The following is a 56216-nucleotide window of genomic DNA, read 5'->3' as shown; positions in this document are numbered from 1 at the left end:
GAAGACCCTTCGCACCGTCGGGACGACAGGATTTGAACCTGCGACCCCTTGACCCCCAGTCAAGTGCGCTACCAAGCTGCGCCACGTCCCGGTGCCCGTCTGACCTGGGGTTTCCCCTGGCCGAACGTGCACGGAAACAATACCGCACTCGTGCCGGTGGTCGCGCACTCGTTTATGCGGGGCCGACGGGTGGTGCGGGTCAGGGTTGACCTGAAGTTTGGTTGAGGTTGCACGATCATCCGCATGACGATCACAGCGAACCAGAGCTACGCGTACGCGGACCTGCCCCGGCTGATGGGGCTGATGACCGGCGACGAGAAGCACGGGCCGGCGGCGACGTCCACCATGGACGCGCTGTGGGTGCTGTACGACCGGGTACTGCGGGTCGGGCCCGAACGGATGGACGATCCGGAGCGGGACCGGTTCCTGCTCTCCAAGGGGCACGGGCCAATGGCGTACTACGCGGTGCTCGCGGCCAAGGGATTCGTCCCTGTCGAGTGGCTGCCCGCCTTCGGGTCGTACGACTCGCCGCTGGGGCACCACCCGGACCGGGTGCTGGTTCCGGGCGCCGAGATCGGCAGCGGGTCGCTCGGACACGGGCTGCCCATCGCCGTCGGCACGGCGCTCGGACTGCGGGCGCAAGGGCTCGACGAGCCGCGCGTATGGGTGCTGATCGGCGACGCGGAGCTGGACGAGGGCAGCAACCACGAGGCCATCGCCTTCGCCGGGGCCGCCGGTCTCGAACGGCTGCACACCGTCGTGATCGACAACTCCTCCGCCAGCCACGCCCGGCCCGGCGGGATCGCCGCTCGGTTCGAGGCCGCCGGCTGGTCCGCCGCGACCGTGGACGGCCGTGACCACGAGGCCCTGTACGCCGCCTTCACCGCCCCTCATCCAGGTCGCCCACGGGTGGTCGTCGCCCAGGTCGAGCCGAAGTACGCCTGAGCCACATCCGCACAGCGCCTCCTTTCCCCCGGTGCCGTCCGTCATCGCCGCGGCTCCGCGCATCACCTCGTCGGACACGGCATCCGTCATCCCGTACGCCCTGGAAGGACACGACATCCCATGGACACCATGCGTGACCGGTTCGCCCCTGTTGTCTCTCGGCTGCTCGACGAGGACCCCCGCGTCGCCGTCGTCCTCGCCGAGATCGGCAAGGACGGCTTCGCGGACGCCCAGCGCAAGCATCCGGATCGAGTGATCAACGTCGGTATTCGTGAACAGCTCCTGATCGGGGCGGGCGCGGGCCTCGCGCTCACGGGGCTGCGCCCCGTCGTGCACACCTTCGCAAGCTTCCTCGTCGAGCGGCCCTTCGAGCAGGTCAAGCTGGACCTCGGGCACCAGAACGCGGGCGCGGTGCTGGTCAGCGCCGCCGCCTCCTTCGACTGGCCCGCCGGCGGCTTCACGCACATGGCGCCCGGCGATGTGGCCCTGCTCGACACGCTGGACGGCTGGACCGTACATGTCCCGGGCCACCCGGACGAGGCCGAGACGCTGCTGCGTCACGCCGTAGCCGCCGGGGACGACAAGGTGTACGTGCGGCTGTCCGCACAGTCGAACACCCAGGGGCTCGCGGTCGACGGAGCGCGCTTCCTCACCGTCCGCGAAGGGCGTGCGGGAGTGGTCGTCGCCGTCGGGCCGACGCTCGACGCCGTGCTGGCCGCGACGGACGGGCTCGACGTCACCGTGCTGTACGCGACGACCGTCCGCCCCTTCGACACGGCCGCGCTCCGCCGGGCCACCGAGTCGGCGGGTACCGATGTCGTGCTCGTCGAGCCGTACCTGGCCGGCACCTCCACGGCCGCCGCGAACGACGCGCTCGCCGACGTGCCCCACCGGATCCTCGGTCTCGGCGTGAGCCGGCGCGAGCTGCGTCGCTACGGAAACATCGACGAGCACGTGGCCGCACACGGCCTCGACGCGAGGTCCCTGCGGGTGCGGATCGACGCATTCCTGGGAGCGCGGATCCACGCGTAACCGTCGGGCTCCTGGGCGCGCGGGCGCGACAAGGACAGGTCAGCGCGTACCCCTCGGGCAAAGTGCAGGTCCACACGCAACCGCCTCAGCGGTTCTCCCCCCGCGCCGGTTCGGGTATCGCCCCGGTCGTACGCGGCCGGGGTGCGGGGGCATCGACACGGACCAGATTGCGTATGGCGGGCACCACGAGCAGGGCCGTCGAGACGACGAGGGTCATGGCACCGGCGATGAGGAGCACATGGTCCGCGCCGAGGGCCGTGGCGGCCGGGCCCGCCAGGGCCTGGCCGACGGGCATCATCGCCAGCGAGCCCGCGACGTCGTACGCGTGGATGCGGTTGAGGACATCGGGCGCGACCTGCGTCTGGACGCTGGTCGCCCACATCACGCCCCAGAGCGACATGCCCGCGCCGGCTATCACCGCCCCGGCCGACATGGCCGCCACGCCGAGCCCGGCCCCGACGGACGCCGGGAAGCAGGCGAAGGCGAAGACGGCGAAAGAGCCGGCCCGCAGCATGCGGCGGGGGCGCAGCCGCAGTGCGATCAGTCCGCCGATGACGGTGCCGGCGCCGAGGGCCGAGTTGACCAGGCCGTAGGCGCGCGGGCCGTGCTGCTGCACCACCTCCGTCGCCACCAGGGGGACGGTCGGGCCCCAGATGGAGATCATGTACACGCACCAGATGACGATGACGCTCCACAGCCAGGTCCGGGACCTGAACTCCCGCCAGCCCACGGCGAGATCGGCCTTGAAGCTGCCGCCATGAGCGTGGCTTCCGCGTGTCGCCGAGGGCAGCCGGAGCAGCAGCAGACACAGGGCACTCAGCGCGTACGTCGCCGCGTGGGCCGCGAAGACTCCTCCGGCCGAGGCGAACGCCACCAGCAGGCCTGCCAGGGCCGGGCCCGCGAGTTGCGCGGCGGACTCGGCGATCCGTATGGCTCCGTTGGCCCCCTGTACGTCGGTGGCGAGGCGCGGCACCGTGCTGGCGACGCCGGGCTGGAAGGCCGCGCCCGCCGCGCCGTTGACGGCGCCGATCGCGCAGATCTGCCAGAGGACCACGTGATCGGTGAAGAAGAGCGCGGCGGCGAGGGACTGGGTGGCCAGGCGCACCAGGTCGGCGCCGATCATCAGCTTGCGCGTGCTGAACCGGTCGGCGATGACCCCGCCGAAGATCACCAGCCCGGCGAAGGAGGCGGCCGACGCGGCCATGGCCAGGCCGACCGCGCCCACCCCGTACCCGTACTGCAGCAGTCCCGCGGCGAGGGCCACCGGCAACATGGTGTCGCCGAGCCGGGCGAGGGCTCGTGCGACGAAGAACAACGCGAAGTCCCGTGACCAGACGGGCCGACGGGGCCCGTTCGCGGTCATGACGTCGCTATGACCGGAGCCTTCTGGCGGCGCATCGGAAGCCTCGGGCAGCGTCGCACAGGCTTCGTACAGCGCCTCGGAAGCTTCAGGCCGCCGCTCAGAAGCGCCGCCGTCGGATACTCCGCGCGGAGTCGCAGAGGATCCGCGCCGTGCCTCAGACGCACCTGGCGGCCTCTCGCCCGACGACGTCCCGGCCATCCCGCTCGCACCCCTCCCCTGCCCTGCACCCGCACCCGGACCCGCACTGCCGATGCCCCACGACTCCCCCGAGGAGCCAAGCGTCCCGCTCTCCACTCCTGTTGCCGGATCATGCCACGGGGCACTGACAACGCCGGAAGGGTTTCAGTCGGCAGACGGGCGGCCCAACTCCGGGTAGGAATCGAGTAGTCGGGGCGAGGCCGCCTGACGCCAGGAGTCGGCGAGGATGTCGCGGAGTTCGTCGTCGTCCTCCAGCGCGGCGAGCCGGACCCGGACCCAGGCGAAGCCCGCCTCATGGTCGGCGATCCAGAACTTCTCGGGCTCGGCCAGCACGAGTTCGTCGCGCTCCTCCTTCGGGCAGCGCACGGCGATGGAGGTCTCCTCCTCGGGCAGCGTGGCGAACATCTTTCCCGCGACCCGGAACGTGGGCATGCTCCAGGCGATCTTCTCCGTCGTGTCCGGCAGGGAGAGGGCAATACGGCGTACGTCTTCGGCATCCGGCATGAGACGCACCGTAGCGAATGGCACTGACAATCACTCTGCCGAGGACAAGGTCACAGGGGCGCGTGGAAAGTCGCCGCCGCCTGTCACGTACCGACAGCGACCGCGTCCGCACCTGCCCCCGCTCCCACGTGCTTGTAGAAGATCGTCGTCGGGCGCAGCTCGCCGGAGGGCGTCGCCGCATAGTCGGGTATCGCCCCGAGCCGGGTCCAGCCCGCGGAGCGGTAGAGGGACTCGGCGGAGCTGTCGGTCTCGGTGTCCAGGTGCAGGAGGGTCACTCCTGCCGCGACCGCCCCGGCCTCGGCGGTCGTCAGGAGCGTACGACCGATGCCTTGTCCGCGGCCGTCCCGGTGCACCATCAGCTTCACGACTTCGGCGCGGTGGCGGCTGTTGGGCTTGTCGGGGAACGCGAGGCTGACGGTGCCGAGCAGTCGGTCCTCGCCACGGGCCACCCATACGGCGAGACGGCCGGCCGACATCGCGGCCGCGCGCTCCTCCCACCAGGCGACGGCCGCCCGGCGGTCGAGCGGCGCGAGGAAACCGATCGACGCCCCGCCGTCCACGGTGTCGGTCAAAAGGTCGGCCAACTCCTCTACGAACATGAGGAGTTCGGCCGCCGTCAGCCGGGAGACGGTGGTCACGGCGCCACCACCACCAGCGCGTACCGCACGTCCTCGGGACCAGGGCATCGGAACCGCGTCGGGCCCCACACCCGCAGCCGGAGGCAGTCACCGGCGTCGAGGCGGTGCTCGACGTCCTGCGCCGTCACGTGGAGCGTCCCGTCGAGGACCCAGATGTGCTGCTCCAGGCCGGGCACGGGAGGGCGGTCGTACGCGATATCGGCGGCGGCCGAGAGCCGTCCCTCGACGAGTTCGCCGCGCAGCCCGGTGTGCGGGGGCGACACCGACCGTCGTACGAAGCCGGAGGCCCTGTCCTCCCAGATCGTCTGGTCGGCTGCGCGTACCACCGGCGCGGGTGCCGCCTCGACCTCGCTGAGCAGGTGCGACATGGTCCGCCCGTACACACCGCACAGGCGGTTCAGGAGCGAGGCCGTGGGGCTGATCTCCGCGCGCTCGGCGCGGGACAGGGTCGAGCGGCTGATCCCGCTGCGTTCCGCCAACTCCCCCAATGACCAGCCGCGTTCGGCCCGCAGTTCGGCCAGCCGGGCACCGAGCCGGACGTCGACGGCATCCTCAACATCGTTTCCCATATTCGGGATGCTATCCCAGATGCGAGACGAGGGCTCCTCAGTCCACGGTCGCGGCCTCCGTCAGCGCCTCCAGCACCGGCCGGATCAGCGGATGGCCCTCCGCGCCGCGGCGTACGGCCGCGAAGACCCGGCGGGTGGGCGCGACGCCGTCGACCGGGCGTACGAGAACCCCCGTGAGGTCCATGCCACGGAGCGCCGAGCGGGGGACCAGGGCGACGCCCGCGTCGGCCGAGGCGAGGGCGACGACGGCGCGGAAGTCGTCCGAGGAGTGTTCGAGGCGGGGCTGGAATCCGGCGTTCTCGCAGGCCAGGACGACCACGTCGTGGCAGGGGTTGCCCGGGTACGGGCCGATCCACGGGTCCTTGGCGAGCTCGGCGAGGGGGACTTCGTCGGCGTCGGCCAGGCGGTGGGTGACCGGGACGACCGCGTCGAAGGGCTCGGCGTACAGGGGCACGTGGGTGAGGCGCGGGTCGTCCGCGTCGGGGGCGCCCCGGTATTCGACGGCGACCGCGATGTCGACCTGTCGGTCGAGGACCATCGGCAGGCTGGCGTCCCCCTCGGCGTCCTGGACGCGGATGTGGATGCCGGGGGCCGTGGAGGCGAGGCGGGCCAGCGCGGGGGCCACCACCAGGCCGATGCCGGTCGCGAAGGCGGCGACGGTGACCGTGCCCGCGGAGCCCGAACTGTACGCGGCCAACTCGGCCTCGGCGCGCTCCAGTTGGGCGAGGACGGCATTGGTGTGGGTGAGCAGGATCTCGCCGGCGGGCGTCAGTCGTACGCCCTTGGCGCTGCGCTCGACGAGCCGGTGACCCGTCTCCTGTTCCAGAGCGGCCAGCTGCTGGGAGACGGCCGACGGGGTCAGATAGAGCGCGGCGGCAGCCGCCGTCACCGTGCGGTGGTCGGCCACCGCACGAAGGATGTGGAGCCGCCGCGCTTCGATCATGTGACCGATTCTCTCAGGTCACGCACCCAGCTCCGCGCGGGCGGACACGAACGCCTCCACCGCCTGGTTCACGTCCTCCGTCGAGTGCGCGGCGGACAGCTGCACCCGGATCCGGGCCTGTCCCTGCGGAACCACCGGGTACGAGAAGCCGATCACGTACACCCCGCGCTCCAGGAGCAGCTCCGCCATGCGCCCGGCGACGGCCGCGTCGCCGATCATGACGGGGGCGATCGCGTGGTCGCCGGGGAGGATGTCGAAGCCCTCCGCGGTCATCCGGGAGCGGAACAGCGCGGTGTTCTCGGCGAGCCGGACGCGCAGGTCGTCGGCTGACTCCAGCAGGTCGAGGACCTTCAGGGAGGCCGCCGCGATCACCGGGGCGAGCGTGTTCGAGAAGAGGTACGGGCGGGAGCGCTGGCGCAGCAGGGCGACGATCTCGGCGCGGGCGGCGACATAACCGCCGGAGGCCCCGCCGAGCGCCTTGCCGAGGGTGCCGGTGATGATGTCGACGCGGTCCATGACGCCGTGCAGCTCGGGGGTGCCGCGGCCGCCGGGGCCGACGAAGCCGACGGCGTGCGAGTCGTCGACCATGACCATGGCGTCGTAGCGGTCGGCGAGGTCGCAGATCTCCTTCAGGGGCGCGACATAGCCGTCCATGGAGAAGACGCCGTCGGTGACGATCAGCCGGCGCCGGGCGTCGGACGCCTCCTTGAGCTGGGCCTCCAGGTCGGCCATGTCGCGATTGGCGTACCGGAAGCGGCGCGCCTTGGACAGCCGGATGCCGTCGATGATCGACGCGTGGTTGAGGGCGTCGGAGATGACCGCGTCCTCGGCGCCGAGGAGGGTTTCGAAGACGCCGCCGTTGGCGTCGAAGCAGGAGGAGTAGAGGATCGTGTCCTCCTGGCCGAGGAACGCGGACAGCCGCGCCTCCAGTTCCTTGTGAACCTCCTGCGTACCGCAGATGAAGCGCACGGAGGCCATGCCGTAGCCCCAGCGGTCGAGTGCCTCGTGAGCGGCGGCGACGACCTCGGGGTGGTCGGCGAGACCGAGGTAGTTGTTCGCGCAGAAGTTGAGGACCTCGCCGGGGCGACCGCCCGCGGTGACGCTCACGGTCGCGGACTGCGGGGTGCCGATGACACGCTCGGGCTTGTGCAGACCGGCGGCGCGGATCTCGTCGAGGGTGGTGCGCAGGTCGTCGCGTACGGAATCGAACATCATCAGTTCCTTCGAGTTCTCAAGCAGTCCGGGGGTCTCAGGCGGTCCGGATCTCAGGCAGTCCGGATCTCAGGCAGTCCGGGTCTCAGGCAGTCCAGTCGAGGATGACCTTGCCGCCGCGGCCGCCGGCCGCGTCGGCGAAGGCCGCCTCGTAGTCGCGGTAGCCGTACCGGCCGGTGATCACGGGCGCGAGGTCGAGGCCGCCTTCGAGGAGGACCGACATGGCGTACCAGGTCTCGAACATCTCGCGGCCGTAGATGCCCTTGATCGTGATCATGGAGGTGACGATCCGGGACCAGTCGACCGGGAACTCCTGGGACGGCAGTCCGAGCATCGCGATCCGGCCGCCGTGCGTCATGTTGGCGATCATGTCGCGCATCGCCTCGGGGCGGCCAGACATCTCCAGGCCAATGTCGAAGCCCTCGCGCAGGCCCAACTCGCGCTGACCGTCGGCGATCGTCGCCTGTGCGACGTTCAGCGCGAGGCTCACACCGATCTTGCGGGCCAGCTCCAGGCGCTCCTCGCTGACGTCGGTGATGACGACGTTGCGGGCGCCCGCGTGGCGTGCCACGGCCGCGGCCATCAGGCCGATCGGTCCCGCACCCGTGATGAGTACGTCCTCGCCAACGAGCGGGAAGGACAGGGCCGTGTGCACGGCGTTGCCGAACGGGTCGAAGATCGCGGCGACATCGAGGTCGACGGGGACGCGGTGCACCCACACGTTGGCGGCCGGCAGGACCACGTACTCGGCGAACGCGCCGTCGCGCCCCACGCCCAGGCCGACCGTGGCGCGGCAGAGGTGGCGGCGCCCGGCCAGACAGTTGCGGCACTTGCCGCACACCAGGTGGCCCTCGCCGCTGACGCGGTCGCCGACCTTGATGTCCGCGACATCGCGGCCGGTCTCGACGACCTCGCCGACGAACTCGTGCCCCAGCACCAGCGGCGTGTCGATGGCCTGCTGCGCCCAGCCGTCCCAGTTGCGGATGTGCAGGTCGGTGCCGCAGATCCCGGTCCTGAGGACCTTGATCAGTACGTCGCCGGGGCCGGCCTGCGGCTCCGGAACGTCCGTGAGCCAGAGCCCGGGCTCCGCCTTCTCCTTGACCAGCGCCTTCACGCGACGGCTCCTGTGGGTGAGGTCCCGGGGCAGGGCACGCCAAAGCTAGCCCGTACCGGGGAGAGGGGTGAATTCCCGTAGGAATCTGCCGTACGGCGGTGCTCCTGGTCCATCGAGGTTTTCTTAAGCGCGGCCGCAGCTTTCCTTCACGCCTGCCTCAGGGCCCGCGCGGTCAGGGTGTCTGCCCCCGCTCGAAGTACGCGGCCAGTTCCGGGTCGAGCGGCGGCACCTCGCGCGGAGTGCCGCCGTCCCGCAGCGACTCGGTGGCCCGGAACCCGGCCGCCACCGCCATGCGCGCGGCGACCGGGGAGGTGTCGGTGCGCCCTCCCTCCCGTGCGAACCGGAGGAACTCGTCGATCAGCAGCGGGTCGGCGCCCCCGTGCTCGGCGTCCTGGTCGGCCTCCGGCACCGGATACTCGGCGTCGGCCCGGTCCCGCTGCCCCGAGCGGCGGCTGTTCCAGACCTTGACCACGCCGCCGGGCCCGTCCCCGAAGTTCTCCAGGCGGCCGGCGTCGCCGATGACGGTGTAGTTGCGCCAGTAGTCGGGCGTGAAGTGACACTGCTGGTAGGCCGCCAACACCCCGTTGTCCAGACGCATGTTGACCAGCGACACATCCTCGACGTCGATGGCCGGGTTCAGCGCCCGCTGGGTGTGCGGGGGCCAGTGGCCCCGCTCCGTGTACCAGTCGTCGGTCTTGGGCTCGCCCGGCGCCCACCGGTGCGGGATGTCGCCGTACACCATGAGGTCGCCGAGCGCCTGCACGTGCCGGGTGTAGCCACCAGCCAACCAGTGCAGTACGTCGATGTCATGGGCGCCCTTCTGCAGCAACAGGCCGGTGGTGTACCGGCGTTCGGCGTGCCAGTCCTTGAAGTACCAGTCGCCGCCGTAGCCGACAAAGTGGCGCACCCACACCGTTTTGACCATGCCTATGTGGCCGCGCCGGATGATGTCGCGCATCAGCCGGATCACCGGCATATGGCGCATGTTGTGGCCCACGTACAGCCGGGTGCCCGTCTCGAAGGCGGTGCGCAGGATCCGGTCGCAGCGCTCGATGGTGATGTCCAGGGGCTTCTCGACGAAGACGGGCTTGCCCGCGCGCAGCGCCTCGCAGGCGATGTCGGCGTGGGTGTGGTCCGGGGTGAGGACGAGCACGGCGTCGACGTCCGGGTCGTCGATGACTTTGTGGTGGTCGTCGACGGTCCGCACGCCGGGGATGCGGTCGGCGGCGCGGTCCCGCAGCACCGGGTCGTGTTCGGCGACGACGGTCACGCGCGAGCCCCGGCCGGGGCGGTGGGCGATGCGCGCGAGGGAACCACGCAGGCCGAAGCCGAGGGCACCGAGACGCAGGTCGGTCATGGCGTGCCTTTCCGGGCCGGGTCGAGGAGGCTCGGGCACAGCGTTCCTCCTCGGGGCCGAGATCAATCTCCCATCGGGCAACAGAATCCTCGGGCGGGCACCCGGTGCCAAGGACGCGGGCGTGCTGTGTCCGCGGCCGGGATCAAAGGGTGGAGGGCCCTCCCCCTACGGGAAGGGCCCTCCAGCCCGTCATGCCGCCGACCGGATCACGGGTCGATGAGGGCGAACCTCCTGGTCAGAAGGTCCTCATCGCCCTGCTGGATGTGCAGCACCACATCTCTGAAGGTGAGGTGGAGCAGCTCGACGCGCCAGTTCCCGTTGGGGCACACCTCACGCGCGGAGGGCGTCTCCGGCGGCGGGATCGTCACGTTCCTGAACGTGATCTGACCGTTGCGAGGATCGATGTCCTGGGTCGGGCCCTGCACGTTCTGGAACTCGGTGCCCTGGCCGGGGGCGATGTTGCCACCCCGGTTGACACACACGTACTCGGCTTCCACCGACCCCGCCGTGAGGAAGGCCTGCGTGGGGTCGTTGCCGAGACCGGCAGCCTTTCCGCTGCATTGCAGCCCTGTCGTGAGGCTCTTGGTACAGGTGACGTCGCCGATGAAGTGTGGACTTTGGGCCGTGGCCGTCGACACGCCGGTAGCGGTCGCTACAAGCGTCATGACAGCGGCGGCGAGAACGCGTCGCATGCAGTTCTCCATGTTGTCTTCGTGCGGGTGTGGATGGGGCGAGGTGCCCACCGGACGCTCTTGGGACGCACCGGCGACTCATCCATCTCGCGTCACGGAGGGATTCATGCGCAGGTTGGGACATTTGGAGTACGAAAATCAGCCGTCGTGGCGCAGCCAGGTATCCCGCCGCACCCGCTCCCGCACCCCTTTCCTGACGGCCCCCGACCCCGGCGTCCCGCCCCTGATGCCCGGACGCGCTCGTCGTGCTGCCCACCCTCAGCCGGCCACAAGCGCCTGCCCGCCGACGCGGCCGACGCGAACGGGCCTCGGCCGAGCCGCGGAACCGACTGGGCACTGGCCGGGACACGAACGGACCAGCCCGTACGGTCGTCGCCCCGCATGGCTGGAACCAGGACACGGGCACGGACCGCCCGGCGCTCCCTCAGAATCCCCCGCTTGCCTCTCGTCGCTCGATCCGCTCGACCAGTTCCGCCGCCAGCGTCTTGATGGTCTCCAGGCCCGCCTTCCCCCACGGGCGCGGCTCGACGTCGACGACGCAGATCGTGCCGAGCGCGATGCCCGTATGGTCGATCAGCGGGGCGCCGAGGTAGGAGCGGACGCCGATCTCGTCGACGACCGGGTTCCCGGCGAAGCGCGGGTAGTCGCAGACGTCCTCCAGGACCAGCGCCCTGCGTCGGACCACCACATAGGGGCAGAAGCCATAGTCGCGCGCCATATAGCGGCCCCCCTCAGGAACGGTGCCGTCCCCAGTGTCGGCCGCGGGCGGCAGGATGCTTGCCCCACTTCCGTCCGGGGTGTGCAGGCCCGCGAAGAACTGCCGGTTCTCGTCGATGAAGTTGACCATCGCGTACGGCACCGCGGCGACCTCGGCGAGCCGGTTCGCGAAGGCGTCGAAGGCCGGCTCGGCGTGCTCCCCCAGCCCCAATCGGCGCAGCCGCCGCACCCGGGCGGGGGCGTCCTTGTCCTCCGGCGTCAGCAGCAGACGACCGGCCGGACGCGGCGGGTCGTAACTCATGTAGGGGCTCCGTGACGTGGGGTGGGTGTCATGAACGGGCTCCGTGGCTCGCGGCGTGCGTCATGTGTGGGCTCCGTAGCTCGCGGCGTGCGTCATGTGTGGGCTCCGTGACTCGCGGCATGCGTCATGTGTGGGCTCCGTGGCTCGGCGCGTGGGTGGGCGCGTGGGCGAGGAGATGGCGGACCAGGGTGAGCAGGGTCTGCACGCCCGAGCTGGAGATCCGGGCGTCGCAGCGCACGACGGGGATCTCGGGGTCGAGGTCGATGGCCGCGCGCACCTCCTCGGGGTCGTAGCGGTACGAGCCGTCGAACTCGTTGACCGCGACGATGAATCCGAGACCGCGCTGCTCGAAGAAGTCGACGGCCGCGAAGCAGTCCTCGAGCCGACGGGTGTCGGCGAGGATCACCGCGCCCAACGCCCCCTCGGAGAGCTCGTCCCACATGAACCAGAACCGCTCCTGCCCGGGCGTGCCGAACAGATAGAGGACATGTTCCGGATCGAGGGTGATGCGGCCGAAGTCCATCGCCACGGTGGTCTCGACCTTGCTCTCGATGCCATCGAGACTGTCGGTCGCGGCGCCGACCGTGGTGAGCAGCTCCTCCGTGCTGAGCGGCGCGATCTCGCTCACCGCGCCGACGAAGGTTGTCTTGCCGACCCCGAACCCTCCCGCCACCAAGATCTTCAGTGCGGTGGGGAAGGGGTCAGAGCTGTCGTCGTAGTCCATCGAGCACTGCCTCCAGAAGAGACCGGTCAGTGGGGTTGTGGTGGAAGGACGGGGGCTTCGTGGTGAGCGCCCCGCAGTCGACGAGGTCGGACAGCAACACCTTGGTGACCGCCGCCGGCAGCTTCAGATGGGCGGCGATCTCCGCGACCGGGACCGGCGCCCGGCACAGTTCGAGCGCCTGGGTGTGCTCGGGGCCGAGGTAGCCGAGGGGGGTGGCCCCGGTGGCCATCACCTGCGACAGGAGGTCGAGCGCGGTCGTGGGCCGGGTCCGGCCGTTGCTGACCGTGTAGGGGCGCACAAGGCGTCCGGCAGCGTCGTCGAGCCAAGGCCCGTCGCCGGCCGCGGCCACGCTCAAGGCCTCATCGCCGAGGGTTCGACGGCGGGCTGCCGGGGCGCGGTCATCAGGTACGGCCGGACGCTCTTGACGAGCATCGCCATCTCATACCCGAGTACCGCGGCGTCGGCCTCGCGTCCGGCGAGCACGGCGAGACAGGTGCCGGAGCCCGCGGTGGAGACGAACAGCAGGGTTGAGTCGAGTTCGACGACGACCTGCCGCACGTCGCCGCCGTCCCCGAAGCGGACTCCCGCGCTGCGGCCGAGGGAGTAGAGGCCGGAGGCCAGCGCCGCCATGTGGTCGGCGCTGTCCGGGTCGAGGCCGTGGACCGACTTCACGAGCCCGTCGCAGGACAACAGCACCGCACTCGTGGTGTGCGGCACACGCTGGACGAGGCCGCTCATCAGCCAGTCGAGATCGGATACATGGCCGGTCGGCGCATCGCTCGCCATGGTGGATCGACTCCTTGAGGTACGAAGGTCTGCGGGAGCGGAGGGGGTGGGGGTGGTGAGGGGGGTGGTCATCCGGCCGGTGCGCTCCCGTCGTGCCGGGCAGTGAGGTCGTGTCCGGGCGCGGGCTCGGTGTCCCGCGTCCCCTGCGCCTCGTGCGGCGCCGGCGCGTGCGCCGTGTGCGCTTCGGCTATGTGCGCCGTGGCCGCGGGCGTTCCGTCCATCAGCGGTACGTCCATGGGGGCCGCGCCGCTGGGGGTGGCACCGGCGGACGACGACCCGTCGCTCCGGGGCACGCCGTCCATGTGCGGCCCCTCCGTGTGGGGTCGCTTCATGTGCGGCCCATCCATGTGCGGACGCTCCATGTGCGCGTGGCCAATGTGCGCGTCGCCCATGTGCGCGCTGTCCCTGCGCGTGCCGTCCCTGAGGGCGCGGTCCGTGTAGGTGCCGTCCATACGCATGCCGTCCCCGGGGGCGCTGTCACCGTGGGACGTCCCCGTCGGCGGCACATCCATCCGGACCACTTCCAGGGGCGGCAGTGCATCCGAGCGCATCAGGTCCAAGTGCGACCGGTCCATGGGTGATGCCTCCAGGGGCGATGCCTCCAGGCGCGCCGTCTCCGCGTGGGCCGCCTCCGCGAGCCCGATGCCGCGCTGGAACGCGGCCATGAGACCAGGGTCGTGGCCGGCGACGTGCTCCGTGTCCTGGCGGGGTGCGGGCCCGTCGCGCAGTTGGGGCGCGATGTGCTCCTGGGCGCGTCGCCTGGGCAGTTGGGGCTTGCCCATGGTGCCGCGGACGGCGCCACCGCGAGGCGTGGGCGGCACGGCCGCGTTCTCCGTGGCGATGCGCCGGTCCTCGGGGCGAATGCCGGGCACGGCGTCCGCCGGGTTGGGCCGCTCCCCGTGGGTGCCGCGCACGGGAAGCGGAGCGGGACCGCGGCCGCCCGCGACCGGCGCACCCGGCACCGCGCGCGATGGTGCCTGGTCGCGCTGGGACTGCCGTGGCACGGAGGACACCTGACGGCCGCCGGGCGAGGCGGGCGCCGACGCGGCCTGCGGGGGCTGCGGTCTGGCGGGCGGGCGCCGTTCCCCGGCCGCCTCCTGGGGCGGCCCCTGCGTTACGTCCCCTGGGGCGCCCGGCGCTGTACCCAACAGCCCCTGCGGCACGACGAGTACGGCCTGGACACCGCCGTAGATGTTGGTCTGCAGCCGGACGTGGATGCCGTGCCGCCGGGCGAGCTGCGAGACCACGAACAGGCCGATGCGTCCGTCCTGCAGCAGGCTGGCGACATTGACCTGGTCGGGGTCGGCGAGCAGGGCGTTCATCTTGTTCTGCTCGCCCAGGGGCATGCCCAGGCCCCGGTCCTCGACCTCGACGGCGAGCCCGGAGGTGACCAGGTTGGCACGCAGCAGCACTTGGGTGTGCGGGGCCGAGAACACCGTGGCGTTCTCGACGAGTTCGGCCAGCAGGTGGATGACGTCGGCGACCGCGTGCCCGCGCAGGGTGCCGTCGATCGGCGGCACCAGCTTGACCCGCGAGTACTGCTCGACCTCCGCGATCGCGGACCGCAGTACCTCCATCATGGAGACGGGGTTGCTCCACTGACGGCGTGAGACGGCGCCGCCGAGCACGGCGAGGTTCTCGGCGTGGCGCCGGATGCGGGTGGCGAGGTGGTCGACGTGGAAGAGGCCCTTGAGCAGGTCCGGGTCCTCGATCTCGTTCTCCAGCTCGTCGAGGATCGAGATCTCGCGGTGCACGAGGGACTGCAGCCGCCGGGCCAGATTGACGAAGACCTCGACCTTCTGTTCGCTGCCCGCGTGGCTGGAGAGCTGCGCGGCCTGCACGACAGCCGTGACGGCACCGTCGTGGGCGCGCGACAGGTCGGCGGCGAGGAGCTCGAAGTCGTCGGCGTCCACGGGAGGTTGGCGACGCGCCTTGCGCGCGGGCGGGTTCTCGCCCCGGCGCAGCCCTTCGACAAGGGCGCGCAGATCGGCCTCCGTCCGCGCGCTGGTGCGGCGCAGGGCACCCAGGCGCTCCCGTACGGACTTGGCGGCGCGGTCGGCTGCCACGGCGGCGATCACGATGCCGGCCAGGGCCACGCCCACGGCTCCGGCGAGCACGCCCCAGAGGATGAGGCCGGGCCGGGCGCCGGTGGAGCGGACGGTGAACAGCACGGCCGCGCACGCGCTGAGGGCCACCGCGATCGGCGGCAGGAACGCGAGGCGCAGCAGCTGGGGCCGCAGGTGCGTCTCGGGCAGCGAGGGGGCGGTGTGGGCGACCGGTCGCCCGTGCCGCCCGCCCTCACGGCGGTCTGCGCGTGCGGCCGGTGCGCGAAGGTGAGACATCTGCGTCCTCGTACTGTGGCGTCGGGAGCGCGGGGGCTCCCGCGGGTCTGCGCGGCTCGGGCGTGCGCCATCGCGTGTCGGTCGAGAGAGCCGAAGAATTCGGCCCCGCGTCGCCCGACGGCAACTGACAGTAGTCGCCAACGCATCATGTGCGGTGGGCAGTTGACAAAGTCCCACGGGCAGCGTCCCGCTCTGGTATGAGGCCTCGTACGACAGACCGATAACTCCATCGGACACGCGTTCTGGTGCGGCGCTGATCCGATCGAAGCTGGTCAGAAGTGGTCGTGAACAGACGGCGAGGGCCGGGGAGCGATTCGCTCCCCGGCCCTCGCCGTCCATCGGAAATTCAGGAAATTCAGCCCGCGGGTACTGCCTCCGGCTCCCCGGTGTCCTCCGTCGAGCCTTCGGCGACGTCACCCGGTGTGTCGGCGACGGTCGTCTCGACTGCGGGCCACCCGCCCCGCGGCGGCACGGCCACGCCGCGCCACCAGGGCTCGGACGGGACGGTCTCGGCCGTGGGTTCGAAGGGCTCGCCGGGGCGCGGCAGCGCGATGCGCGCACCGGCCGCGTGCCCGGCGGCCATCGTCCCCTCGCCGGGCTCCGCCCAGGGGTGGGTCGCCAGGTTGAACGTCGCCCAGTGGATCGGCAGCATCACTCCGGAGGGCCGGTCGCCCTGGAGGTCCAGGTGGGCGCGCATGCCCTCCTCGGGCGTCATGTGGATGTCGGGCCAGAACTCGCTGTACGCGCCGATCTGGATCATCGTGGCGTCGAACGGGCCGTGCTCGGCGCCGATGTCCTTGAAGCCGTCGAAATAGCCGGTGTCACCGCTGTGGTAGATCCGGTGCTCATCGCCCGCGACGGCCCAGGAGGCCCAGAGCGTGTGCTGCGCGTTGCGCAGGCCGCGGCCGCAGAAGTGCCGTGCCGGTGTGGCGGTCAGGGAGATCCCGCCGACCTTCGTCGACTCCTGCCAGTCCAGCTCGCGCAGGCGGTCCGCCGACACGCCCCAGTGCTCGAGATGGGCGCCGACGCCGAGCGGCACCGCGAACACCGTGTCCGTGTCGGCCAGGGCCTTGATGGTGGGCAGGTCGAGGTGGTCGTAGTGGTCGTGCGAGATGACGACGACGTCGACCGGGCCGAGCGCGGCCAGCGGCAGGGGCACCGGGTGCAGCCGCTTGGGCCCGGCGAAGTTGAACGGGGAGCAGCGCTCGCCCCAGACCGGGTCGAAGAGCACGCGGTGCCCGTCGATCTCGGCGAGCACGCTGGAGTGCCCCATCCAGGTGAGCCGCAGCCCGCTCGCCGCGGGCCTGGCCAGGTCGGCGAGCGTCGTCGCATGCACCGGCACCGTCCCGACCGGGGCGCGGTGGGCACGCTCCTCCGAGCGGAAGTAGACCTTCGCGAACTCGAGCATGGAGCCATCGGGGCGGATCCGGGCACTCTCCGGGTTCTTGAAGACACCGTCCGCGAAGTTCGGCGATCTGCGGATGCGCTCGAGGCGCTCACCACCTGGATCCGCGCCGAAGGCGGCGGGCCGCAGCGCGCGGAGCCCGGAGCTCAACGTACGGAAACCGGTCACGGTTACCTCCAGGTGGAGTCGGTCAGGCTTTTCATTATGGGGGCCGCCTCTGACAGCGCCGGGTCGCCCCGGTGACAGCGCGATGTCCGTGGCTCTCGGCCCGTCTCTCCTCAACCCCACCGCGCACGCGCTTCTTCCGCGCGAGGGAACCGTACTCGAACACCCCGGACGCATGGGGTGCTCACGGCCGCGGAACCGAGTACAACCTGAAGTCGCCGAGCGGACCCGCCCCGCTTCCCTTGCGGTATACGGCTGACGCGACAGCCCCCTACTGATGATCCGTTCAGTACGTTGACACGGCCGCGCGCCGCTTCCGATACTGACTGATGATTCAGTAAAACCGTCCGGTGGCCCGTCGGCCACGCCGATCCGTCCGCGCCTGGAGGCACCATGTCCGACCTCCCCACCGAGCTGGTCCCGCTCAGCACGGAACAGCGCGACATCGTGGAGCTGACGCGTGCGTTCGCGCGGGAGGAGATCAGGCTACGCGCGCGTGCCGTCGACGAGGCCGACGTCGAGACGCCGTGGGACCTGTGGCGCAAAGCGGCCAAGGTGGGGATCACCGGCTTCATGCTGCCGGAGGAGTTCGGCGGGGGCGGCTTCACCGACGTGTTCACGCAAGTCCTGGTGCAGGAGGAGCTGTGCGTCGGTGACCTGGGAATCGGCAACCTGCTCTGCTCGAACGGCTTCTTCGCCGACCCGGTGCTGGAGCTCGGCACCGAGGAGCAGCAGCGGCAGTGGCTGACCCCGCTCGCCGGTCCCGACACCCCGATGACGTCCCTGGCGACCACCGAGCCGGGCGCCGGCTCCGACGCCGCGTCGATCGTCACCACGGCGCACCGCTCCGACGGCGGCTACCGCCTGAACGGGCAGAAGGCGTGGATCTCGAACGCGGGCGAGGCCGAGCAGTACGTCGTGTTCGCCAAGACCGACCCCACCCGGCGCGCCGCCGGGGTCAGCGCGTTCCTGCTGCGCAAGGACACCGAAGGCGTCTCCTTCGGAGAGCCCATGCGCAAGATGGGGCAGCGCGCCATCGTCTGCCGGGAGATCTTCTTCGAGAACGCGTACGTCCCCGAGGAGCACCGGCTCGGAGCGGAGGGCGAGGGGTTCCACGGACTCATGGGGACCTTCGACATCTCCCGCACGGTGCTGGGCGCGGCTGCGACGGGCGTGGCGCGGGCGGCGTACGAGTACGCGCGCGACTACGCCCGCGAGCGGCAGCAGTTCGGCAAGCCGATCATCGAGCACCAGGCGGTGGCCTTCCGCCTCGCCGACATGCGCACGCGCGTGGAGCAGGCCCGGCTGATGACCTGGCGGGCCGCGAAGCGCCTCGACGCCGGTCTGAACGCGACCGCCGAGGCGGCGATGGCCAAACTGACGGCGTCCGAGACCGCCGCGTACTGCACCTGGGCGGCCGTCCAGACGCTCGGCGGCTGGGGCTATTCGCGGGAGTTCCCGGTCGAGCAGTGGATGCGCGACGCCAAGCTGGAGGAGATCGAAGAGGGCACCTCGGACATCATGCGGCTCGTCATCGCGCGGAGCCTGTGATGGGCGACGCGGTCACCGGTGGTGAGGCGCTCGTCCGCGCCCTGTGCGGACACGCCGTGACCCAGGTCTTCGGTATCCCCGGCACGCACAACCTGGAGATCTACCGCCACCTGTCCGCGTACGGCATCCGGCATGTGCTGCCGCGCCACGAACAGGGCGCGGGATACGCCGCCGACGGCTACGCGCGCGTGACGTATCGCCCCGGGGTGGTGATCACGACGACCGGGCCCGCACTCCTGAACGCGGCGGCCGCCATCGGGCAGGCGTACTCGGACAGCGTGCCGCTGCTGGTGGTCTCGCCCGGGATGCCGCTGCGGCACCCGCGGCTGGCGACCGGTCTGCTGCACGAGATGCGCAGCCAGACCGAGGCGCTGTGCGGTGTGGCCGCGTTCAGCCACCGGGTGTCGTCGGTCGCGGAGATCGACGCGGCCGTCGCCCGGGCCTTCACGCTCTTCGGTACGCGGCGACCGCGACCCGCACACATCGAGGTGCCGCTCGATCTGCTGGAGGCCACCGAGGAGACCGGTCCCGTGCGCATCACCCCGCGCGTCGCGCCCCTGGCACCCGACACCGAAACCGTACGGAAGGCCGCCGACATCCTGAGCGGCGCCCGGCGCCCGGCGCTGGTGCTCGGCGGCGGGGCGCGGGGCGCGACCGCCTCGTGCCTGGCTCTCGCGGAGGAGTTGGGCGCTCCCGTCGTCACGACGGCCAACGGCAAGGGGATCGTCCCCGAGACACACCCGCTGTCGCTCGGAGTCTCGCTGCACAGCCCGTCCGTCCAGAGGTGGCTCTCCGGTCGGGACGCCGTACTCGCCGTCGGCACCGAACTCGCCGAGTCCGATCTGTGGTCCCCGCCTCCCACCCTCAACGGCAGGCTGATCCGCGTCGACCTGGACCCCGACCAGATGTACGCGGGCCTGCTCGCGGACGTCGAGGTCGTCGGCGACGCGCGTGTCTCCCTGAAGGCGCTGCTTGCCGAGGTGAAGGCGCTCCCGCCCGGAGCGCGGCGGCACGCGCGCGTGGACGCCGATGTACAGGGGCACGCGCGCGTGGAGGCCGACGAGGACGCCGTCGGACAGGTGAGCGCCCTGCGGGCCGCCCGCGACGCCGAGACCGCCGAACGCGACGCCCGCTGGATCCCGTACCTCAAGGCGATCCGGGCCGCGCTCGACGACGACGCCGTCATCACCTCGGACAGCGCCCAGTGCTGCTACTACGGCGCGCTCCCGCACCTCCCGCTCGGCCCCGAGGGCCGCTATCTTCACCCGACCGGCTTCGGCACGCTCGGCTACGCGCTGCCCGCGGCGATCGGTGCCAAAGTGGCGCGTCCGGATCGCCAGGTGGTGGCGCTCAGCGGGGACGGCGGCCTCCAGTTCACGGTCCAGGAGCTGGCGACCGCGGCACAGCTCCGACTCCCGCTGCCCGTCGTGGTGTTCGACAACGGCGGCTACGGCGAGATCCGCGACGAGATGGCCGCCCGGGGCGACAGCCCCACGGCCGTGGACCTCGCACCAGTCGACCTGCCCGCCCTGGCCCGCGCCTACGGAGGGCAGGGCACACGCGCGTGCGGCCCGGACGAGCTGACCGCCGCGCTCACCGAGGCGCTGCGCACCCCCGGCCCCACCCTGATCGCCATCCCCGAGGAGTCCCGATGACCGCCCCCCTGATGACGCTCACCTGGACGGACCATGTCACTGGCCGTCAGGGCTTCCTCGTCGTCGACCGGCTCGTGCGCGGCGTCTCCAGCGGCGGTCTGCGGATGCGGCCCGGCTGCACGCTGGAGGAGGTCGCGGGGCTCGCCCGCGGCATGACCATGAAGGAGGCCCTGCACTACAACCCCGAGGGCCGCTACGTCCCGCTGGGCGGAGCCAAGGGCGGCATCGACTGCGATCCCCAGGACCCGGCGGCGTACGGCCTTCTGGTGCGCTATCTGCGTGCCATGCGCCCGTACATCGAGAGCTTCTGGACCACGGGAGAGGACCTCGGCCTCACCCAGGACCTGGTCGACCGGGCGGCCGAGGAGGCGGGGCTCGTCTCGTCCATCCAGGCCGTGTACGCGCTGCTCGACGACGAGGCGACGGCCCGGCGGCGGCTCGCGGACGCGTTCGCGGTCGAGGTGGACGGCATCGGACTCGACGAACTGGTCGGCGGCTGCGGCGTCGCCGAGTCCGTACTGGCCGCCCTGGACCGGGCCGCAGTGGCGTACGAGGGGACACGCGTCGCCGTGCAGGGCCTCGGCACCATGGGCGGGGCCACGGCCCGCTTCCTCGCGCGCGCGGGGCTCAGGGTCGTGGCCGTCGCCGACATCAAGGGCACGATCGCGAACCCCGAGGGCCTCGACGTCGACGCGCTGCTCGCGGCGCGGGACGCGTACGGGACGGTCGACCGCTCGGCGCTGCGCCCCGCCGACCGTGAACTCCCCGGCGACGCCTGGCTGTCCGCCGACGCCGAGGTGCTGGTGCCCGCGGCGGTCTCGTACGCGATCGACGCCGTGAACCAGCGGCGGATCACCGCCCGTTGGATCGTCGAGGCGGCCAACATGCCCGTCCTGGCGGAGGCGGAGGAGCTGCTCGCCGCGCGCGGGGTCATCGTGCTGCCGGACGTGGTGGTCAACTCCGGGACGAACGCCTGGTGGTGGTGGACGCTGTTCGGCGACATCGGCGCCGACGCGGACGAGGCGTTCGCGTACACGCGGCGCTCCATGCGCGCCCTGATCGACCAGATGCTGGCCCGCGCGGAGGCCGACGGGACGACGCCGCGGGCCGCCGCGCATGCCATCGTCGCCGACCGGCTGCCGGTGATCGCGGAGCGGTTCGGGTGGTACCGATGACGGACGAGGCGCCCCTGGCCGCCCTCTTCGACCCGCGCTCGGTGGCCGTGGTGGGTGCCTCCGACGACCCCGCGAAATGGGGCTACTGGCTGGCGAGAGGCGCCCTTTCGGGACGCGAGCGCCGGGCGGTGCATCTGGTGAACCGGCGCGGCGGCGGCCTCGACGGCGTGCCCTTCCGGCCCGGTCTGGCCGATCTGCCCGACGCGCCCGAGCATGTCGTGGTGGCGGTGCCGGCGCCGTTCGTACGTCCCGCCGTCGCCGAAGGGCTCGCCGCGGGCGCCCGCTGCTTCACGGTGATCACCTCGGGCAGCGGCACGGCCGATGAGCGCGCGCTCGCCGAGCTGGTGACCGGCGGCGGGGCACGGCTGCTCGGCCCCAACTGCGTGACTCCTCCCCCCGGATAAATCCGGGGGGCTTCTCCTATCCTTGGCACACGGCTACTGACTGAACGAGCAGTCAGTAGTGGCCGTACTTTGGGCCCCGCCTCGCGACAGTGTCAAGGGGTCGCGAGCGCCTGTCGTGCCCGTGTCGGAGCCGCTGTGTAGGGTTGCCGCGTGGCGAGAGTGCGGTTGAGCGTGGCGGAGCGGCGCGAGGAGTTGCTGCGGGCCGCCGTCGAGCAGATCGAGGCGCGGGGCGTGTCGGCGGTGCGGATCGCCGACGTGGCCTCGGCGCTCGGGGTGAGCAACGCGCTGGTGCTGTACCACTTCTCGACGAAGGAGAAGCTGGTGGCCGCCGCGTTCACGTACGCGGCCGAGGACGACCTCGCCCATCTGCGCAAGCTGCTCGGCCGCCGCACGACGGCGCTGCGGCGGCTGCGAGCCGCCGTGCGCTGGTACGCGCCGACGGGCCAGGCCAAGGGCTGGCGGCTGTGGATCGAGGGCTGGGCGGCGGCGCTGCGCGAGCCCGCGCTGCGGGAGGTCACACGTGATCTCGACAAGCAGTGGAAGGCCGCGATCACCGAGGTGATCGCGGAGGGAGTGGCCGCGGGCGAGTTCCTCTGCCCGGATCCCACGGGGGCGGCCCTCCGCCTCACGGCGCTCCTCGACGGCCTGGCCGTCCAGATGACGGCGTACGCCGGAGCGGTGTCGCGGGCGCGGACCCACGAGTGGGTGGACGAGGCGCTCGCGCGCGAACTCGGACTCGAGCGTGAGGCGTTGGCGGCGGCGGTGCGCTGAGCCGCGCACCCGCAGACGCTGCGGCTACGGTATCCGTCTGGCCTGAAGGCCCTCAGGCGTCGGCCGTCTCCCTCCAGCTCAGTCCAGCTCGTACACCGCCGTAAGCGTGATCGTGTCGCGGATCTCGCCGGGAGCGACCGGCACACCCGTCCCGCCCTGGTCGAAGGCGGCTGCCGCCACGCGTACCGGGCGGGATTCGCCGCTGCTGTCCTCGGTGAGGGAGACGAGTCGGCCGAGGCGGTGGCCGCTGAGGCGGGCGTATTGGAGTGCCTTGGTGTGGGCGTCGTCGTGCGCGGCCTCGCGGGCGCGGGCGTGCAGCGGGGCGGGGTCGGCGATGTCGAAGGCTACGGAATGGATGCGGCCCGCGTTGCCGGTCGCGTCGGTGACGGCCTGCAGGACCGCCCCCGTCTTGCCGATGTCACGGACCTTCACCGAGAACGACTGCGCGGCCTGGTAGCGCGTCAACTTGGAGACACCGTTCTGGTCCTCGTAGACCGGGGACAGCGAGAGGCTCTCGGTACGGATGTCGCGCTCCTCGACGCCTTGGGCGCGTACGGCATCGAGCAGGGCGTTGGCCGCGGTGGTCTGTGCGGCGAGCGCCTCTTTCGAGGTCTTCGCGGTGACGTCGACGCCCGCGCCGATGAGCGCGAGGTCCGGCGTGGCGGTGGCGCTGCCCTGGCCGGTGACGGTGACCGTCGAGGGGCTGGGCTCGGCGCTGAGCGCGGGGCGTGCGGACAGCGCGAACGCCGGTGCCGTCGCGGCCTGCGGAAGGGTGAGGGCGAGGAGGGTCGCGGCGAGTGCGGTGGACGCGCGGAGGGCGGGCATGCGGAGTCTCCTTCGGGCGCCGCCCCTCGAGACGTCGGGGCGGTTCGCGGTCATCCCAGCACCGCCGACCGCGCCCCGCCCCGCGCCACTCCCGCGCTGTCACCTCACCGGTCGAGCCACCGGCGGTCCCTCCGATGCGGCGACTCAGGCCACCGACTCGATCCGCATCTTGATGTCGTCGGGCGAAAGCGCACCCTTGGCCGCCACATGGTCCCCCGACGACTCCCCGCGCAACCGCCGCCCGATCCACGGGACCAGGTACTCGCGCGCCCAGTGGATGTCGTCGCGGCGCACTTCGAGCGTGCCGCGCGGCGGCAGCGGCGGCCAGGGCTGGTCCGGGTCGGCCGGTACGTCGAGACCGAGCACCTGACCGGCGCGGAGAGCCACACGCGTGTGGCCCTCGGGCGACAAGTGCAACCGGTCGCCGTCCCAGGCGCGGCGGTCCTGGATCGTCTTGAGTGACCACAGGTCGAGGACGGGACATCCGTAGCGGTCGGCGATGGCCCGCACATGTCCGTTGTACGTGGCGATCTTGCCGCGCAGATGCTTCAGCACGGGCACGCCACGGGTGTCGAAGCCGGTGGTCACCATCACGGTGCCGACGGCGGGGGTGAGTTCGGCGATCGCGCGCTCGAAGCGCTCCGCGACCTCGTCGGGGTCGGTGCCGGGCCGGATGATGTCGTTGCCGCCCGCACAGAAGGAGACCAGGTCCGGCGCCAACTCCTTGGCCCGCTGGAGCTGGTCCTCGACGATCTGGTCGAGCAGTTTGCCGCGCACGGCGAGATTGGTGTAGTTGAAGTCGCCCTCGGGCCGCCGGTCCGCGAGAAGTACCGCGAACCGGTCGGCCCAACCGACAAAGGCCCCGTCAGGACCGGGGTCGCCGACGCCCTCGGTGAAGCTGTCCCCCACCGCCACGTACGACCCGATCACTGATCTGTTGTCACTCTTCGAATCGTCTGCCACATCGGGCCATGATTCACCTTCGGATGTGAGCTACGCGACCGTAGGGAAGGGTTGACGGATGGTGAGATAAGCCACGCGTCAAGTGTTGTCCAAACCCGGAATAAGCCCCTGATCAGGGACGTTGATACAGCCGCCACACACGGAAGTCGGAGATCCGGAAGTGGCTCCACACGGTGCGGAACGCGAAGTGCCCACTTGTGTAAGGCTCCGGGTCGGTGTAGTCGAAGACCAACCGCCCGTTGTTCCACCATCGCACGACGGAGCCGTCCGAGACGATCCGGACGCGGTGCGGCTCGTTCGCCGTGAGCAGCGGCTCCGTGTAGTCGTAGATCAGCGGCCGGACACCGGCCTCACCGACGTAGCGGCGCAGCCGTGTCGTGGTGTTCGAGTTGGCGCCGTATCCGACGTAGTACGTCTTGAGGTAGTCGTATGCGGCGAGGGTGCCGTCCCGGGGCGTGGCGAAGAGGTCGTCCGGGGAGCGTACGTCGACGGCGTTCCAGAAGTTGTTCAGGTCGGAGACCCGGTCGTTGACGCCGCCCGCGGAGACGGGTGTGGCCGTGTACTCGATGACGTACGGCCCTTCGAGCTTGCGCTTGAACCAGACCGTCGCGCCACTCGGTACGTCGATCTCCAGGACACCGCGCGAGGCCGTGACCTTGCCGCCGTCCTGCAACTCGGTGGCCCACTGGCCCAGGCCGTGCCGGAAGTCGTCTGCGGCGATCAACTGTCCGCGGCGGTGGGTCGGTGCGGCGCTCGCGGCGGTGGCCGGGAGCAGCGCCGACAGGGCGGCACCGGCGGCCAGGGTTCCAAAGACTCTGCGGGTCGTCATGGGACTCCATCCGTACGAGGGATCGTGGTGATCGCGGGCTTCGACACCCGCCGGGCCTCGGTGCCACCAGGCGCTCACACCGAACTCGGCTTCTCCTCATGACCGTTGACGACAGCGTTCCGTACCCCTGGTGATCGAGGAGAGCGACGAGCCGAACGGCCACGTTGCGAAGCAGGGACCTCCGAAAGTATAGAAAGCGCTTGCGGGGATCGCTGTGACACTGTTCCGCTCGTGGATCGCCCATGAGGGTGCCGGAGGGGTCGCTCACGCAACACCGAAGGCCGGACCCCGGGGATCATGGGGTCCGGCCTTCGGCGGCTGTCCTGCCTCGAGAGGCAGAGAGTCCTGCCCGTCAAGGGCAGGAAGTCAGGAAGCGGGGTCAGCCAACGGCGACACCGTGCGCACGCAGGTACGCCACCGGGTCAACGTCCGAGCCGTAGTTCGGCGTGGTGCGGATCTCGAAGTGCAGGTGCGGTCCGGTGACATTGCCGGTCGCGCCGGAGAGGCCGACCTGCTGGCCCTCGGTCACGCTCTGGCCCGCCGAGACGGAGAGCGCGGACATGTGGGCGTACTGGGAGTACTGGCCGTCGGCGTGCCGGATGACGACCTGGTTGCCGTAGGCGCCGCCCCAGCCGGCCGAGACGACGGTGCCCGAGGCGATGGCCTTGATCGTGGTGCCGGTCGGGACCACGAAGTCCACGCCGGTGTGGTAGCCGCTGGACCACATGCTGCCCGCCACCTTGTAGGCGGTACCGACGGTGGCGCCCGCGACCGGCAGGGTGTAGCCGGAACCGCTGCCGGCGGACGCGGTGTTGGCGGCCGTCGTGGTGGTCTTGGCGGGCTTCGCGGCCGAGGGCGTCGTCTTGGTCGACGACTGGGTGGCTCCGCCCGAGGCGGCCTTCTTGCCGAGCGTCAGCTTCAGGCCGGGGTGGATCAGCGACGGGTCGCTGCCGATGGCCGAGCGGTTGTCGGAGTAGAGCCTCTTCCAGCCACCCGTGACGTTCTGCTCGTCAGCGATCTTCGAGAGATAGTCACCGGCCTTCACCCGGTAGGTCTTGGTCCCGGCCGCCTTTTTCGCGGCCGTGGGAGCGGCGGCGGCGGTCTTCGCGGGGTTTTCGGCAGTCTGCGCGACAGCGGCGGTCGGGGTCGCGGCGTGGGCGCCGGTGGCTCCCATCAGAGGCAGCGCGAGCGCGGCGCCGCCGGTTCCGGCCACGGCGATCGAGCGGGTGAAACGCTGGGACTTGGGACGGCGGTGCTTACCCTTCGCGGGCATGACGAATTCCTCTCCGGCGCCTGCGAGGTGAGCTGTCGGGTGCGGGCTGGAGATGCCCGGCCGTGCGCATGCACGGCTATACCCCTAGCCGTTCCGGAGACCGGAACAGGCGTGGTACCTGCGGGTCCCCCGCTCCTGCCGTGTGCGGGTGAGTGAGCGAATTCCGGGCGGCGGCAGGATTGGGCGTCCGTCCGGATTGAGGGCGAACGTAAGCGAGATGAGAGCGTGTCGACAACCATGCGGCTTTTCTGTACGCGCGCCTTTCTTGATCCATGCCGGAATTCCCGTCACCCTCTGTGGATTGACGATCTTTCCGACTTCTCAATCCGCCTTGGAATTCGGGCGGGTTGAGAAAGGAGGACCGCAACGCATCGTCACGAATATGACGCTCCTCACGCACGTCCACACACGTCGCTTTATTCCAGGGCCAGTTGGAATTAAGGCGCCAATTCGGACAGAACAGTCACATGCGACGCAGTCGGATAACCGTCGCATCAAGGTCCCCGCGCAGCCCCGTCCGTATCCCGTGATGCAGCAGCACCGCACCCCGGTGCACTTCGCCCGTTTCGCGGCACTCATACGCTTGTGTCGGGTCGAGTCCACGCAGCCGGAGCGGGGCGACCGGCTCGCCGTGACGCTGGGCCTGGAGCCAGGCGAGGACGACGGTCTCGTCGCCGTGGACGTACTGCACCGCGCTCAGCCCGCCCTCCGGGGGTCGCAGCCGGTAGAGGTCGCCGCGCTGCACGACGGGCCGGATCTCTTTGTAAAGCCCCACCCAGTCCCGCGCCTCGGCGAGTTCCTCCTCACTCCACTCGCTCAGGTCTCCGCCGACGCCGAGCACCCCGGCCATGGCGCTCACGAAGCGGAACCGCAGCGAGCTGACTCGCCCGTTGAGCTGCGTGTTCGGACTGTCCGTGACCCAGGCGGCCATGACCCGGGCCGGGTGGATCTGGCTGAAGCCGTGCTGAATGGCGAGCCGGTCGAGCGGGTCGGTGTTGTCGGAGGTCCACACCTGGTCCGTACGCGCCATGATCCCGAGATCGATGCGGCCGCCACCGCCGGAGCAGGACTCGAAGGCGACTCCCGGGTGCGCGGCCCGCAGCCGGTCGAGGAGGGCGTACAAGGCCTCCACGTGCTCGACCCACAGCTTCTGCGGGTAGCGCTCGCCGGGCCAACCCGCGTCCGTGAAGCAGCGGTTGAAGTCCCACTTCACATAGTCGATCGGGGCGCTGGAGAGCAGGCCGTCGAGCTGCTCCCACAGGTACTCCTGGACGTCCGGGCGGGCGAGGTTCAGTACGAGCTGATTGCGGTACTCCGTCCTGGTTCGCCCCGGCTGGAACTGCACCCAGTCCGGGTGCGCGCGGTACAGCTCACTGTCCGGATTGACCATTTCCGGCTCGACCCAGATCCCGAATTGCATACGCAGCGCGTGCACGTAGTCGCCGAGCGGCTTGAGCCCGCCCGGGAAACGGTCCGGGTTGGGCGTCCAGTCGCCGAGCCCGGCCCGGTCGCTGGTCCGCGCCCCGAACCAGCCGTCGTCGACCACGAACAGCTCGACCCCCATCGCGGCGGCCCGCCGCGCGAGCACCCCCTGCTGGTCCTCGGAGATGTCGAACGTGGTGGCCTCCCAGGAGTTGAACAGCACCGGCCGGTCCTGGTCCGCGTCCGGGATGACGTACGCGCGCTGGTAGGCGTGCCAGGCCCGGCTCGCCCCGCCGAAGCCGCCGTCGCTCCACAGTCCGGCGAAGACGGGGGTCGTGAACGACTCCCCCGGCTCCAGGCGCACCAGCCCGGAGTCGTCGTACCCCGCGCCGCCGGAGATCTGTACGCGCGCGTCGGGCAGTTGGGCCACGGAGATCCGCCACGAGCCCGACCAGCCGAGCGCGCACCCGTACACCTCGCCGCTCTCCTCCGTCGCCTCGCTGTCGAGCGCGACCCACGGCAGATGCTGGTGCCCGGTGTGCCCGCGCCGGCTGCCGATGACCTTCTCACCGTAGGTGAGGGCGGAGCGCACGAGCCGGGACTCTGCCGCCCATCGCCCGTGCAGCTGGGACAGCCGCCAGCCGTCGCGCTCGGGCAGCGTCCAGGTCGCGGAGTCGGCGCGCAGCAGCTCCAGGGCGGGGCCTTCGTTGGCCAGGGTGACCCAGCGCTCGATGACGTCGCCGCGCATCCGGTAGTGCAGCGTGATGCCGAGCCCGGAGTCCGAGAAGCGCAACCGCAGCTCGTCACCGTCCGCCCGGTACTCCTCGAAGCGCCACTCGGTGCCGCGCCGCTCGTCCGTCCGCACGGAGAGGGCGGGGCGGACGAAGCGGGGGCCGCCCTCGACCGGGTACTCCTCGTGCCCGTCGAGCGGGGATTCGAAGGGCCAGTACTGCGGCGCGGGCATGGCGGCGAGCGCCTCGGCGTCGGCGAGCGTGACCCGTGGGCCCCAATGCAGGTGCAGCAGCTCGTCGCGTTCGGTGAGCCGTAGTGCGTAGCCGCTCATCGGCCCCGAGAGAAGCCAGGTACGACCGTCCGAGCCGACCTCGATCATCAGTCCCCCACAGATTCGAACACGTACGATCAGGCCCCAACATCATCATGGCTCGGCGCCTCGGAGGCAACGCCTGTGGACAACTCATTGCCCGAGGAACCCATGTCGTATCGTCGAGAGCGCAACCCGTCGACTAGCGCCGCCCAGCGAAGCCGAGCAGCGCCGACGGCCGAATGGGAGGAGCCCCAGTGACGCAGCAGGTCCCGTCGACCGAGCCCGAGCTGGCCGGAGTGCGCAACTTCCGGGACGTGGGCGGCCTGCCCACCGTGGACGGCCGGCGCGTGCAGCACGGGCAGCTGTTCCGCAGCGGCCACCTGGCGCACGCCACCGAGGAGGACGCCGCGTTCCTCGCCTCCCTGGGCCTGCACACGATCTTCGACTTCCGCAATGCCTCGGACCAGAAGCTGGAGGGCCCGGACGTCGAGCTGCCGGGCGTGCGGAACGTGAATCTTCCGCTGACCGACCCGGCCGACGGCGCCGAGTTCTGGAAGATGGTCCGCGACGGCGAGATCGACCAGCTGCGCTCGATCCTCGGGGACGGCCAGGCCGCGCACCGCATGATCACCTCGTACCGCACGATCATCAAGGAGCGCACGACCGAGCACTCCCAGGTGCTGCACGCGCTGGCCGACGACAGCGTGCCCGCGCTGATGCACTGTGCGGCGGGCAAGGACCGCGCGGGCCTGTCGATAGCTGTGGCGCTCCTCGCCCTCGGTGTCGAGCGCGACGCGATCGTGGCCGACTACCTGGAGTCCAACGCCACGCACCGCCGCTACAAGGTGCACCGCAGCAGCAGCTCCGCCTCCGCCTACTCCCCGGAGGTCATGGAGCTGCTCAGCCCGCTGTTCGACGCGCGCACCGAATACCTGACGGCGGCCTTCGAGACGATCGAGGAGACCTGGGGCGGCGTCGACGCCTACCTGGAGCAGGCGCTGCGGATCACCCCCGAACTGCGGGAGCGACTGCGCGAGCGCCTGCTGGACTGAGCCCCGAAGGGGATCTAGTGGCTCTGCGCCCCCAGCGTGAACAGTAGGTAGATGAAGGCCGCGAAGACGTGGCCGACGGCGATATAGATGATCAGTCGTATCCACAGGGAGCGCGGGAACCGCTCCTCCATGGACCGTCGCGTGCCGGGTTCCGTGGGTTCGGTCATGACGTCTCTCCCGAGGTCGGGTGCCCCGTCGCCGGGCCGAGGCACAGCGCGGCGGTGGGGCTCTGCAGCAGGGTGTGGACAAACAGGAGCTCGGCTCCGGCGTGATCGGCGGCGGCGATGCGGTGCGGGGTGAGCGAGTCGAAGTGCGCGCTGTCGCCCGGCGCGAGCAGGTGCGCGGCGTCCCCGAGGCGCAGCCGCAGCCGCCCCCGGAGGACGTACAGCCACTCCTCGCCGGGGTGGACGCGCACGATGTCGCCCTGCGAGCCGTACGGGACGTGCACCCGCAGGGCCTGCATGCCCCGACTCGGGGCACCGGCCTGCCAGTACGTCCAGCCGCCCGCACCGGTCGGCTCCATGTCGGCGGCGCGCACGATCGCGTCACGTTCGGCGACCGTCTCGCCGAGCAGTTCGGAAACGGTCGTACCGTAGATACGGGCGAGCGCGAGCAGCATCGGCAGCGAGGGCTGGCGCTGCCCGGTTTCCAGGCGCGAGAGATGGGCGGGCGAGAGCCCGGCGGCGCGGGACGCGGCCTCCAGGGTCAGGGAGGCACGACGGCGCAGCTCACGCAGTTGGGGTGCGACGACGGGAAGCTCGGTGGACGGTTCCTCGGTCTCCCCCGGTTCGGCAGGGCTCATGCCTTCCATTGAGCCCGAACATTACCTCTAGGGCAAATTTCTTGCCCCAGAGGCAAAAAGTACGAGCAACCTCAGCGGTTCGCCACCGCCTGCTTCACCAGCGTCTTCCCGAAGTCCCACATCAGCCCGCCCCCGCTGTGCGCGTCGTCCATCACGGCGGTGAAGGCCTCGACGAAGCGGTCCACGTCCCGCTCGCCGATGATCAGCGGCGGGATCAGCTTGATCACCTCCAGATGGTCGCCGGAGACCTGGGTGAGGATGCGGTGCCGTTGCAGCAGAGGGACGACCACCATCTGCGCGAACAGGCCCTTGCGCGCGGCCTGCAGCATCGCCCAGCGGCTGCGCAGCTTCAGCGAGGTGGGCCGCCCGAACTCGATGCCGATCATCAGGCCCCGGCCGCGTACGTCACTCAGCAGCTCGTATTTGTCGGTCAGCGCCGCGAGCCGGGACTTGAGCTGCTCGCCCGTGGCGCGCGCGTTGGCGACGATCTGCTCGTTCTCCATGACCGACAGCACGGCGAGACCGGCCGCCATGGCCTGCGCGTTCGACCCGAAGCTCGCCGAGTGCACGAGGACCCGGTCCATCGACGAGTAGACCTTCTTGAAGATCCAGTCCTTGCCGAGGGTCGCGCCGACCGGCACATAGCCGCCGGAGAGCGCCTTGGCCACGCACACCAGGTCGGGCTCGACGCCTTCCTCGTGCTGGTAGGCGTAGAAGTCCCCGGTCCGCCCGAGGCCGGTCTGCACCTCGTCCGCGATGAGCAGCGCCTTGTGCTTGTGCAGCAGCTCCTGGGCGGCGCGCAGATATCCGGCCGGGGCCTCGTGCACGCCCTTGCCCTGGATGGGCTCGACGATGAGCGCGGCGACGTCGCCCTTCTTCAACTCCCGTGCCAGGACGTCGAGATCACCGAGCGGGACGGCCGTGTCGGGCAGCAGCGGGGCGAAGCCGTCGCGGAAGCCGTCCTCGCCGTTCACGGACAGCGAGCCGGTGGTCAGGCCGTGGAAGGCATGCGCGCAGTAGAGGATCCGCGGCTTGCCGGTGGCGTACCGGGCGAACTTCAGCGCGGTCTCGACGGCCTCCGTACCGCTGTTGCCGAAGAAGACCCGGTCCAGGTGCGGGCTGTGGGCGAGCAGCTTCTCCGCGAGGAGTCCGGGCAGCGGCTGGCAGTCGAAGCGGGTGAGGTCGGCGAGCGAGGCGTCCAGGACGTCGTGCAGCGCCTGGCGGACGACGGGGTGATGGCGGCCGAGGCCCATCACCCCGAACCCGGCGAGCATGTCCAGGTAGTCGTTGCCGTCCGCGTCCCAGAAGTGGGCACCCTCCGCGCGCTCGTACACCTTGTCGAAGCCGATGGTGTGCAGCATGCGCGGGAGCTGGTGGTTCAGGTACTTGGTGTGCAGCTCGTAGCGCTCGGCTCCGCGCTCGGCCAGCAGCGCGCCGAGGTCGAACTCCCGCTTCTCGGCAGGGTCGTTCATTCCTGTTTCTCCTTGGACAACTCATCCATGGACAGCTCGTCCTCCACCTTGGACAGCTCATCCTTGACGGCCAGGCCGGCGCTGATCCGCCCGGCGATCTCGACGGGCGTGAGACCTATGTCGGCCAGCACCTCACCGCGCTTGGCGTGCGCGAGGAACTGCTCCGGGATGCCGAACCGCCGGACTGGTACGTCGACTTCGGCATCGCCCAGTGCCAGCGCGACCGCCGCGCCGACCCCACCCGCCCGGCTGTTGTCCTCGACGACCGCGAGGAGCCGGTGCTCGGCGGCGAGGCCGGGCAGCGACGGGTCGACGGGCTTGACCCAGCGCGGGTCGACCACCGTGCACCCGATGCCGCGCGCTTCGAGCAGCTCGGCAGCCTGCAGACAGACCGGCGCCATGACGCCGACGGCCACCAGGAGGACCTGCGGGGTCCCCGCGCCGCGATGCAGGACGTCCAGCCCGCCCACATGGTCCACCGCCGCGATCGCCGGTCCCACCGACTCCTTCGGGAAGCGGATCAGCGTCGGCGCGTCGTCCACGGCGACGGCCTCCCGCAGCTGGGCCCGCAGCTGGTCGGCGTCGCGCGGCGCGGCGATCCTGAGGCCCGGCACGACCTGGAGGATCGACATGTCCCACATGCCGTTGTGTGACGCTCCGTCAACTCCCGTGACTCCGGCCCGGTCCAGGACGAAGGTCACGCCGCAGCGGTGCAGTGCGACGTCCATGAGGAGCTGATCGAAGGCCCGGTTGAGGAAGGTGGCGTAGACGGCGACGACGGGATGCAGGCCGCCGGTGGCGAGCCCGGCCGCGGACACCGTGGCGTGCTGCTCGGCGATCCCGACGTCCCACACCCGGTCAGGGAACTTCTCCGCGAACTTCCCGAGTCCCACCGGGTGCAGCATGGCCGCCGTGATCGCCACGATGTCCTCCCGCTCCTCGCCGATCCGCACGATCTCGTCCCCGAACACCGAGGTCCAGGAGGGCCCGTTGGAGGGCGCGAGGGGCTCACAGGTGAGCGGGTCCATCACACCGACCGTGTGGAAGTGGTCCTCCTCGTGCGCGAGCGCGGGCTCGTAACCGCGGCCCTTCTCCGTCAGACAGTGAATGAGCACGGGCCCGTGGAAGCGTTTCGCGCGCCGCAGCGCGGACTCGACGGCCCCCACGTCGTGTCCGTCGATCGGCCCGACGTACTTGAGCCCGAGGTCCTCGAACATGCCCTGCGGCGCGAACGCGTCCTTGAACCCCTTCTTCGCGCCGTGCAGCGACTCGTAGATGGTGTTTCCGACGACGGGCGTACGCAGCAGCACATCCTTGCCCCAGGCGAGGACCTTCTCGTAACTGTCCGTCGTACGCAGGGTCGCGAGGTGGTTGGCGAGGCCGCCGATGGTCGGCGCGTACGAGCGTTCGTTGTCGTTGACGACGATGATCAACGGGCGGTTCTTGGCGGCCGCGATGTTGTTCAGCGCCTCCCACGCCATGCCGCCGGTGAGGGCGCCGTCGCCGATGACCGCGACGACATGGCCCTTCTCCCCCTGCACCTGACGAGCCTTGGCGAGCCCGTCCGCCCAGCCCAGCGCCGTGGAGGCGTGACTGTTCTCGATGATGTCGTGCTCGGACTCCTCGCGTGACGGGTAGCCGGACAGGCCGCCCTTGCCGCGCAGCTTGGAGAAGTCCTGACGTCCGGTCAGCAACTTGTGCACATAGCTCTGGTGGCCGGTGTCCCACAGGATGCGGTCGACGGGCGACTCGAAGACCCGGTGGAGCGCGATGGAGAGTTCCACCACTCCCAGATTGGGCCCGAGGTGTCCGCCGGTCCTGGCGACCGCGTGCACCAGGAACTCCCGTATCTCTTCGGCCAGTTCACCGATCTCCGCCTCGGACAGCGCCTTCAGGTCGCGTGGTCCCCGGATGTTCTCCAGAATTGTCACGCTCGGGCCCCCTCTCGGTCCGTGCTGATCAACTCACGGTGACGGCCGGTTCTCCGGACGCGACGCCGTCGTTCTCCATCTGCTCGGCGAGCTTCATCGCCTCGTCGATGAGGGTCTCCACGATCTTCGACTCGGGTACAGTCTTGATGACCTCGCCCTTGACGAAGATCTGCCCCTTGCCGTTGCCGGAGGCGACCCCCAGGTCCGCCTCCCGCGCCTCGCCGGGGCCGTTGACGACGCAGCCCATGACCGCGACGCGCAACGGGACCTCCATCCCCTCCAGACCGGCCGTGACCTCGTCGGCCAGCTTGTACACATCGACCTGGGCGCGCCCGCAGGACGGGCACGAGACGATCTCCAGACGCCGCTGGCGCAGCCCCAGCGACTCCAGGATCTGGATGCCGACCTTGACCTCCTCGGCGGGCGGCGCGCTCAACGACACCCGGATCGTGTCCCCGATGCCCTCGCTCAGCAACGCCCCGAACGCCACCGCCGACTTGATGGTCCCCTGGAACGCCGGACCGGCCTCGGTGACGCCCAGATGCAGCGGGTAGTCGCAGGCGGCCGCCAGCTGCCGGTACGCGTTGACCATCACCACCGGGTCGTTGTGCTTCACCGAGATCTTGATGTCCCGGAAGTCGTGCTCCTCGAAGAGGGAGGCCTCCCACAGCGCCGACTCGACGAGCGCCTCGGGCGTCGCCTTGCCGTACTTCTGCAGCAGCCGCCGGTCGAGGGAGCCCGCGTTGACGCCGATCCGGATCGGCGTGCCGTGATCCTTCGCGGCCCGCGCGATCTCCTTCACCTTGTCGTCGAACTGCTTGATGTTGCCGGGGTTGACGCGGACGGCCGCACACCCCGCCTCGATCGCGGCGAACACGTACTTCGGCTGGAAGTGGATGTCCGCGATCACCGGGATCTGCGACTTGCGCGCGATGGTCGCGAGGGCGTCCGCGTCGTCCTGCGTGGGGCAGGCGACACGGACGATCTGGCAGCCGGACGCGGTGAGTTCGGCGATCTGCTGCAAGGTGGCGCCGATGTCCGACGTACGCGTCGTCGTCATCGACTGCACCGACACCGGTGCGCCGCCCCCCACCGCCACCGGTCCGACCTGGATCTGCCGTGCCACACGGCGCTCGGCGATCGGGCGGACCGGCACCTCGGGGAGGCCCAAGGAAACGGCGGTCATGTCGTCACCCGCGGCTTTCGGTGAAGGTCTCGCGGGCGGCGCGCAGCGACTCCTTGAGGGAGCCCATGGTGGCGAGGACGGCGGTCGGCTCGTAGCCGCAGTGCGCCATGCAGTTGGCGCACCGGTCGTCCTTGCCGCGGCCGTAGGAGTCCCAGTCGGTCTCGTCCAGCAGCTGCTGGTACGTCTGCACGTATCCGTCGCTCATCAGATAGCAGGGCTTCTGCCAGCCGAAGAGCGAGTAGCTCGGGATCGCCCACGCGGTGCACGGGAAGTCGACCTTGCCCTCCAGGAAGTCCAGGAAGAGCGGGCTCTGGTTGAGCCGCCAGCGGCGCCGGTTGCCGCCCGCGAAGGCCTTCTTGAACAGCTCCCGGGTCTGCTGCACGCCGAGGAAGTGCTCCTGGTCGGGCGCCTTCTCGTAGGCGTAGGCGGGCGAGAGCATCATCTCGTCCACCTTCAGGTCGTCGTTGAGGAAGTTGAGGACCTCGATGACGGTCTGCGGGGTGTCGGTGTTGAAGAAGGTCGAGTTGGTGGTGACGCGGAAACCGCGCCGCTTGGCCTCCTTGATGGCCTCGACCGCCTCGTCGAAGGTGCCCTCCTTGGCCACGGACTCGTCGTGGCGCTCGCGCAGCCCGTCGATGTGCACGGCCCACGCGAAGTACGGCGAGGGCTTGAACTTGTCCATCTTCTTGCGCATCAGCAGCGCGTTGGTGCACAGGAAGACGAATTTCTTCTTGGCCACCAACTGCCGCACGATCTCGTCGATCTGCGGGTGCATCAGCGGCTCGCCGCCGGCGATGGACACCATCGGGGCACCGGACTCAAGGACCGCTCCCACGGCCTGGGCCACGGGCATACGCTGCTTGAGCACGCCCGCCGGGTGTTGGATCTTGCCGCAGCCCTCGCATTTGAGATTGCACGCGAAGAGCGGTTCCAACTCGACCAGCAGCGCGAACTTGTCCCGCTTCCTGAGCTTCTGTTCAAACAGGTATGTAGCGACCTTAATGGTCTGACGCAGCGGCATGGCCATCTGGCTCACCTCCGGGGGAGCAGCAAAGAACGGTGCCATTCAAAGAAAGCGGGAAGCACGGCACGAAGGACGCGGAAAGCTGATATTCCACCGCGGACCGTGCCGATACGGACGAGTTCATGTTCAGGAGCGTCCACGACCACCCGTACGGCTGCAACCGGGCGCGCGCCCGCACGCACGGCGCTGAGAAGCGTGGACGCCGACTCCATATCGACTGCGATGGCGCCGGTCGCGAGCAGATCCGACCGTTCGTGACCGCGGACGACGTGATCGGAGCCGGTGAGCGGCCCCGTGTGGACCGTGCGTCCGGGCACGGCACGCACGAGTTCCTTGACGAGCAGATCAGTGCCCACGCAAGGCGTATTGCCGCGCGGGTCGCGGGTCTCCTCGGCGACCACCAGGTCACCGGGGTGCATGCCCGGGGCAAGCCCCGCGCAGAAGCCCGTGGCCAGAACGGCCGCCGTGCGCAGCGCCGGGTCGGCGAGGACCCGGGTGACCGAGCGCTCGGCCGCCTTGGGCCCCATGCCCGTACGCAGCACGGTGACAGGCCCGTCGGCCCCGGTCCGGTCGCCGCTGCGCAGGGCGAGGTGCTCGATGCCGAGCGCGCAGGCGATCAGCAGCGGGGCCGGATCGGGCTTCGTGCTCATCAACCCCCCTTGGCCTCGGAGAAGGGCTCCCCGTGGACGTACCGGCCGAGCGCGGTGAGCGGGAAGACCTGACGGTAGAGGTGGTAGTTGATCGAGAAGTCCCACGGGAAGCCGGTGCCGGTGAAGTACGGCTCGTCCCAGGAGCCGTCCGCCAGCTGGGTCTCCGCGAGCCATTCGACCCCGCGCTCCACGGCCTTGGAGTCGCGCTCCCCCGCGGCCAGCAGGGCGAGCAAGGCCCACCCGGTCTGGGAGGCGGTCGAGGCGCCGCGTCCGCTCCACTCCGCGACGTCGTGGTAGGAGCGCAGGTCCTCGCCCCAGCCGCCGTCGTCGTTCTGCACGGTCTCCAGCCAGGCCACGGCCCGGCGGATCGCCGGGTGCGAGGCGGGCAGCCCGGCGGCGACCAGCGCGGGCACCACCGACCCCGTGCCGTATACGTAGTTGACGCCCCAGCGCCCGAACCAGGAGCCGTTCTGCTCCTGTTCGGCCAGCAGCCACTCGATGCCCCGGCGGGTGCGCGGATCGTGCGAGAGCCCTTCGACCGCGAGCATCTCCACCACATGGGCGGTGACGTCGGCGGACGGCGGGTCGATGACCTCGCCGAAGTCGCAGAACGGCAGCCGGTTGGGGAACGCGCTGGTGTTGTCGACGTCGAAGGCGCCCCACGCACCGTTCTTCGACTGCATGCCGAGGTTCCAGCGCACCCCGCGCCCGATGGCCTTCTCGACACGCTCCGGGTCGTGGTGCCTGACGCGGCGCAGGGCGAGGACGACCTCGGCGGTGTCGTCGATGTCGGGGTAGTTGTCGTTGTGGAACTCGAACGCCCAGCCGCCCGGCGGCAGCCCGGGCCGCTTGACCGCCCAGTCGCCGGGCCGGGCGATCTCCTCGCCGAGCATCCAGTCGGCGGCCTTGACCAGCTGCGGGTGGTCGGCGGGCAGCCCCGCGTCGGCGAGCGCGATGGTCGCGAGGCAGGTGTCCCAGACCGGTGACTGGCAGGCCTCGATCATCCGGGCGCCGTCCTCGCGCCATACGGCGAAACGGTCCAGCGAGGCCAACCCCTCGCGCATCACGGGGTGTTCGAGGTCGTAGCCGAGCAGATGCAGGGCGATGACCGAGTAGACGGCGGGCGGCTGGATGCCTCCCCAGCAGCCGTCGTTCTCCTGCCGCTCGATGATCCAGCGGGCGGCCGTGTTCATCGCGGCCCTGCGCAGCCCGCGCGGCGCGACCTTGCGGAACTGGTGCAGCGCCTTGTCCAGGCGCTGGAAGGCGCCGTCCCAACTCGCCACCGGGGCAAGGGGCTTGACCGGATTGGGGTTGCGCGCGTCGGTGTGCAGCTCGTCGAGCGCGAACGGCGCGGGCCGCACCGGGCGCTTGGCCGAGACGATGGTGAGCGGCACGATCGTCTGCCGCGCCCAGCATCCGAAGTCGTAGATGTTCAGCGGCATCCACTTCGGGAAGTAGATGAGCTCCGGCGGGAGTTCGGGCAGGTCGTCCCACTTCCACCAGCCGAACAGGGCGAGCCAGATCCGGGTGAAGACACGGGCCGATGCGATGCCGCCGCGCTCACGGATCCAGGCCGACGCCTTCGCCATGTGCGGTTCGTCGGGGGCGTCCCCGGCCAGGCGCAGGGCGACGTACGCCTCGATGGTGGTGGACAGTTCGCCGGGGCCCCCGTAGAACGTGGCCCAGGTGCCGTCCGCGCGCTGCTCGCCGCGGATGAAGAGACCGGCCGCACGGGTGGTCGTCTCGTCGCGGATGCCCAGGAACTGACGGAGGAGCAGGTCCTCGGCGTCCATCGTGACGTTCGTCTCGAGGTCGCCCTTCCACCAGCCCTCGGCGTGCTGCCGCGCGAGCAGGAAGTCGGTGGCGCGCTGTATCGCGCGCGTGGCGGCGTCTCGGGTCTCGACTGTCCCGGCCGCCTCGGGAGTCGTCTCGTGGGGTGTTTCGCTGGCCGAGGCAGCGCGGGGCGGCAGGGCCCCGGTGCTTCCGTCGGTCGTCGCTGTCATGGCTTCCCCTTCGTGCAGTGGTACGTCTCTGCTGGGTCCGCCGTCGGCCGGTGCGTCGTTCGGATGGAGGTACCCCCTGCTCAACGAAGTGGAGAGCTTGGGGGGAGGCACCGGCCGGCGACTACGCGAGGTTCATTCGACCGATAGTGATCATCTCTTCCGTACGACGACGAAGTCGGCGAGCGCCACGAACTGGGCCCGTACCTGGTCGGGCATCTGGACGGCGTTCAGGGCCTCAATGGCGATGGTGTGCTGGCGGCGCGCCTCCTGGGCGGTCCACTCGCGGCCGCCCGCCTCCTCGATGAGCGCGGCGCGCGCGGCGAACTCCTCCTCGGAGAAGTTCTCGAAGTCGCTGGCCTTGGCGTCCTCGGCGAGCAGTTGGCCGAGGCGCTCGGAGGCGGGTCCGCCCGCGGCGAGCGCGGCCACGACCGGCAGGGACTTCTTGCGCTGGCGCAGATCGCTCCAGGTCTGCTTTCCGGTGGCCTCCGGGTCGCCCCAGATGCCGAGGAGGTCGTCGACGGCCTGGAAGGCCAGGCCGAGGTGGTAGCCGTACCTCTCCAGCGTGTCGGCGGTGAAGTCGTCGGCGCCGCCGAGCACCGCGCCGATGGAGCAGGCACAGGCGAGCAGGGCGCCCGTCTTGTTGCCCTCCATCTCCAGGCACTCCTCGACGGTGACCCGGTCGCGGTGCTCGTAGGAGATGTCCTGGGCCTGGCCGTCGATCAGGGCGCGGGTCGCGGTGGTGAGGCGGCGCGTGGCACGGCCCGCCTCGACGGTGCCGAGCTCCAGCAGGATCTCGTTGGCGAGCGCGAACAGGGCGTCGCCGACGAGGATGGCCTGGGCGGGGCCGTGCACCTTCCAGACGGTGTCGCGGTGGCGGCGCTGTTCGTCACCGTCCATCAGGTCGTCGTGCAGCAGCGAGAAGTTGTGCACCAGTTCAACGGCGACCGCACCCGGCACGCCCACCTCGGGGGCGGCACCGGCGGCCTGCGCGGACAGGACGGCGAGCGCGGGGCGTACGGCCTTGCCGCCGTCACCGTCCGCGGGATTGCCCTCGGCGTCGATCCAGCCGAAGTGGTAGGCGGCGACGGTGTCCATGGGGGATGCCAGGCGGTCGACGGCCGCCCGCAGCACCGGTGTGGCCAGGGTCCGGCCGCGCTCCAGGAGCGCGGTCACGTCCACCGCGTCGGCAGCCGTTTCGGCCGGGGGCACAGTGGGCACAGTCTCTCCTCTTGTTGCGATACCGGGGATGCGGGGACCGGTCCCGTGCAGATCGAGCGTCACGCTGCCTCCTCGAAGAGTTCGAAAAGGTGATCGCGGGGCCGGCCCAGGGCGCCCAGCGCGGCGCCGGCCGCACTGACGCCACTGCGGACCGCACTCTCCATGGTCGCGGGCCACCCGGTGGCGGTCCACGCTCCGGCCAGGTACAGGCCGGGGGCCTTGGTGTGGGCGCCGGGCCGCAGCCGCCCTACGCCCGGGGTGGGGGCGAATGTCGCCGTGCGCTCCCGGGTCACGAAGAAGTCCTTCACTTCGGCGCCGCGCGCGGCGGGCAGCAGCCGCTCCAGCTCCGGCAGATAGCGCTCGCGCAGTACGGCGACGGGATCGTCGATCTCGTCCTGCGCGGCCGACTGCGACAGCGCGAGGTACTGGCCCTCGGTGAGCCCGGACGCCTCGGTCCGGTCGAAGACCCACTGCACCGGGGAGCCGAGCGCCGCGAAGAACGGCCTGCTGAGCACCTTCCGGTCGTAGACGACATGGACGTTGAGGATCGGCGCGGTGCCGATCCCCAGGAGCCGCTCAGGGGCGTCGAGCACCCCCTCGGGCAGCAGATCGTGGGCCTCGCGCTGGGGTACGGCGAGGACGACCGTGTCGGCTTCGATGCGCTCGCCGGGAACCTGAACGCTCCAACGCCCGTTTCCGTTAGGGGAGATGGAGGTGACGCGTGTACGGACCTCGGTACGGACGCCCGCGGAGTCGAGCGCCTTGCGGGCCAGGGTGTCGTGCAGTTCGCCCAGCGGGACGCGTGCCCAGCCGATGTCGGCCGCGCCCGGGTCGGACAGCAGACCGGTCTTGAACACCATCGCGGCGAGCCCGAGCGAAGCATCACCGGCCACCGCGTTGAGGGTGGCGACCCCCACGAGGTCCCACAGTGCCTCGACGGCACGCTCCGACTGACCGTGCTCGACCAGCCAGCTGCCGAAGTTCCGCGCGTCGAGCGCCGGATCGGCGAGATCCAGGCTCTTGAGCGCCAGTGCGGCACGCCCGACCTTGGCACGCTCGGCGAGCGACAGATGCTGATACGTCGCGAGGCTGCGCGCCAGATGCAGCGGTACGGGCAGTGAGGTACGGCCGAGTCTGCCGAGCCGTCGCCCGGGTTTGCCCTCGGCGTCGAGAACGGGCACGTCGAGACGATCCTGCAGAGGCGCCAGCGAGGCTCCGTCGATACGGTCGAGGAACCAGCGGTAGGCGGTGCAGCAGCGCAGGTACACATGCTGGCCGTTGTCGACCGTCAGGTCACCGCGCTGGAAGGAGAACGCGAGCCCGCCCAGCCGCGGCCGGCCTTCGAGCAGCGTCACGCGCACCCCCGCGTCGGCGAGCGCGAGCGCGGCGGTGATCCCGGCGAGCCCGCCGCCGACCACCACGGCGGTTGCCCCCTGGGCGCGGCCCGACGTGTCCGCGGCCTGCGTGACCTCGCTCATCGTGCACCCTCCCCTGCGGCTGTGCCGTGATGATTGAACCGTGCACGGCAGGCCGTTGCAGTCAGGGACGCCACCCGGCTCCGGAGGGTTGCCTGCCGTTTTTCGCCGGTGGAATCACCTTGGCCCAAATTGTCCATCAGGCACGCCTCCTGACGGTACGGCGGGACACATGCCGGGCGTCGAGGCCGGAGAGGCCGCGCACGGCGACGTACGCCTTCTCGCGTCCGGGCAGCGAGACCCGGCCGCGCAGCACGGCCTCCGGCTCGCGCTCGATGCGGTCGAGCAGGCGGCGGTAGATGCCGGCCATCGCCGCGACACAGGCGCCGCTGCGCCGGTCGAGCATGGGCAGCAGCCGGTAACCCTCGGCGAAAAGGGCGCGGGCCCGACGCACTTCGAAGTGCACGAGGCCCGCGAAGTCGGAGCCGGGCGGTGCTGTCGGCCCGTTGAACCCGACCGAGCAGCCGAACTTGGCGAGGTCGTCGGCGGGCAGATAGGTACGCCCGCCCTCGGCGTCCTCGCGTACGTCCCGCAGGATGTTGGTGAGTTGGAGCGCGAGCCCGAGCGTGTCGGCGTACTCCGGCGCGCGCTCGGCGCCGCGCGCCCCCGGTTCCGTACCGAACACGCCGAGCGAGAGCCGCCCGATGGCTCCGGCCACGCAGCGGCAGTAGACCTTGAGGTCGTCCCAGGTCTCGTACGTCTCGCCGCGGACGTCCATGAGGACGCCGTCGATGAGTTCATCGAGGCCGCCGAGGGGCACCGGGAAGTGCTCGGCGGTGTGGCTGAGGGCGACCGCGACCGGGTCGATGTCGTCCTCGTCGACGGAGCCGGCACGGATCCGGGCGAGCAGCGCCCGGGTGTCCTCCAGGCGGGCCGCCTTGACGTCCGGTGCGAGCGCGCCGTCGCCGATGTCGTCGACACGCCGCGAGAACGCGTAGAGCGCCGACATCGCGCGGCGCTTGGGCGTCGGCAGAAGTCTGATGCCGTACGCGAAATTACGGGCCTGCTGACCGGTCACTGCCTCGCAGTAGCTGTACGCGGCGAGTACCGGTGCGGACATGTGTGGTGGAGACTCCACGGTCCGGATCACCCCTCTCCTCGCAGAGTCACTCCCACCTCGCGCAGCAACTGGAGCTTGCCGGGCTTGGGCGGGCCGGGAAGTACGTCGTATTCGGCGGCGGCAATCGCGCGGATTGCCGCCCTTCCCCCCGCAACGAACCCCGCGAGCAGCAGCTTCAGCCTGCCGTGGACGCTACCCACGAGGGGGGTGCCTTCATTCAGGAGGTTCACGGCACGTTCTGCTTCGTATGCAACCAGCGCTCGCACCGAGGCGCCTGCCGTGGCGGCGGCGAGGTCCGCCTCCTGGACGTGGAAGCGCTTCATGTCCTCGGCGGGCAGGTAGACGCGGTCGCGGCCGAGGTCCTCGGCGACGTCCTGGAGGTGTTCGACGATCTGCAGCGCCGTGCACACCGCGTCGGAGCGGCGGACGCGCTCGGGCGTGGAGGTGCCGGTGACGGAGAGGACGAGGCGGCCGACGGGGTTGGCGGACAGCTCGCAGTAGGCGAGGAGGTCGTCGTAGGTCTCGTACCGCTTGACCAGCTGGTCCTGACGGTTGGCCGCGATCAGGCCGAGGAAGGGCTCGGGGGTGAGGCCCGCGCGGCGGACGGTGGGCCGGAGTCGGCACAGCAGGGGGTGGCGCGGGGTCGAGTCGAACACGCGGTGAAGATCGTCTTCGAAGGCGTCCAGCAGGAGGAGGCGGTCCTCGGCCTCCTCGGGCGACACGCCGAGGAGGCGGGCGTCGGCGCCGCCCGGGGCGAGGTCGCCGTCGCCGATGTCATCGACGAGGCGGGCGAAGCCGTACACCGCCATCAGGTCGTCGCGCCAGGCCTTGGGCAGGAAGAAAGGCGCCACGGGGAAGTTTTCGTCCGCGGCCTTGTCGAGGGTGCCGCGCTCCGGATCACTGGTGCGCGCCGTCCCGGCTTCGGTCACCGCTCGCCGCCCGGCGCGGGGACGGCACACGCATCGCGGAGCTGGAGAGTTTCCGTAGCCATTGCCGTCACATCTCCCGTTCTACACTGCCGACCCAATACTGCCCATTTCGGACACGCCGCCCGGAGGTCCGCGCAGCGCGCTGGTGCCGGGTGTCGCGCATTATCGCCCTACTTGCCGCGAATCAGCACCAGTACAGCTTACGTTGTACAACGCGGCACGCTCCGTCGGGGTGTCCTGCACATCACAACAACACACCGATTGGCGTCAAGATTCCTAAGCCCGGCCGGAGTTGGCGTTTCCTTTGCAGACGCAGGGCCCCACCGAAGAGTTCCGGCAGGGCCCTGGGCGAAATGGGCTACTTGCCCGTGAACTTCTCGTACTCCTTGAGGACCTCTTCGGTCGGGCCGTCCATGCGCAGCTCACCGCGCTCCAGCCAGAGGACGCGATCGCAGGTGTCGCGGATCGACTTGTTGTTGTGACTGACCAGAAACACCGTGCCCGCGGACTTGCGCAGCTCGCGGATGCGTTCCTCGGACCGCTTCTGGAACTTGCGGTCGCCGGTGGCGAGAGCCTCGTCGATCATCAGCACGTCGTGGTCCTTGGCGGCCGCGATGGAGAAGCGCAGACGGGCCGCCATGCCGGACGAGTAGGTGCGCATCGGGAGGGTGATGAAGTCGCCCTTCTCGTTGATGCCCGAGAAGTCGACGATCTCCTGGTAGCGCTCCCTGATCTGCTCGCGGGACATGCCCATCGCGAGCCCGCCCAGTATGACGTTCCGCTCGCCCGTCAGGTCGTTCATCAGGGCCGCGTTCACACCGAGCAGCGAGGGCTGGCCGTCGGTGTAGACCTTGCCCTTCTCGGCGGGGAGCAGGCCGGCGATGGCGCGCAGGAGGGTGGACTTGCCGGAGCCGTTCGAACCGATCAGGCCGATGGCCTCGCCGCGGTACGCGGTGAAGGAGACACCGCGCACGGCGTGCACCTTGCGCACGCCGCGCTCCTCGCCGCGCTTGAGGATGCGGCTGAGGGCGGCCGTGGCGCTGCCCTTGCCGGTCTTGGCGCCGTTGACGCGGTAGACGATGTGCAGCTCGTCCGCGATGACGGTGGGGATGTGAGACGCCTTGTCAGCCACGGCCGTACCTCTCCTCAGCCTTCCAGAAGTACACGAACCCGCCGATGGCGACGACCACGGCCCAGAAGATCGCGATGGCCCACACATGCGGCGGCAGGTTGGAGGAGCCGTACCCGTCGATGAGGGCGAAGCGCATCAGGTCCATGTAGACCGCGGCCGGGTTCACCTGCAGCGCGCGGGCGATCCACTCGGGGCGCCCGGCGAGCATGGTGCTGATGGAGAACATGACACCGGACGCGTACATCCAGGTCCGCAGGATGAACGGCATCAGCTGGGCGAGGTCCGGCGTCTTGGCGCCCATCCGCGCCACGATCAGCGCGAGCCCCGTGTTGAAGAGGAACTGCAGGAACAGCACCGGGATGATCAGCAGCCACGACATGCCCGGGTAGCTGCCGAAGCCGATCGCCACGACGAACAGCACGATCATCGAGAAGAGCAGCTGCTGAAGCTGCTGGAGCGCGAACGAGATGGGCAGCGAGGCGCGCGGGAAGTGCAGGGCGCGCACCAGCCCGAGGTTGCCGGAGATCGCGCGGACGCCCGCCATGATCGAGCTCTGCGTGAAGGTGAAGACGAAGACGCCCGTCACCAGGAACGGGATGTACACGTCGTGCGACATGCCGCGGTTGGCCTTCAGTATGAGGCCGAAGATCAGGTAGTAGACGCCCGCGTTCAGCAGCGGGGTCGCCACCTGCCACAGCTGGCCCAGCTTGGCCTGGCTGTACTGGGCGGTGAGCTTCGCCTGTGAGAAGGCGAGGATGAAATGACGCCGTCCCCAGAGCTGGCGGACGTACTCGACGAGTCCGGGCCGGGCGCCGCTGACCGCGAGCCCGTACTTGGCGGCCAGGTCGGCCGCGGAGAGCCCGTCATCGGGCGACGGTCGGTCGCTCACCGCGACTCCGCCGTCATGCGTTGTCTCACTCACAAGTGGAAACTTTCGTCTTCAAGATGCGCACAGCCTGGTCGGGCGTAGGCATGAGCCAGGGACCGGGGTACGGCCACGAATGCTCTCAGAAACGAGCTTGTCAGATGACAGGAGGTCGGCCCAGTCGGGTCAGCCGCCACACCGTACGCCACTTCATGGGGCGCCGGGGCCCACATGGACTGGTCCAGCCCTCCTTGAAGCCGCCGAACCAGGCCTTGAGGGCCGGGCCCGAGGGCCGCCGCAGCAGCGTCAGGAGCATCCAGACACCGAGGTAGACCGGGACGAGCGGTGCGGGAAGGTTTCGGCGCGCGAGCCAGACGCGGTTGCGGGCCACCATGCGGTGGTAGACCGCGTGCCGCGAGGGCGCGGTCGTCGGGTGGTACAGCACCATGTCGGACCGGTAGTCGATCATCCAGCCCGCGTCGAGGGCCCGCCATGCCAGGTCGGTTTCCTCGTGGGCGTAGAAGAATTCGTCCGGGAGCCCGCCGACTTCGGCGAGGACCTTCGTACGGACCGCGTTGGCGCCGCCGAGGAAGGTGGTGACCCGCGAGGAGCGCATCGGGTCGGAGGCGCGCAGCCGGGGCACGTGGCGGCGCTGGGTCTCGCCGGTCTCGGGGTCGGCGATGCGGAAGCTGATGATGCCGAGCTCGGGGTCGGCCGTGAAGGCCTGGCGGCACAGCTCGGCGGTGTCGTGGGTCGCGAGCAGGCCGTCGTCGTCCAGGAAGAGGATTACATCGACGTCATAGCCGTCGGTGCCGCCGGGGCCGAAGGCCTCGATGCCGACGTTGCGGCCGCCGGGTATGCCGAGGTTCTCGGGCAGCTCGACGGTGCGGACGCCCTCGGGCACGTCCGGGACGGGCGAGCCGTTGCCGACCACGACCACCTCGACCCGGTCGCCGTCCTGCTTGGCGACGGAGTCCAGCAGGGCTCGGAGCTCGTCGGGGCGGTTGCCCATCGTGATGATGACCGCGCCGACCTTCATCGGGGCGCTCACTTCAGCCTGCTCGAGGCGAGGATGGACACGAGATGCAGCACGGTCTGCAGGAGCGCGATGCCGGCGAGCACCGCGACGCCGAGCCGGGAGAAGAACAGGTCGCCGCGCACCTGGTCCAGAACCGCCAGGACCAGGATCAGCAGGGACGCCTCGATGCCGAGCACCAGCCGGTGGAACTTCAGCGCCGCGGCGGCCCTGCGGGCGAGCGCCATGCCGGACGAGCGCGGCTCGGACGCCGCCTCCTTGACCGGCGGCAGCCCGCCCTGGTGGCGGGCGACGCCGACGAGATCGGTCTCGGCCTTGATTAGGATCGCGCCGAGGGCGGCCAGGGTGCCGAGGAAGGCCCAGAGCCAGTCGATCCGCCCGGAGCCCCACGGATCGGCGGCGCGCAGGCCGAAGCCGACGAGCACCGCCGCGTCGGTCAGATAGGCACCGACCCGGTCCAGGTACACCCCGCTGAGCGAGTACTGCTTCTTCCAGCGCGCGATCTCGCCGTCGACGCAGTCGAGCAGCAGGTAGAGCTGGACCATCAGCACGCCGAGCACGGCGCCCGCGATCCCCGGCACCAGCAGGGCCGGGGCCGCGAGGACACCGAAGACGGTCATCAGGTACGTGAGCTGGTTGGGCGTGATCCTGGTGTTCACCAGGTAGCGGTCGCAGCGCAGCGAGATCTCTCGCATGTACAGGCGTCCCGCCCAGTGCTCACCGCTGCGCCGGTCCTTCACCCCTGCGGGGTGAACGACGGGGCGGAGTTCAGCTACCGATGGCCTTGGCATAGTCGGAGTAGATGTCCTTGATCTGGTTGGTTTTCAGGTCGAGGTGTTCGAGGATCGTGTAGCGGCCGGGCCGGGTCTGCGGGGCGAACTCCACGACCTGGACGAACTCGTCGACGGTGAAGCCGATCTCCTCCGGCAGCACCGGCAGCCCGTGCCGGCGCAGCACCTCGGCCATGTAGGCCGACTCCTCGTGCGCCCCCCGCAGATACATCGCGAAGGCCGCGCCCAGACCGCACTGCTCGCCGTGGCTCGCCGCGCGCTTGGGGAAGAGGAGGTCGAAGGCGTGGTTGATCTCGTGGCAGGCGCCCGACGAGGGGCGTGAGTCGCCGGACACCGACATCGCGATACCGGTGAGGACCAGCGCCTCGGCCAGCACCTGGAGGAAGGCGTCGTCGCCGACGCCGCCCGGGTGCCGCAGCACGGCCTCGCCGGCCTGGCGGGCCATCGCGGCGGCGAGGCCGTCGATCTTCTCGCCGTTGACGCGGCTCGCCAGCTCCCAGTCCGCGACCGCGGAGATGTTGGACAGGGCGTCGCCGATGCCGGAGCGCACGAAGCGGACCGGGGCCTCGCGGATCACGTCGAGGTCGATGACGACCGCGATCGGGTTCGGTACGCCGTAGGAGCCGCGGCCCGCGTCGTTGTCGAGGGTCGCGACCGGCGAGCACAGGCCGTCGTGGGCCAGGTTCGTGGCCACGGCGACCAACGGGAGGCCGACGCGCGCCGAGGCGAACTTGGCACAGTCGATGATCTTGCCGCCGCCGAGGCCTACGACCGCGTCGTAGTGACCGGACTTTATGGCGTCGGCCAGCCGCACCGCGTCGTCGAGGGTGCCGCCGCCGACCTCGTACCAGGTGGCACCCGGCAGGGCCGGGGCGAGCCGTTCGCGCAGCCGGGCACCGGAGCCGCCGCTCACTGCGACGGCCAGCTTCCCCGAGTGCGAGATCCGCTGGTCGGAGAGCACGCTCGCCAGGTCGTCCAGGGCACCCGGACGGATGTCGACGACGACCGGCGAGGGGATGAGCCTCGTCAGTACTGGCACGCGATCTCACGTCCCTTGGCGAGGTCGTCGTGGTTGTCGATCTCGACCCACTTGACGTCACCGATCGGCGCGACATCGATCTTGAAGCCGCGGTTGACGAGCTCCTGGTAGCCGTGCTCGTAGAACTGCTGCGGGTCGGTCTCCCACACCGTCTTCAGGGCGTCGGCCAGCTCCGCGGCGGCCTCGCCCTCGATGAGGGTGACACCGATGTACTCGCCGGTGGCCTCGGACGGCTCCATCAGCTTGGTGATCTTCTGGACGCCCTTGTCGGGGTCCACGACGACCTTCATCTCCTCGTCGGCGAGGTTCTTCACCGTGTCGAGGGCAAGGATGATCTTCTTGCCGTCGCCGCGGGCGGCGAGCAGCGTCTTCTCGACGGAGACCGGGTGCACGGTGTCGCCGTTGGCGAGGATCACACCGTCCTTGAGGGCGTCACGGCCGCACCACAGGGAGTAGGCGTTGTTCCACTCCTCGGCCTTGTCGTTGTCGATGAGGGTGATCTTGAGGCCGTACTTCTCCTCAAGGGCCGCCTGACGCTCGTACACGGCTTCCTTGCGGTACCCGACGATGATGCCGACCTCGGTCAGACCGATCTCGGCGAAGTTGCCGAGGGTCAGGTCCAGGACCGTGATGCTGTCCTCTATGCCCGCGGGGCCCACCGGCACGAGAGCCTTGGGAAGGCTGTCGGTGTAGGGACGCAGACGCCGTCCGGCGCCGGCCGCCAGCACGAGGCCGATCATGCGGGTTCTCCTTCATCGTGTACGGCGGGCGCCCCGGAGGACACCCAGAAGCGGATGCTCTCGACGAGCACCACCAGGGCGACGGCCACGGCAAGAACCGTGAGCGCGACCTTGAACTGCGAAGCGGTGAGCACCGCGGCCAGGACGGTGACGAGGAGCGTCCGCCCTTCGTGCCCCCCAATCGCGCGCACCAGCCAGGCCGGGGGCGCTCCGGCGTCGCCGCGGATGCGGTACACCGTGTCGTAGTGATGGTAGGCGACGGCGGCCACCAGGCCGAAAGCCGCAGGAAGGGCTCCGTTTACCTCCGCTTTGGCCGCCAGCACCAGGACGGTGCCGTATTCGGCTGCCCGGAACAGCGGGGGGACGAGCCAGTCGAGGGCGCCCTTGAGGGGGCGGTACAACGCCTGGCCGGCGGTGACCGTGTAGACGACGGCACCCGCGATGGGCGCCCAGGTCACCCCGGAGGCGAGGGACACGGCGAGGACGGCCGTCCCGGCCAGCGCCACCAGCAGCGGGGCGCCGAGGCGGGCGCGTGTGGCACGCGCCACGAGTGAGGCGAGCGGCCCGTTGTCCGCGAGGTCCGCCAGCGCTTGCGCCGCCCGGTCCGTGCGCTTCGCCTTCCGCGTCACCGACCGCAGGACCCGGCCCGCCGTCGTGTACGTCGCCGCGAAGGCGCAGCCGATGAGCAGTGCGTAGAAGGTGATGCGGGGCGTCGTGAACGCGGTGAGCACGGCGATCATCGCCCAGCGCTCGCCGATGGGCAGGACTATCATCCGGCGCAGCCAGACCGTCCAGCCGGCGCTGTCCAGTTTGTCCGAAAGGGCCGCGGTGGGGCTGGTGTTGGCGGTGGCGTCGTGATTCGCCTCGTTGAAGGAGAAGTCGACGACGTGCCGGCAGGTCTGCAGGATCATCGCGCCGAGGGCGAGCGCCCATACGTCGTCGCCGCCGCGGGCCGCTCCGAGGGCGAGGCCCGCGTAGTAGGCGTACTCCTTGGCGCGGTCGAAGGTCGCGTCCAGCCAGGCGCCGAGCGTCGAGTACTGCAGGGAGTAGCGGGCGAGCTGTCCGTCCGTGCAGTCCAGGACGAAGGAGAACAGGAGCAGCAGGCCGGCCGCGACGAAGCCGGCGCGGGTGCCGGTGGCGGCGCAGCCCGCGGCGATCAGCGCGGTGACCAGCGAGGCGGTGGTGACCTGGTTCGGGGTCAGGCCGCGGCGGGCGCACCAGCGGGCGATGTAGCGCGAGTACGGGCTGATGCAGTAGGTGGTGAAGAAGCCGTCGCGGGCCTTCACGGCGCTGCGCAGTCGCACGGCCTCGTCGTCCACGACCGAGACGGCCTGCCGGGCTTCGTTGCGCTCCTGCGGGTCGCTGGGGACGGCGGCGACGAGGGTGCCGAGTTCGGGGCGGTGCACGGGGACACCGTCCGCGTCGAGGGCCGCGGCGAGCCGCTCGGCGAGGTTCTCCGTGGCGACGGCGAGGCCGCCGGAGGCGGAACTCTCACGGGCCACGGCCCGAGTCAGCGCCTGGCGGGCCTCGGGCTGCACGGATATGGCGCCCGGCAGCGCGGAGGCCACGAACCGGGGGTCCGTGAGGCCGAGGCGCAGGGCGTGCAGGTGACCCACGAAGCGGGCGTCGACGACGGCGACGCGCTGGTTCGCCGGTACGGCGGCGAGGAGCGTCTCGGCGTCACCGGCGTCGGCGGCGAGCCGCACGTCGAAGCCGAGCGACCGCAGATCGCCCTCGAGCGACGATCCGGGGACCGGCTGGCCGGTGAGGATGGCGGTCGACAGCGAACTCACTCCCTGGGTGCCGACGCGTCCGCGCCGGGCAAGTGCGTGGTGGGATGGCCCCGCCTGGGCCGACAGGGCCTGGCCGGGCGGCATGTCGGCAGAGGCTATCGGATGAATGGAAGCGGGCGTTCACCGCCCGTTCATGGCCCGATCAACCTGTTTTTCATGCCCTCTGCCGCGATCATCATCAGGGATCCAGGCCCCGCGCCACAAACCGTGCTCCCAGACCGGCGCATTCTCGGCATGGTGTACGGCACCCGGCGCACCGCCTTGGAGCGGGACAGGGCGGACCGGGCACAGGACCCACCGCCGCCGCGCGCATAGGGTGGGCGTCCATGACATGGCTGATCACCGGCGGAGCCGGATACATCGGGGCCCACGTGGCGCGGGCGATGGCGGAGGCCGGGGAGCGCGTCGTCGCCCTGGACGACCTCTCGTCAGGGGTGCCGAACCGGCTTCCGGAGAGCATTCCGCTGGTGCAGGGCTCGTCGCTGGACGGGGATCTGCTCAAGCGGGTCTTCGCGGAGCACGCGGTGACGGGTGTGGTGCATCTCGCCGCGCGCAAGCAGGTCGGTGAGTCCGTGGCCCAGCCGACGCGTTACTACCAGGAGAACGTGGGCGGTCTCGCGACGCTCCTGGAGGCGGTCGCCGGGGCGGGGGTCAAGCGGTTCGTGTTCTCCTCGTCGGCGGCCGTCTACGGCAATCCGGATGTGGACCTCATCACGGAGGACACCCCCTGCGCGCCGATGAGCCCGTACGGCGAGACGAAGCTCGCCGGAGAGTGGCTGGTCCGGGCGGCGGGCCAGGCGCACGGCATCGCGACGGTGTGCCTGCGCTACTTCAACGTGGCCGGCGCGGCCGCCCCGGAGCTCGCCGACACCGGTGTGTTCAACGTGATACCCATGGTCTTCGACCGCCTCACCCGCGACGACGCCCCGCGGATCTTCGGCGACGACTATCCGACGCCGGACGGCACGTGCATCCGCGACTACATCCATGTCGCCGACCTCGCAGAGGCGCATCTCACGGCGGCCCGGCGGCTGGCCGAGGGCGCGACGGGCGATCTGACGGTGAACATCGGCCGCGGCGAGGGCGTTTCGGTCCGCGAACTCCTCACGCTCATCGGCGAGGTCAGCGGGGACACACGGGAGCCGGTCGTCGAGCCGCGCCGCCCCGGTGACGCTCCGCGGGCGGTCGCCTCGGCCGCGCTGGCCGCGCGGGAGCTGGACTGGAGCGCGCGGCGCGGGGTGCGCGAGATGGTCGAGTCGGCGTGGCGGGGCTGGCTGCTGCACCATCCCGGCACACCGGCCGAATGATCTTTTCAGCGCTCTGACCTGCGGATCATTTCCGCAGGTCAGAGCATATGACAACGGTGTTCAGTGCCGCGTTGCCCGATATCCCCCGCCCGTAGTTCACTGTGATCCCGGCAGAACACAGGAGGCGGCTTCCATGGGGGCTGGGCACGATCACGGGCATGCGCACGGCGCTCACGCCACGGGTACGGCGACAGCGGCGTACCGCGGGAGGCTGCGCGTCGCGCTGTCGATCACGCTCTTCGTCATGGTGGTCGAGATCGTCGGCGGTCTCGTCGCCGATTCGCTCGCGCTCATCGCGGACGCGGCGCACATGGCGACGGACGCGCTGGGCCTGGGCATGGCGCTGCTCGCGATCCATTTCGCCGGCCGCCCGCCGAGCGAGACCCGCACGTTCGGGTACGCGCGGGCGGAGATCCTCGCCGCGCTCGCCAACTGTCTGCTGCTGCTCGGCGTCGGCGGCTATGTGCTGTACGAGGCGATCCAGCGCTTTGTGACGCCCGCCGACACCCAGGGCGGCCTGACCATCGTGTTCGGTCTGATCGGCCTGGTCGCGAACACGATCTCGCTCACCCTGCTCATGCGCGGTCAGAAGGACAGCCTGAACGTGCGCGGCGCCTTCCTGGAGGTGGTGGCGGACGCGCTCGGTTCGGTGGCGGTCATCATCGCCGCGGCTGTGATCATGACCACCGGGTGGCAGGCCGCCGACCCGATCGCCTCGATCCTGATCAGCCTCATGATCGTCCCGCGCACCTGGAAGCTGCTCCAGGAGACGCTCGACGTGCTCCTGGAGGCAGCTCCCAAGGACGTCGACATGGCGGAGGTACGTGCCCACATCCTGGCGCTGGAGGGCGTCGAGGACATGCACGACCTGCACGTCTGGACCATCACGTCCGGTATGCCGGTGCTCTCCGCCCATGTGGTCGTCAGCTCCGACGTCCTGAACGCGATCGGCCACGAGAAGATGCTCCACGAACTCCAGGGCTGCCTCGGCGACCACTTCGATGTCGAGCACTGCACGTTCCAGCTGGAGCCGAGCGGGCACGCGGAGCACGAGGCGAAGCTCTGCCACTGATCGGGGCGAGACCGTCATTAATCGGGGGCGGGATCGCCGCGCCCGCTGCTAGCGTGGCCGGCGATCCGAGGAGGTGGGTTGATGACGGTCGCTTTCGACGCTGCCGCGCGCAGCGACACCGTCGTCCCCGTTTCCCGGGCCCGAGGCTGACCCGCAGCTCATCCATGCGTCGGCCGGGCCCCTCATCCAAGGGTTTCCACGTTGACCGACAACGCTGAACACATCACTGCCTGGCGCACCCACCGGGAGACCGCCGCCGACCGTGCCGAGGTGTACGCCGTGAACGCCGCCGCCTTCGAAAGGGCGGCGGAGGCCGACCTGGTGGACGCGCTGCGCGCCGACTCCGGGGCGTGGCTCCCGGATCTGTCGTACGTCGCCGAGGCACCCGACGGCGCAATCGCGGCGTACGCGCTGATCACCCGCTGTCATGTCGACGGCGCCCCCGCGGCCGCGCTGGCCCCCGTCGCCGTACGTCCGGAGCATCAGCGCCGGGGCGCCGGTTCGGCCGTCGTACGCGCGGTGCTGGAGGCGGCACGCGCGCGTGGGGAGCGGCTCGTCCTCGTACTCGGGCATCCCGGGTACTACCCGAGGTTCGGATTCCGGCCTGCTGCGGAGTACGGCATCCGGCCCGGATTCGACGTGCCGTCCGAGCACCTGATGGCCCTTGTCCTGGACGATTCCTCGTCAGTGGCACCGGGCACGATCAGGTATCCGGCCGCTTTCGGCGTCTGACGCACGTCGGCCGTACGTCCCGCTCCGGGCCTCCGGGGCGGGACATGCGGGAGCCGCGAAGTGCCGGGAGTGCCGCTTTCGTACGGCAGACTTGGGGCTCGAAGACCGATGCGAAGGATGGGTATGCCGATCACACCTGCCACCGCGACGCACAGTTCGTCGAACGGCACCGTTGAAGCGATCTTGCTGGAGCTGGTCGACGAGGACGGCAACACGATCGGCACCGCGGAGAAGCTCGCCGCCCACCAGGCACCCGGGCAGCTGCACCGCGCGTTCTCGGTCTTCCTCTTCGACGAGCGCGGCCGGCTGCTGCTGCAGCAGCGCGCCCTCGGCAAGTACCACTCCCCCGGCGTCTGGTCGAACACCTGCTGCGGCCACCCCTACCCGGGGGAGGCGCCGTTCGCGGCGGCGGCCCGGCGGACGTACGAGGAGCTCGGGGTCTCCCCGTCGCTGCTCGCCGAGGCGGGCACGGTCCGCTACAACCACCCGGATCCGGACTCGGGCCTGGTGGAGCAGGAGTACAACCACCTCTTCGTCGGGATGGTGCAGTCGCCGCTGCGGCCCGACCCGGACGAGGTCGGTTCGACGGCCTTCGTGACCGCCGCCGAGCTGGCGGAGCGGCACGCCAAGGACACCTTCTCGTCGTGGTTCATGACGGTGCTGGACGCCTCCCGTCCGGCGATCAGAGAGCTGACGGGCCCGTCCGCGGGCTGGTGACGGACCCCGTCACACGACGCTCGGAGTGAGCGGCAGGGCGGCCCAGATCACCTTGCCGCCGCTCGCGGTGTGTTCGACGTCGCACACCCCGCCCGACTCCCTGGTGACCTCCCGCACCAGCAGCAGGCCCCGGCCGCCGGTCTGCCCGTGGTCGGCCTCCAGGGCGGTCGGGCGGTAGGGGTGGTTGTCCTCGACGGAGACGCGCACCCACTCGGCGCCGACGGCGACCTCCACGGCGAGTATCGGCGACAGCAGGGCCGCGTGCCGGACCGCGTTGGTGACCAGTTCGGAGACGATCAGCAGGAGTCCCTGGGCGAGGTCGTCCGAGACGGGCACCCGCTGGCGGATCAGCAGATCACGGACGGCGTGCCGGGCCTGCGGCACCGAGGCGTCGATGGCGGGAGCGGTGAACCGCCATACCCCCTCGTACGGCAGCGGCACCGGCGGTCTCCGGTCGGGAGCCACCTGTCCGCCGCCTTCAGGGCTCGGGTCGGACCCCCGCCCGAGGTTGTCCATCGTCCGGTCGCCACCCTTGCGCTCGATTGTCACCACACGTCGAGTGTTGGGAATGCGCTGGTCCGTACCGGATGACTGAACACAAGTCAGCGGTTATCGACAGCTTCTGATCGTCGGCGTATGACACGGTCAGTTGTGGGACTGCTCCTGCCCCTGTTGTGCCGACTTCGCGAACTATTCGGGTTGTACGGGTTTGGCGCCGGGCTCGCCCCATTCGTTCCCCGCACTCCCGTCGCCCTAGCGGCGCTCCGAGACCATGCCCACGATGCGCCGCCCGCCGTGCCCCGCGGCGATCAGACCGAGGCCGTCGAAGAGCAGCGCGAGCGCGAAGAGGCTGCCGATGACGTACTTGCTGCTCGGCCAGGAGGCAAGGACCAGGATGCCGAGGGCCAGGTCGAAGGCGCCCAGCAGGAGCGTCCAGCCGAACTGGGGGCCGCGCACCACGAGGCTGCCGGCCAGCCGGAACAGTCCGCCGGTCAGGAACAGCAGCGCGGCGAACATGGCCAGCGCTTCGGCGGCCGCGTCCGGCCTGCGGATGAGGACCACGCCGGCCGCGAGGTTCAGGGCGGCGACCACGAGGCCGACCCAGAAGTAGTTGGTGCCGCGCGCCTGGATCGCGTGCAGCAGTCCGACCGCGCCGCCGATCAGCAGCAGCCAGCCGAAGAGGATCATCGAGGTCAGTGTGGCGAACGCGGTGTAGACGAGACCGACGAGCCCCGCGAGCACGAGGATCACACCGAACACCGCGAGCCGG

The 56216-nt window shown here is 70.6% G+C and carries 54 protein-coding genes, 1 tRNA gene and 1 riboswitch (1 of these 56 cut by a window edge); of the genes, 12 read left to right on the top strand and 43 right to left on the bottom strand.

Features of this window, described 5'->3' with window-relative positions; translation table 11 throughout:
- Nucleotides 1-17 precede the first annotated feature (17 nt).
- Nucleotides 18-91 (bottom strand) — tRNA-Pro (locus ACFY0T_RS19285).
- Between the two features lie 152 nt (nt 92-243).
- On the opposite strand from ACFY0T_RS19285, the gene ACFY0T_RS19280 reads away from it, so the two are divergent.
- Together ACFY0T_RS19280 and ACFY0T_RS19275 are read left to right on the top strand one after the other, a co-directional pair.
- Entirely contained in the window at nt 244-945 is a 702-nt protein-coding gene (locus tag ACFY0T_RS19280; protein WP_388871504.1) for a transketolase, read from the top strand.
- 120 nt (nt 946-1065) lie between these two features.
- Nucleotides 1066-1977 carry a transketolase family protein gene (locus ACFY0T_RS19275; protein WP_388871502.1) on the top strand — a complete coding sequence of 304 codons (912 nt, stop codon included), beginning with the start codon at nt 1066-1068 and terminating at the stop codon, nt 1975-1977.
- Between the two features lie 85 nt (nt 1978-2062).
- Here ACFY0T_RS19275 and ACFY0T_RS19270 read toward each other — a convergent pair whose 3' ends face one another.
- The 15 genes from ACFY0T_RS19270 to ACFY0T_RS19200 all read right to left on the bottom strand — a co-directional run bounded on the left by ACFY0T_RS19270 (nt 2063) and on the right by ACFY0T_RS19200 (nt 17010).
- Entirely contained in the window at nt 2063-3340 is a 1278-nt protein-coding gene (locus ACFY0T_RS19270; protein ID WP_388871499.1) for an MFS transporter, read from the bottom strand.
- A 342-nt stretch (nt 3341-3682) separates the two neighbouring features.
- Complete coding sequence (locus ACFY0T_RS19265) at nt 3683-4042, bottom strand: MmcQ/YjbR family DNA-binding protein (protein WP_388871496.1); 360 nt, start codon at nt 4040-4042, stop codon at nt 3683-3685.
- A gap of 83 nt (nt 4043-4125) precedes the next feature.
- Nucleotides 4126-4641: a GNAT family N-acetyltransferase gene (locus tag ACFY0T_RS19260; protein WP_388871565.1), complete on the bottom strand. Its 516-nt coding sequence runs from the start codon at nt 4639-4641 to the stop codon at nt 4126-4128.
- A gap of 35 nt (nt 4642-4676) precedes the next feature.
- Nucleotides 4677-5249 (bottom strand): helix-turn-helix domain-containing protein, encoded by a 573-nt coding sequence (locus ACFY0T_RS19255; protein ID WP_388871493.1) that lies wholly within the window; start codon nt 5247-5249, stop codon nt 4677-4679.
- 37 nt (nt 5250-5286) lie between these two features.
- Nucleotides 5287-6192 (bottom strand): LysR family transcriptional regulator, encoded by a 906-nt coding sequence (locus ACFY0T_RS19250; protein ID WP_388871490.1) that lies wholly within the window; start codon nt 6190-6192, stop codon nt 5287-5289.
- An 18-nt stretch (nt 6193-6210) separates the two neighbouring features.
- Nucleotides 6211-7404: a glycine C-acetyltransferase gene (locus tag ACFY0T_RS19245; RefSeq protein ID WP_388871563.1), complete on the bottom strand. Its 1194-nt coding sequence runs from the start codon at nt 7402-7404 to the stop codon at nt 6211-6213.
- 85 nt (nt 7405-7489) lie between these two features.
- Nucleotides 7490-8518, bottom strand: coding sequence for an L-threonine 3-dehydrogenase (gene tdh, locus ACFY0T_RS19240; protein ID WP_388871487.1), 1029 nt, complete (start codon nt 8516-8518; stop codon nt 7490-7492).
- 172 nt (nt 8519-8690) lie between these two features.
- Nucleotides 8691-9875, bottom strand: a complete 1185-nt coding sequence (locus ACFY0T_RS19235; RefSeq protein ID WP_388871485.1) for a Gfo/Idh/MocA family protein — start codon at nt 9873-9875, stop codon at nt 8691-8693.
- A gap of 206 nt (nt 9876-10081) precedes the next feature.
- The gene (locus ACFY0T_RS19230) at nt 10082-10567 is read right to left on the bottom strand and encodes a hypothetical protein (protein ID WP_388871482.1); all 486 of its coding nucleotides are present in this window, start codon (nt 10565-10567) and stop codon (nt 10082-10084) included.
- 424 nt (nt 10568-10991) lie between these two features.
- Entirely contained in the window at nt 10992-11585 is a 594-nt protein-coding gene (locus ACFY0T_RS19225; RefSeq protein WP_388871479.1) for a GAF domain-containing protein, read from the bottom strand.
- 124 nt (nt 11586-11709) lie between these two features.
- Complete coding sequence (locus ACFY0T_RS19220; protein WP_388871476.1) at nt 11710-12309, bottom strand: ATP/GTP-binding protein; 600 nt, start codon at nt 12307-12309, stop codon at nt 11710-11712.
- The gene (locus tag ACFY0T_RS19215; RefSeq protein WP_388871473.1) at nt 12287-12658 is read right to left on the bottom strand and encodes a DUF742 domain-containing protein; all 372 of its coding nucleotides are present in this window, start codon (nt 12656-12658) and stop codon (nt 12287-12289) included. Before ACFY0T_RS19215 ends, ACFY0T_RS19220 begins: the two co-directional genes overlap by 23 nt.
- Before the next feature lie 2 nt (nt 12659-12660).
- The gene (locus tag ACFY0T_RS19210; protein WP_388871471.1) at nt 12661-13095 is read right to left on the bottom strand and encodes a roadblock/LC7 domain-containing protein; all 435 of its coding nucleotides are present in this window, start codon (nt 13093-13095) and stop codon (nt 12661-12663) included.
- 68 nt (nt 13096-13163) lie between these two features.
- The gene (locus tag ACFY0T_RS19205) at nt 13164-15437 is read right to left on the bottom strand and encodes an ATP-binding protein (protein WP_388871468.1); all 2274 of its coding nucleotides are present in this window, start codon (nt 15435-15437) and stop codon (nt 13164-13166) included.
- Nucleotides 15438-15792: 355 nt separating this feature from the next.
- A complete protein-coding gene (locus ACFY0T_RS19200) occupies nt 15793-17010 on the bottom strand; it encodes an MBL fold metallo-hydrolase (protein WP_388871465.1) in 1218 nt (405 codons plus the stop codon).
- A 390-nt stretch (nt 17011-17400) separates the two neighbouring features.
- On the opposite strand from ACFY0T_RS19200, the gene ACFY0T_RS19195 reads away from it, so the two are divergent.
- From ACFY0T_RS19195 to ACFY0T_RS19175, 5 genes are all read left to right on the top strand, one after another.
- Complete coding sequence (locus ACFY0T_RS19195; protein ID WP_388871462.1) at nt 17401-18558, top strand: acyl-CoA dehydrogenase family protein; 1158 nt, start codon at nt 17401-17403, stop codon at nt 18556-18558.
- Complete coding sequence (locus tag ACFY0T_RS19190; RefSeq protein ID WP_388871459.1) at nt 18558-20213, top strand: 5-guanidino-2-oxopentanoate decarboxylase; 1656 nt, start codon at nt 18558-18560, stop codon at nt 20211-20213. The genes ACFY0T_RS19195 and ACFY0T_RS19190 overlap by 1 nt, the downstream gene beginning before the upstream one ends.
- A complete protein-coding gene (locus ACFY0T_RS19185; RefSeq protein ID WP_388871456.1) occupies nt 20210-21388 on the top strand; it encodes a Glu/Leu/Phe/Val dehydrogenase dimerization domain-containing protein in 1179 nt (392 codons plus the stop codon). Before ACFY0T_RS19190 ends, ACFY0T_RS19185 begins: the two co-directional genes overlap by 4 nt.
- Nucleotides 21385-21792, top strand: coding sequence for a CoA-binding protein (locus tag ACFY0T_RS19180; protein ID WP_388871454.1), 408 nt, complete (start codon nt 21385-21387; stop codon nt 21790-21792). Before ACFY0T_RS19185 ends, ACFY0T_RS19180 begins: the two co-directional genes overlap by 4 nt.
- Nucleotides 21793-21942: 150 nt before the next feature.
- Nucleotides 21943-22563, top strand: coding sequence for a TetR/AcrR family transcriptional regulator (locus ACFY0T_RS19175; RefSeq protein ID WP_388871451.1), 621 nt, complete (start codon nt 21943-21945; stop codon nt 22561-22563).
- A gap of 78 nt (nt 22564-22641) precedes the next feature.
- On the opposite strand, the gene ACFY0T_RS19170 is transcribed toward ACFY0T_RS19175, so the two are convergent.
- The 5 genes from ACFY0T_RS19170 to ACFY0T_RS19150 all read right to left on the bottom strand — a co-directional run bounded on the left by ACFY0T_RS19170 (nt 22642) and on the right by ACFY0T_RS19150 (nt 28986).
- Nucleotides 22642-23388, bottom strand: a complete 747-nt coding sequence (locus ACFY0T_RS19170) for an SIMPL domain-containing protein (protein ID WP_388871448.1) — start codon at nt 23386-23388, stop codon at nt 22642-22644.
- A 144-nt stretch (nt 23389-23532) separates the two neighbouring features.
- Nucleotides 23533-24318: an SGNH/GDSL hydrolase family protein gene (locus ACFY0T_RS19165; protein ID WP_388871444.1), complete on the bottom strand. Its 786-nt coding sequence runs from the start codon at nt 24316-24318 to the stop codon at nt 23533-23535.
- A gap of 145 nt (nt 24319-24463) precedes the next feature.
- Nucleotides 24464-25180, bottom strand: a complete 717-nt coding sequence (locus tag ACFY0T_RS19160) for a DUF6250 domain-containing protein (protein WP_388871441.1) — start codon at nt 25178-25180, stop codon at nt 24464-24466.
- Nucleotides 25181-25559: 379 nt separating this feature from the next.
- Nucleotides 25560-26453 carry a peptidoglycan DD-metalloendopeptidase family protein gene (locus ACFY0T_RS19155; RefSeq protein ID WP_388871438.1) on the bottom strand — a complete coding sequence of 298 codons (894 nt, stop codon included), beginning with the start codon at nt 26451-26453 and terminating at the stop codon, nt 25560-25562.
- A gap of 4 nt (nt 26454-26457) precedes the next feature.
- Nucleotides 26458-26622, bottom strand: a riboswitch (cyclic di-AMP (ydaO/yuaA leader).
- 294 nt (nt 26623-26916) lie between these two features.
- Nucleotides 26917-28986 carry an alpha-galactosidase gene (locus ACFY0T_RS19150; RefSeq protein WP_388871435.1) on the bottom strand — a complete coding sequence of 690 codons (2070 nt, stop codon included), beginning with the start codon at nt 28984-28986 and terminating at the stop codon, nt 26917-26919.
- 188 nt (nt 28987-29174) lie between these two features.
- Between ACFY0T_RS19150 and ACFY0T_RS19145 the strand changes: the two genes are divergently transcribed.
- A complete protein-coding gene (locus tag ACFY0T_RS19145; protein WP_388871433.1) occupies nt 29175-29972 on the top strand; it encodes a tyrosine-protein phosphatase in 798 nt (265 codons plus the stop codon).
- 14 nt (nt 29973-29986) lie between these two features.
- Here the strand turns inward: ACFY0T_RS19145 and ACFY0T_RS19140 are convergent, their stop codons facing one another.
- The 20 genes from ACFY0T_RS19140 to ACFY0T_RS19045 form a co-directional block, all read right to left on the bottom strand.
- The gene (locus ACFY0T_RS19140) at nt 29987-30103 is read right to left on the bottom strand and encodes a DUF6126 family protein (protein WP_388871561.1); all 117 of its coding nucleotides are present in this window, start codon (nt 30101-30103) and stop codon (nt 29987-29989) included.
- 32 nt (nt 30104-30135) lie between these two features.
- On the bottom strand, nt 30136-30774 hold the full coding sequence (locus ACFY0T_RS19135) for a helix-turn-helix domain-containing protein (RefSeq protein ID WP_388871430.1): 639 nt from the start codon (nt 30772-30774) through the stop codon (nt 30136-30138).
- Nucleotides 30775-30845: 71 nt separating this feature from the next.
- Complete coding sequence (locus ACFY0T_RS19130) at nt 30846-32246, bottom strand: aspartate aminotransferase family protein (protein ID WP_388871427.1); 1401 nt, start codon at nt 32244-32246, stop codon at nt 30846-30848.
- Nucleotides 32243-34177, bottom strand: a complete 1935-nt coding sequence (gene dxs / locus ACFY0T_RS19125) for a 1-deoxy-D-xylulose-5-phosphate synthase (protein WP_388871425.1) — start codon at nt 34175-34177, stop codon at nt 32243-32245. Before dxs ends, ACFY0T_RS19130 begins: the two co-directional genes overlap by 4 nt.
- A gap of 28 nt (nt 34178-34205) precedes the next feature.
- Nucleotides 34206-35363, bottom strand: a complete 1158-nt coding sequence (ispG, locus tag ACFY0T_RS19120; protein WP_388871422.1) for a flavodoxin-dependent (E)-4-hydroxy-3-methylbut-2-enyl-diphosphate synthase — start codon at nt 35361-35363, stop codon at nt 34206-34208.
- Between the two features lie 4 nt (nt 35364-35367).
- The gene (gene hpnH, locus ACFY0T_RS19115; protein ID WP_388871419.1) at nt 35368-36390 is read right to left on the bottom strand and encodes an adenosyl-hopene transferase HpnH; all 1023 of its coding nucleotides are present in this window, start codon (nt 36388-36390) and stop codon (nt 35368-35370) included.
- Nucleotides 36391-36395: 5 nt separating this feature from the next.
- Nucleotides 36396-37037, bottom strand: coding sequence for a 1-hydroxy-2-methyl-2-butenyl 4-diphosphate reductase (locus ACFY0T_RS19110; RefSeq protein ID WP_388871416.1), 642 nt, complete (start codon nt 37035-37037; stop codon nt 36396-36398).
- A complete protein-coding gene (shc, locus tag ACFY0T_RS19105; protein ID WP_388871413.1) occupies nt 37037-39040 on the bottom strand; it encodes a squalene--hopene cyclase in 2004 nt (667 codons plus the stop codon). Before shc ends, ACFY0T_RS19110 begins: the two co-directional genes overlap by 1 nt.
- Before the next feature lie 150 nt (nt 39041-39190).
- Entirely contained in the window at nt 39191-40321 is a 1131-nt protein-coding gene (locus ACFY0T_RS19100) for a polyprenyl synthetase family protein (protein WP_388871410.1), read from the bottom strand.
- Nucleotides 40318-41736 (bottom strand): hydroxysqualene dehydroxylase HpnE, encoded by a 1419-nt coding sequence (gene hpnE / locus ACFY0T_RS19095; protein WP_388871407.1) that lies wholly within the window; start codon nt 41734-41736, stop codon nt 40318-40320. The genes ACFY0T_RS19100 and hpnE overlap by 4 nt, the downstream gene beginning before the upstream one ends.
- Nucleotides 41733-41873 carry a DUF6380 family protein gene (locus ACFY0T_RS19090; RefSeq protein WP_388871404.1) on the bottom strand — a complete coding sequence of 47 codons (141 nt, stop codon included), beginning with the start codon at nt 41871-41873 and terminating at the stop codon, nt 41733-41735. The genes hpnE and ACFY0T_RS19090 overlap by 4 nt, the downstream gene beginning before the upstream one ends.
- Nucleotides 41873-42823, bottom strand: a complete 951-nt coding sequence (hpnD, locus tag ACFY0T_RS19085; RefSeq protein WP_388871402.1) for a presqualene diphosphate synthase HpnD — start codon at nt 42821-42823, stop codon at nt 41873-41875. Before hpnD ends, ACFY0T_RS19090 begins: the two co-directional genes overlap by 1 nt.
- Nucleotides 42820-43722 (bottom strand): squalene synthase HpnC, encoded by a 903-nt coding sequence (hpnC, locus tag ACFY0T_RS19080; protein WP_388871399.1) that lies wholly within the window; start codon nt 43720-43722, stop codon nt 42820-42822. The genes hpnD and hpnC overlap by 4 nt, the downstream gene beginning before the upstream one ends.
- Before the next feature lie 358 nt (nt 43723-44080).
- On the bottom strand, nt 44081-44872 hold the full coding sequence (locus tag ACFY0T_RS19075; RefSeq protein WP_388871558.1) for an ABC transporter ATP-binding protein: 792 nt from the start codon (nt 44870-44872) through the stop codon (nt 44081-44083).
- The gene (locus ACFY0T_RS19070; protein WP_388871396.1) at nt 44847-45776 is read right to left on the bottom strand and encodes an ABC transporter permease; all 930 of its coding nucleotides are present in this window, start codon (nt 45774-45776) and stop codon (nt 44847-44849) included. The genes ACFY0T_RS19075 and ACFY0T_RS19070 overlap by 26 nt, the downstream gene beginning before the upstream one ends.
- 100 nt (nt 45777-45876) lie before the next feature.
- Nucleotides 45877-46758, bottom strand: coding sequence for a glycosyltransferase family 2 protein (locus tag ACFY0T_RS19065; protein WP_388871555.1), 882 nt, complete (start codon nt 46756-46758; stop codon nt 45877-45879).
- 8 nt (nt 46759-46766) lie between these two features.
- A complete protein-coding gene (locus tag ACFY0T_RS19060) occupies nt 46767-47546 on the bottom strand; it encodes a CDP-alcohol phosphatidyltransferase family protein (protein WP_388871394.1) in 780 nt (259 codons plus the stop codon).
- Nucleotides 47524-48585, bottom strand: a complete 1062-nt coding sequence (locus tag ACFY0T_RS19055; RefSeq protein WP_388871391.1) for an iron-containing alcohol dehydrogenase family protein — start codon at nt 48583-48585, stop codon at nt 47524-47526. The genes ACFY0T_RS19060 and ACFY0T_RS19055 overlap by 23 nt, the downstream gene beginning before the upstream one ends.
- Nucleotides 48573-49325, bottom strand: coding sequence for a sugar phosphate nucleotidyltransferase (locus tag ACFY0T_RS19050; protein ID WP_388871388.1), 753 nt, complete (start codon nt 49323-49325; stop codon nt 48573-48575). The genes ACFY0T_RS19055 and ACFY0T_RS19050 overlap by 13 nt, the downstream gene beginning before the upstream one ends.
- The gene (locus ACFY0T_RS19045) at nt 49322-51109 is read right to left on the bottom strand and encodes a DUF5941 domain-containing protein (protein WP_388871553.1); all 1788 of its coding nucleotides are present in this window, start codon (nt 51107-51109) and stop codon (nt 49322-49324) included. Before ACFY0T_RS19045 ends, ACFY0T_RS19050 begins: the two co-directional genes overlap by 4 nt.
- A 335-nt stretch (nt 51110-51444) precedes the next feature.
- Between ACFY0T_RS19045 and galE the strand changes: the two genes are divergently transcribed.
- The 4 genes from galE (at nt 51445) to idi (ending at nt 54946) form a co-directional block, all read left to right on the top strand.
- Complete coding sequence (gene galE / locus ACFY0T_RS19040; RefSeq protein ID WP_388871386.1) at nt 51445-52425, top strand: UDP-glucose 4-epimerase GalE; 981 nt, start codon at nt 51445-51447, stop codon at nt 52423-52425.
- A gap of 133 nt (nt 52426-52558) precedes the next feature.
- Nucleotides 52559-53497: a cation diffusion facilitator family transporter gene (locus ACFY0T_RS19035; RefSeq protein ID WP_388871383.1), complete on the top strand. Its 939-nt coding sequence runs from the start codon at nt 52559-52561 to the stop codon at nt 53495-53497.
- A gap of 201 nt (nt 53498-53698) precedes the next feature.
- A complete protein-coding gene (locus tag ACFY0T_RS19030; protein ID WP_388871380.1) occupies nt 53699-54229 on the top strand; it encodes a GNAT family N-acetyltransferase in 531 nt (176 codons plus the stop codon).
- Between the two features lie 123 nt (nt 54230-54352).
- Nucleotides 54353-54946: an isopentenyl-diphosphate Delta-isomerase gene (gene idi / locus ACFY0T_RS19025; protein WP_388871377.1), complete on the top strand. Its 594-nt coding sequence runs from the start codon at nt 54353-54355 to the stop codon at nt 54944-54946.
- Between the two features lie 9 nt (nt 54947-54955).
- Here the strand turns inward: idi and ACFY0T_RS19020 are convergent, their stop codons facing one another.
- Together ACFY0T_RS19020 and ACFY0T_RS19015 are read right to left on the bottom strand one after the other, a co-directional pair.
- A complete protein-coding gene (locus tag ACFY0T_RS19020) occupies nt 54956-55462 on the bottom strand; it encodes an ATP-binding protein (protein ID WP_388871550.1) in 507 nt (168 codons plus the stop codon).
- Nucleotides 55463-55699: 237 nt separating this feature from the next.
- On the bottom strand, nt 55700-56216 hold the 3' portion of the coding sequence (locus ACFY0T_RS19015) for an HdeD family acid-resistance protein (RefSeq protein ID WP_388871375.1). It continues 62 nt past the right edge of the window; only the last 517 of its 579 coding nucleotides appear in the window; the start codon falls outside the window, past its right edge; the stop codon is at nt 55700-55702.

The organism is Streptomyces sp. NPDC001530, assembly GCF_042894545.1.
Taxonomy (GTDB): Bacteria; Actinomycetota; Actinomycetes; order Streptomycetales; family Streptomycetaceae; genus Streptomyces.
Note: the sequence above shows the minus strand (reverse complement) of the source record. Positions and strands in the feature narration are given on the sequence as shown.

Coding starts and splice junctions, on each gene's coding strand:
- ACFY0T_RS19280 (WP_388871504.1), top strand. CDS start 244: ATGACGATCACAGCGAACCAGAGCTACGCGTACGCGGACCTGCCCCGG.
- ACFY0T_RS19275 (WP_388871502.1), top strand. CDS start 1,066: ATGGACACCATGCGTGACCGGTTCGCCCCTGTTGTCTCTCGGCTGCTC.
- ACFY0T_RS19270 (WP_388871499.1), bottom strand. CDS start 3,340: ATGACCGCGAACGGGCCCCGTCGGCCCGTCTGGTCACGGGACTTCGCG.
- ACFY0T_RS19265 (WP_388871496.1), bottom strand. CDS start 4,042: ATGCCGGATGCCGAAGACGTACGCCGTATTGCCCTCTCCCTGCCGGAC.
- ACFY0T_RS19260 (WP_388871565.1), bottom strand. CDS start 4,641: ATGTTCGTAGAGGAGTTGGCCGACCTTTTGACCGACACCGTGGACGGC.
- ACFY0T_RS19255 (WP_388871493.1), bottom strand. CDS start 5,249: ATGGGAAACGATGTTGAGGATGCCGTCGACGTCCGGCTCGGTGCCCGG.
- ACFY0T_RS19250 (WP_388871490.1), bottom strand. CDS start 6,192: ATGATCGAAGCGCGGCGGCTCCACATCCTTCGTGCGGTGGCCGACCAC.
- ACFY0T_RS19245 (WP_388871563.1), bottom strand. CDS start 7,404: ATGTTCGATTCCGTACGCGACGACCTGCGCACCACCCTCGACGAGATC.
- ACFY0T_RS19235 (WP_388871485.1), bottom strand. CDS start 9,875: ATGACCGACCTGCGTCTCGGTGCCCTCGGCTTCGGCCTGCGTGGTTCC.
- ACFY0T_RS19230 (WP_388871482.1), bottom strand. CDS start 10,567: ATGCGACGCGTTCTCGCCGCCGCTGTCATGACGCTTGTAGCGACCGCT.
- ACFY0T_RS19225 (WP_388871479.1), bottom strand. CDS start 11,585: ATGAGTTACGACCCGCCGCGTCCGGCCGGTCGTCTGCTGCTGACGCCG.
- ACFY0T_RS19220 (WP_388871476.1), bottom strand. CDS start 12,309: ATGGACTACGACGACAGCTCTGACCCCTTCCCCACCGCACTGAAGATC.
- ACFY0T_RS19210 (WP_388871471.1), bottom strand. CDS start 13,095: ATGGCGAGCGATGCGCCGACCGGCCATGTATCCGATCTCGACTGGCTG.
- ACFY0T_RS19205 (WP_388871468.1), bottom strand. CDS start 15,437: ATGTCTCACCTTCGCGCACCGGCCGCACGCGCAGACCGCCGTGAGGGC.
- ACFY0T_RS19195 (WP_388871462.1), top strand. CDS start 17,401: ATGTCCGACCTCCCCACCGAGCTGGTCCCGCTCAGCACGGAACAGCGC.
- ACFY0T_RS19190 (WP_388871459.1), top strand. CDS start 18,558: ATGGGCGACGCGGTCACCGGTGGTGAGGCGCTCGTCCGCGCCCTGTGC.
- ACFY0T_RS19185 (WP_388871456.1), top strand. CDS start 20,210: ATGACCGCCCCCCTGATGACGCTCACCTGGACGGACCATGTCACTGGC.
- ACFY0T_RS19180 (WP_388871454.1), top strand. CDS start 21,385: ATGACGGACGAGGCGCCCCTGGCCGCCCTCTTCGACCCGCGCTCGGTG.
- ACFY0T_RS19170 (WP_388871448.1), bottom strand. CDS start 23,388: ATGCCCGCCCTCCGCGCGTCCACCGCACTCGCCGCGACCCTCCTCGCC.
- ACFY0T_RS19160 (WP_388871441.1), bottom strand. CDS start 25,180: ATGACGACCCGCAGAGTCTTTGGAACCCTGGCCGCCGGTGCCGCCCTG.
- ACFY0T_RS19155 (WP_388871438.1), bottom strand. CDS start 26,453: ATGCCCGCGAAGGGTAAGCACCGCCGTCCCAAGTCCCAGCGTTTCACC.
- ACFY0T_RS19150 (WP_388871435.1), bottom strand. CDS start 28,986: ATGATCGAGGTCGGCTCGGACGGTCGTACCTGGCTTCTCTCGGGGCCG.
- ACFY0T_RS19140 (WP_388871561.1), bottom strand. CDS start 30,103: ATGGAGGAGCGGTTCCCGCGCTCCCTGTGGATACGACTGATCATCTAT.
- ACFY0T_RS19135 (WP_388871430.1), bottom strand. CDS start 30,774: ATGAGCCCTGCCGAACCGGGGGAGACCGAGGAACCGTCCACCGAGCTT.
- ACFY0T_RS19130 (WP_388871427.1), bottom strand. CDS start 32,246: ATGAACGACCCTGCCGAGAAGCGGGAGTTCGACCTCGGCGCGCTGCTG.
- ispG (WP_388871422.1), bottom strand. CDS start 35,363: ATGACCGCCGTTTCCTTGGGCCTCCCCGAGGTGCCGGTCCGCCCGATC.
- hpnH (WP_388871419.1), bottom strand. CDS start 36,390: ATGGCCATGCCGCTGCGTCAGACCATTAAGGTCGCTACATACCTGTTT.
- ACFY0T_RS19110 (WP_388871416.1), bottom strand. CDS start 37,037: ATGAGCACGAAGCCCGATCCGGCCCCGCTGCTGATCGCCTGCGCGCTC.
- shc (WP_388871413.1), bottom strand. CDS start 39,040: ATGACAGCGACGACCGACGGAAGCACCGGGGCCCTGCCGCCCCGCGCT.
- hpnE (WP_388871407.1), bottom strand. CDS start 41,736: ATGAGCGAGGTCACGCAGGCCGCGGACACGTCGGGCCGCGCCCAGGGG.
- ACFY0T_RS19090 (WP_388871404.1), bottom strand. CDS start 41,873: ATGGACAATTTGGGCCAAGGTGATTCCACCGGCGAAAAACGGCAGGCA.
- ACFY0T_RS19065 (WP_388871555.1), bottom strand. CDS start 46,758: ATGAAGGTCGGCGCGGTCATCATCACGATGGGCAACCGCCCCGACGAG.
- ACFY0T_RS19060 (WP_388871394.1), bottom strand. CDS start 47,546: ATGCCAAGGCCATCGGTAGCTGAACTCCGCCCCGTCGTTCACCCCGCA.
- ACFY0T_RS19050 (WP_388871388.1), bottom strand. CDS start 49,325: ATGATCGGCCTCGTGCTGGCGGCCGGCGCCGGACGGCGTCTGCGTCCC.
- galE (WP_388871386.1), top strand. CDS start 51,445: ATGACATGGCTGATCACCGGCGGAGCCGGATACATCGGGGCCCACGTG.
- ACFY0T_RS19035 (WP_388871383.1), top strand. CDS start 52,559: ATGGGGGCTGGGCACGATCACGGGCATGCGCACGGCGCTCACGCCACG.
- idi (WP_388871377.1), top strand. CDS start 54,353: ATGCCGATCACACCTGCCACCGCGACGCACAGTTCGTCGAACGGCACC.
- ACFY0T_RS19020 (WP_388871550.1), bottom strand. CDS start 55,462: ATGGACAACCTCGGGCGGGGGTCCGACCCGAGCCCTGAAGGCGGCGGA.